At 42.3% G+C, this 50,050-nt stretch carries 40 protein-coding genes, 1 pseudogene and 1 other annotated feature; of the genes and pseudogenes, 36 read left to right on the top strand and 5 right to left on the bottom strand.

Going from position 1 to position 50,050, the window contains the following annotated elements:
* Nucleotides 1-879: Cna B-type domain-containing protein (locus DW959_RS03235; protein ID WP_118615370.1), on the top strand; the 879-nt coding region annotated here is incomplete at its 5' end.
* Here the strand turns inward: DW959_RS03235 and DW959_RS14095 are convergent.
* Nucleotides 845-1,150 (bottom strand): hypothetical protein, encoded by a 306-nt coding sequence (locus DW959_RS14095; protein WP_182430051.1) that lies wholly within the window; start codon nucleotides 1,148-1,150, stop codon nucleotides 845-847. The two genes, DW959_RS03235 and DW959_RS14095, sit on opposite strands and share 35 nt — an antisense overlap.
* A 394-nt stretch (nucleotides 1,151-1,544) precedes the next feature.
* Between DW959_RS14095 and DW959_RS03225 the strand changes: the two genes are divergently transcribed.
* The gene (locus DW959_RS03225) at nucleotides 1,545-3,170 is read left to right on the top strand and encodes a response regulator (RefSeq protein ID WP_117822305.1); all 1,626 of its coding nucleotides are present in this window, start codon (nucleotides 1,545-1,547) and stop codon (nucleotides 3,168-3,170) included.
* Between the two features lie 184 nt (nucleotides 3,171-3,354).
* Entirely contained in the window at nucleotides 3,355-4,257 is a 903-nt protein-coding gene (gene epsC / locus DW959_RS03220) for a serine O-acetyltransferase EpsC (protein WP_021943530.1), read from the top strand.
* Between the two features lie 248 nt (nucleotides 4,258-4,505).
* Here the strand turns inward: epsC and DW959_RS03215 are convergent, their stop codons facing one another.
* The 4 genes from DW959_RS03215 to spoVT form a co-directional block, all read right to left on the bottom strand.
* Nucleotides 4,506-4,745: an RNA-binding S4 domain-containing protein gene (locus tag DW959_RS03215; protein ID WP_008402549.1), complete on the bottom strand. Its 240-nt coding sequence runs from the start codon at nucleotides 4,743-4,745 to the stop codon at nucleotides 4,506-4,508.
* Between the two features lie 69 nt (nucleotides 4,746-4,814).
* The gene (locus DW959_RS03210) at nucleotides 4,815-5,273 is read right to left on the bottom strand and encodes a ferritin-like domain-containing protein (RefSeq protein WP_117808143.1); all 459 of its coding nucleotides are present in this window, start codon (nucleotides 5,271-5,273) and stop codon (nucleotides 4,815-4,817) included.
* Between the two features lie 239 nt (nucleotides 5,274-5,512).
* Nucleotides 5,513-5,785, bottom strand: a complete 273-nt coding sequence (locus DW959_RS03205) for an HU family DNA-binding protein (RefSeq protein ID WP_117808144.1) — start codon at nucleotides 5,783-5,785, stop codon at nucleotides 5,513-5,515.
* A gap of 187 nt (nucleotides 5,786-5,972) precedes the next feature.
* Nucleotides 5,973-6,518, bottom strand: a complete 546-nt coding sequence (gene spoVT / locus DW959_RS03200; protein ID WP_117822303.1) for a stage V sporulation protein T — start codon at nucleotides 6,516-6,518, stop codon at nucleotides 5,973-5,975.
* 330 nt (nucleotides 6,519-6,848) lie between these two features.
* Between spoVT and DW959_RS03195 the strand changes: the two genes are divergently transcribed.
* The 33 genes and pseudogenes from DW959_RS03195 to tuf all read left to right on the top strand — a co-directional run bounded on the left by DW959_RS03195 (nucleotide 6,849) and on the right by tuf (nucleotide 49,740).
* A complete protein-coding gene (locus tag DW959_RS03195; RefSeq protein ID WP_117785865.1) occupies nucleotides 6,849-7,133 on the top strand; it encodes a YabP/YqfC family sporulation protein in 285 nt (94 codons plus the stop codon).
* Nucleotides 7,133-7,513, top strand: coding sequence for a spore cortex biosynthesis protein YabQ (gene yabQ / locus DW959_RS03190; protein WP_117822302.1), 381 nt, complete (start codon nucleotides 7,133-7,135; stop codon nucleotides 7,511-7,513). The genes DW959_RS03195 and yabQ overlap by 1 nt, the downstream gene beginning before the upstream one ends.
* An 85-nt stretch (nucleotides 7,514-7,598) precedes the next feature.
* Complete coding sequence (locus DW959_RS03185; RefSeq protein ID WP_117808147.1) at nucleotides 7,599-7,898, top strand: septum formation initiator family protein; 300 nt, start codon at nucleotides 7,599-7,601, stop codon at nucleotides 7,896-7,898.
* A 130-nt stretch (nucleotides 7,899-8,028) separates the two neighbouring features.
* Nucleotides 8,029-10,152 carry a SpoIIE family protein phosphatase gene (locus DW959_RS03180; RefSeq protein WP_117808148.1) on the top strand — a complete coding sequence of 708 codons (2,124 nt, stop codon included), beginning with the start codon at nucleotides 8,029-8,031 and terminating at the stop codon, nucleotides 10,150-10,152.
* Between the two features lie 210 nt (nucleotides 10,153-10,362).
* Nucleotides 10,363-11,805 carry a tRNA lysidine(34) synthetase TilS gene (gene tilS / locus DW959_RS03175; protein WP_118615368.1) on the top strand — a complete coding sequence of 481 codons (1,443 nt, stop codon included), beginning with the start codon at nucleotides 10,363-10,365 and terminating at the stop codon, nucleotides 11,803-11,805.
* Nucleotides 11,789-12,310 carry a hypoxanthine phosphoribosyltransferase gene (hpt, locus tag DW959_RS03170; RefSeq protein WP_117808150.1) on the top strand — a complete coding sequence of 174 codons (522 nt, stop codon included), beginning with the start codon at nucleotides 11,789-11,791 and terminating at the stop codon, nucleotides 12,308-12,310. Before tilS ends, hpt begins: the two co-directional genes overlap by 17 nt.
* Before the next feature lie 49 nt (nucleotides 12,311-12,359).
* Entirely contained in the window at nucleotides 12,360-14,282 is a 1,923-nt protein-coding gene (gene ftsH, locus DW959_RS03165) for an ATP-dependent zinc metalloprotease FtsH (RefSeq protein WP_118615366.1), read from the top strand.
* Nucleotides 14,283-14,980: 698 nt separating this feature from the next.
* A complete protein-coding gene (locus tag DW959_RS03160) occupies nucleotides 14,981-17,086 on the top strand; it encodes a glycoside hydrolase family 13 protein (protein ID WP_021944614.1) in 2,106 nt (701 codons plus the stop codon).
* A gap of 17 nt (nucleotides 17,087-17,103) precedes the next feature.
* A complete protein-coding gene (locus DW959_RS03155; RefSeq protein ID WP_117808153.1) occupies nucleotides 17,104-18,141 on the top strand; it encodes a HAMP domain-containing sensor histidine kinase in 1,038 nt (345 codons plus the stop codon).
* 213 nt (nucleotides 18,142-18,354) lie between these two features.
* Nucleotides 18,355-20,784, top strand: a complete 2,430-nt coding sequence (locus tag DW959_RS03150) for an ABC transporter permease (protein WP_118615364.1) — start codon at nucleotides 18,355-18,357, stop codon at nucleotides 20,782-20,784.
* 62 nt (nucleotides 20,785-20,846) lie between these two features.
* Nucleotides 20,847-23,303 carry an ABC transporter permease gene (locus DW959_RS03145; RefSeq protein ID WP_118615362.1) on the top strand — a complete coding sequence of 819 codons (2,457 nt, stop codon included), beginning with the start codon at nucleotides 20,847-20,849 and terminating at the stop codon, nucleotides 23,301-23,303.
* Nucleotides 23,304-23,449: 146 nt separating this feature from the next.
* On the top strand, nucleotides 23,450-24,127 hold the full coding sequence (locus DW959_RS03140) for an ABC transporter ATP-binding protein (protein WP_008402588.1): 678 nt from the start codon (nucleotides 23,450-23,452) through the stop codon (nucleotides 24,125-24,127).
* Between the two features lie 2 nt (nucleotides 24,128-24,129).
* Nucleotides 24,130-25,050 (top strand): hypothetical protein, encoded by a 921-nt coding sequence (locus DW959_RS03135; protein WP_243023319.1) that lies wholly within the window; start codon nucleotides 24,130-24,132, stop codon nucleotides 25,048-25,050.
* Nucleotides 25,051-25,536: an ABC transporter permease gene (locus DW959_RS14425; protein WP_243023318.1), complete on the top strand. Its 486-nt coding sequence runs from the start codon at nucleotides 25,051-25,053 to the stop codon at nucleotides 25,534-25,536. It begins immediately after the preceding gene.
* On the top strand, nucleotides 25,533-26,333 hold the full coding sequence (locus DW959_RS14420; RefSeq protein ID WP_243023317.1) for an ABC transporter permease: 801 nt from the start codon (nucleotides 25,533-25,535) through the stop codon (nucleotides 26,331-26,333). The genes DW959_RS14425 and DW959_RS14420 overlap by 4 nt, the downstream gene beginning before the upstream one ends.
* A 118-nt stretch (nucleotides 26,334-26,451) precedes the next feature.
* The gene (gene acpP, locus DW959_RS03125; RefSeq protein WP_008402591.1) at nucleotides 26,452-26,685 is read left to right on the top strand and encodes an acyl carrier protein; all 234 of its coding nucleotides are present in this window, start codon (nucleotides 26,452-26,454) and stop codon (nucleotides 26,683-26,685) included.
* Between the two features lie 181 nt (nucleotides 26,686-26,866).
* Nucleotides 26,867-27,790, top strand: a complete 924-nt coding sequence (fabD, locus tag DW959_RS03120; RefSeq protein WP_118483176.1) for an ACP S-malonyltransferase — start codon at nucleotides 26,867-26,869, stop codon at nucleotides 27,788-27,790.
* On the top strand, nucleotides 27,783-28,523 hold the full coding sequence (fabG, locus tag DW959_RS03115) for a 3-oxoacyl-[acyl-carrier-protein] reductase (protein ID WP_118483178.1): 741 nt from the start codon (nucleotides 27,783-27,785) through the stop codon (nucleotides 28,521-28,523). Before fabD ends, fabG begins: the two co-directional genes overlap by 8 nt.
* 246 nt (nucleotides 28,524-28,769) lie before the next feature.
* Nucleotides 28,770-29,060 carry a type II toxin-antitoxin system RelB/DinJ family antitoxin gene (locus DW959_RS03110; protein WP_117822291.1) on the top strand — a complete coding sequence of 97 codons (291 nt, stop codon included), beginning with the start codon at nucleotides 28,770-28,772 and terminating at the stop codon, nucleotides 29,058-29,060.
* Complete coding sequence (locus DW959_RS14805) at nucleotides 29,050-29,178, top strand: hypothetical protein (RefSeq protein ID WP_264293251.1); 129 nt, start codon at nucleotides 29,050-29,052, stop codon at nucleotides 29,176-29,178. The genes DW959_RS03110 and DW959_RS14805 overlap by 11 nt, the downstream gene beginning before the upstream one ends.
* 122 nt (nucleotides 29,179-29,300) lie before the next feature.
* Nucleotides 29,301-30,317: an Rpn family recombination-promoting nuclease/putative transposase gene (locus DW959_RS03105; protein WP_243023316.1), complete on the top strand. Its 1,017-nt coding sequence runs from the start codon at nucleotides 29,301-29,303 to the stop codon at nucleotides 30,315-30,317.
* 167 nt (nucleotides 30,318-30,484) lie between these two features.
* Nucleotides 30,485-32,248: a leucine-rich repeat domain-containing protein gene (locus DW959_RS03100; RefSeq protein ID WP_182430050.1), complete on the top strand. Its 1,764-nt coding sequence runs from the start codon at nucleotides 30,485-30,487 to the stop codon at nucleotides 32,246-32,248.
* Between the two features lie 183 nt (nucleotides 32,249-32,431).
* Entirely contained in the window at nucleotides 32,432-33,442 is a 1,011-nt protein-coding gene (locus tag DW959_RS03095; protein WP_117822289.1) for a MotA/TolQ/ExbB proton channel family protein, read from the top strand.
* Between the two features lie 3 nt (nucleotides 33,443-33,445).
* The gene (locus DW959_RS03090; RefSeq protein ID WP_118615358.1) at nucleotides 33,446-34,201 is read left to right on the top strand and encodes an OmpA family protein; all 756 of its coding nucleotides are present in this window, start codon (nucleotides 33,446-33,448) and stop codon (nucleotides 34,199-34,201) included.
* Nucleotides 34,202-34,408: 207 nt separating this feature from the next.
* Complete coding sequence (gene fabF / locus DW959_RS03085) at nucleotides 34,409-35,644, top strand: beta-ketoacyl-ACP synthase II (protein WP_117822287.1); 1,236 nt, start codon at nucleotides 34,409-34,411, stop codon at nucleotides 35,642-35,644.
* Nucleotides 35,645-35,796: 152 nt separating this feature from the next.
* Nucleotides 35,797-35,934, top strand: a sequence feature (ribosomal protein L10 leader region).
* 55 nt (nucleotides 35,935-35,989) lie between these two features.
* Nucleotides 35,990-36,478 (top strand): 50S ribosomal protein L10, encoded by a 489-nt coding sequence (rplJ, locus tag DW959_RS03080; protein WP_008402032.1) that lies wholly within the window; start codon nucleotides 35,990-35,992, stop codon nucleotides 36,476-36,478.
* Between the two features lie 84 nt (nucleotides 36,479-36,562).
* Nucleotides 36,563-36,928, top strand: coding sequence for a 50S ribosomal protein L7/L12 (gene rplL / locus DW959_RS03075; protein ID WP_021944598.1), 366 nt, complete (start codon nucleotides 36,563-36,565; stop codon nucleotides 36,926-36,928).
* Between the two features lie 449 nt (nucleotides 36,929-37,377).
* Nucleotides 37,378-41,216, top strand: a pseudogene (locus DW959_RS03070) (DNA-directed RNA polymerase subunit beta).
* 17 nt (nucleotides 41,217-41,233) lie between these two features.
* On the top strand, nucleotides 41,234-44,992 hold the full coding sequence (gene rpoC / locus DW959_RS03065; RefSeq protein ID WP_117822284.1) for a DNA-directed RNA polymerase subunit beta': 3,759 nt from the start codon (nucleotides 41,234-41,236) through the stop codon (nucleotides 44,990-44,992).
* Nucleotides 44,993-45,103: 111 nt separating this feature from the next.
* Nucleotides 45,104-45,526 (top strand): 30S ribosomal protein S12, encoded by a 423-nt coding sequence (gene rpsL / locus DW959_RS03060; protein ID WP_044945751.1) that lies wholly within the window; start codon nucleotides 45,104-45,106, stop codon nucleotides 45,524-45,526.
* A 189-nt stretch (nucleotides 45,527-45,715) separates the two neighbouring features.
* Nucleotides 45,716-46,186, top strand: coding sequence for a 30S ribosomal protein S7 (rpsG, locus tag DW959_RS03055; RefSeq protein ID WP_044945754.1), 471 nt, complete (start codon nucleotides 45,716-45,718; stop codon nucleotides 46,184-46,186).
* Nucleotides 46,187-46,225: 39 nt separating this feature from the next.
* A complete protein-coding gene (gene fusA, locus DW959_RS03050; RefSeq protein WP_084770701.1) occupies nucleotides 46,226-48,343 on the top strand; it encodes an elongation factor G in 2,118 nt (705 codons plus the stop codon).
* A 209-nt stretch (nucleotides 48,344-48,552) separates the two neighbouring features.
* Nucleotides 48,553-49,740 carry an elongation factor Tu gene (tuf, locus tag DW959_RS03045; RefSeq protein WP_008402040.1) on the top strand — a complete coding sequence of 396 codons (1,188 nt, stop codon included), beginning with the start codon at nucleotides 48,553-48,555 and terminating at the stop codon, nucleotides 49,738-49,740.
* Nucleotides 49,741-50,050: the final 310 nt, after the last annotated feature.

The following is a 50,050-nucleotide window of genomic DNA, read 5'->3' as shown; positions in this document are numbered from 1 at the left end:
GGATATGACTTTGGAGCAGCAGGTAAGAACTTTACAATTTATGTAACAAACGCAAGTGGTGAATATGTTCTTGCAGATGGAAGCATAAGCGCAACCAAGACAGGAATCAGCGTACCGGCAAACGGAAGCGTAACAATCAATGACATCCCGGTAGGCACATACAACGTAAGCGAAGCTCCAACCGGAACAGCAATTACGAATTATGATCTGACAGTCAGTGGCGAAGGTGATGTAAATGTAACAAAGGATACAGTTGTCAATGCAACCGTAACAAATACATATACATATCTGACTACATCCGTAACTGTTAAGAAAGCATGGAACGATAATAACAACAAGGCCAATAAGAGACCTGGATTTGTAACGGTACAGCTTTATGCCGGAACAACTATATCAGGAATTCCGGTACAGCTTGATGAAAGCAATGGTTGGACAAAGACTTGGGATAATCTTCCGAAATATGATGCAAACGGATTAATCCAGTATACGGTCAAGGAAGTAAATGTACCTAAGGAATATACCGACAGCATAACAACAGATCCTGCAACAGGTGAGATTACAATTACAAATACAAGAACCAGCACAAAGGGTAAACTTGTATTAACAAAGACCGTTGTTGGTGATGTCGATAAGGCAGAAGCTGAAAATGTGATCAAGTTCAAGATTACAGACGAAGCAGGTAATTCCGAGACATATGCACTGACTGATTTCCAGTATGATGTATCGACAAAGAAATATACATTAGAACTGGATAAGCCGGCTGGAACTTATACCATTGAAGAAATACAGTATGATATTGATGGATATGAAACAAGCAGCATCAAATACGTAGTAGGAACAGGCCTCAGAAGGATGGTAAGTCAGCAGAAGCAACAGTAGTTGTAGATGAAACAGTAAATGTTGCATTTGTCGATACATATGATAAGACAACTACAACAGAGAATACGACAGAAGTTACAACTACAACGGAAGATACAACAGAGATTACAACCACGACGGAAGATACAACAGAGATTACAACCACGACGGAAGATACAACAGAGATTACAACCACGACGGAAGATACAACAGAGGTCACAACTGAAACAGAAGATACAACTGAGACAGAAGACACTACGGAGATCACGACAACGGAAGACAAACCTTCCACTCCACCGGATACACCAAAAACCGGCGATGATGCTCCACTTATGCCACTTGTAATCCTGTTTATGCTCAGTGCAGCAGGAGTTGTAACAGTGATTGTTGTAAAAAAGAAAAATGATCGTGCAGATCGTAAATAAAAAGAATCTATAAAAACAACAAGTAAAGGTCAGGCACTCTGGTATGCAGAAATGCATATCAGGGTGCTTTTTCCTGTTATTTATGTCGAAATATAGCGAATGAATTCTAACTGAAAAAAGAAATAGTTGCACAATGTCGAAATATCGGTTATAGTAATTGCAATGCTAGAGAGATCTTGATGGAAGAAAATCAGATAAGGTCTTTCGAAAAACGGAAAAAAGAAAAAGGGGGGACGGTCTCGAAGGTGAGACTATAAACGTATGAGTAAGATAACATATGTCAGAACGCAACGGGATAAAAAAGTTGCATTTCTATTATTTCTATTTAGTGCTATTCTGATAGCGCTTATTATCTGGGGTGGGAATGTATTTTCCAAATTTGAACAATATGTTGATATATCCAGTAAGAATACGATCGCAGCAATGATGGAACAGGTAGAACATTCCTATCAAATGCAGATTAATTCAATGTATGAAGAAACAGAACGTCTTGAGAACTATCTGTTTGATGGCAAAACGAGGTCTGTTGTACTGGCAGATTATGAAGATTATTTTATAGCTATGGAGAATGATTCTGTACGGGATATCGTATTCGTTGATCATACCGGAAAATATATCTGTGATGATGGCAAAACAGGGACATTGGATTTGGGTGATACAAAGGGCACTCTGTTTGATGTTGGCGGTCAGTCTGTCCAATATTGTACCTGGAGAAACGGAGAAGAAATATTTGTTGTAGCAAAAAAATATGAAGCGTTCTATGTAAATGAAAATGAATATGAAGTCATAGCGTTTATTTATAATACAAATAGGGTAAATGATCTGTTTATTGATTCCGCATACGGGGGACAGGCAAAACTCTATGTGACAAATGCAGACAGCATGGTAACATATGCGGATCTGGATAATAACGAGGGTATTGTGCGCAATTATAATATCCTTGATCACTATCTGGATGAGTCGGTGATCGGAGAGGAACAATATGCACAGATCACAGAGGATTTCAGCGAAGGCAGACAGAATTGTGTTACCCTATATAAAGGAAAAAATGCAGAATATTTCTATTACCAGCCATTAGAAGGAACGGAGTTCTTTCTCGTATTTCAGGCGCCGTGTGCAGTGGTACAGAGTGTATTGACGGATTATCAGAAGAAGGTGTCACGTTCATGGATGGTTACGGTTGTGATCATTGCATGTATCATGTTAGTGCTGGCAGTAGGTACGGTCGGAGCGATCCATATGAGGACCTGGTATGAATATGAGCGACAGACGGCTGATATGCACCGGGAAAATAATGTACAGTTGCGGCGTATGAATGCAGTGATGGAGGAAACCGTCCGGGAGTACCGGTTAGCACAGGAAGGGGCTTTGGAAGAAGAAACCGAAGAGGAAGCGGCTGAAAGAGCGGCGGAGGAAGAACGGGAAAAAGAAAGACAGATCCGTGAAGCACTTCCAAGGGTCGCATTCGTAGGCGAACGTTTTCTGCTGGTCGATGATAATGATATGGAAGGACTGCTTTTGCAGGAGGCATTGACCAAAAGAGGAGCGGAATGTACCATAGCAAAGAGCGGAGAGCAGGCATTGAAGATGTTTAAACGTTCAAAGCATGAAAAGTTCCAGTATATATTGATGGACGCTGATATGCCGGATATGGATGGCTATCAGGCAGCCAGAAGAATCCGGCTGATGGATCATCCGCAGGCAAAAACGATACCGATTCTGGCAATGACTTATCACGCAACACCAGAGGCTATGCGGATGGCAGCTATAACAGGTATGTCCGGTCAGGTTGAGAAGCCGGTTAAAATGCAGACGCTTGCTCTGATCATAACTAAACTGAAGAGTAAGAACAGGGTTCATCCAGGATATGATTATGACAGAAAATAGCAAGAAACCGAAAAAACAGTATTTGTATTTTCTGTTGAAGTGTAATGAAAAAACTATTATTTACATTTTCTATTGAGATGTTATACTAATGCTATATGCAGTTAGAGATGGATGATGTTTTATAGGACATATGATATTACGCTGCATATATTGATATTAGGAAACGAAATGGAGTAAGACTGGAATGGAATTTGAAAATGATGTAAAAGCAGTCGTTGCAGAAATGGCTGAGGCGTTAAATAAGAATTATTCGGATCAGAAATTATTTGATCTGTCACTCGGAGAACGACTTCCACAGAAGGATGAGATCATTGATTTTGTGGATGAATTACGGAAAGTAACATTTCCGGGTTTCTTCGGGAGAGAGAATATGGCATATGCCAATAAGGAGTATTTTGCAGGACATAAGCTGTCATTGATATATGATAAATTATTCCGTCAGATCAAGGTGGCATTGAGTTATAAAAATGATGCTAAGAGCTATCAGGAGATCACAGAGGAAGCGCAGGAGAAAGCTCTGGGCTTTATCCGTTGCATACCGGAGGTTCAGGCACTTCTTTGCAAAGACGTAGAAGCGGAATATAACGGAGATCCGGCTGCAAACAGCCGTGAAGAGATCATATTCTCCTATCCGGGGTTATTTGCGATATTTGTATACCGATATGCACATGTGCTCTATCAGATGAAGGTACCGTTTATTCCAAGGATCATGACAGAATATGCACATGGTGAAACAGGAATCGATATCAATCCGGGTGCCAATATTGGTGAATATTTCTTTATTGACCATGGAACCGGAATCGTTATCGGTGAAACAACCGATATTGGAAATAATGTAAAAATCTATCAGGGGGTTACCCTTGGTGCGCTGTCGACCAGAAAGGGCCAGCAGTTGTCCGGTGTCAAACGTCACCCAACCATAGAAGACAATGTAGTTATCTATGCGAATACAACCATTCTTGGTGGCGAGACCATTATTGGTGCAAATTCCGTAGTGGCGGGAAATACCTTCGTGACGAAGTCCATCCCTGCAAACACCAAGGTTGCCTCCACCATGCCGGAACTTGAAATCAAGACCTCAAACTAAATAGTTATAACAGACAAAACAGGTGGACGCTCTCTAACAGCCTGACTATAATTGACTCGCATAATTTCTATTCGCTGCACATGCCTGATTCGTAAATACTCCTGTGCCAACTCGTCTTTCGGACTCAAACAGGCACCCGTATTTACTGGCAATGTGCATCTAATTACGAAATTTTCGCTAATGTCAATATATAGTCAGGCTGTTAGAGAGCGTCCACCTATTTTTGCCTTTCATACAGATATAAAGTCTTACAAATACCGGAACATTTCTTTGGCATCCTCTTTTTTAGTGGAGTCGGCAATCATCGTTACCTCGACTTTGACGGTCTTGTTGCCGAAGCCGATCTCGATAACGTCGCCGACCTTCACATCAGTGGATGCCTTGGCAACCTTGTCGTTTATCATAACACGTCCGGCGTCGCAGGCTTCATTTGCGATGGTTCTTCTTTTGATCAGTCGTGAAACCTTTAAATATTTGTCTAATCTCATTTGTATATCTCCTTTTGTATTTTAAATGATAGTGTTCCATATAGTCGTAAGAGTATTTTGTTGGAAGGCTTATGCCATTCCATTTACTGTTTTGTATTTGAAGAGCATTTCGGCGTGATTCTGCTCTTCGACCTGGATGTCAGCTAGAAGCTTACGGATCGCACTGTCACCAAATATGAATACATCACTGTTATATTCAGAGGATGCGAGCTTTTCGCTGGTGATACAGTCTGTTGCAAGAAAGGCATCATCCTTCTTATCCTGAGACTGTCCGAGCTGACTGTAGGTAGCTTTTGGGTCGTAGTCTCTGCCATCACTGTCATTGCAGTTGCAGCTTGGTACGGTTCCAGTCAGAACCTGCTCCAGACTGTCATAGTGCTTCTGTTCATTTCCCTTCAGCGTGGTAAATAATTCCTGTAACACAGGATCCTTTGCCTGGGCTGCATATTTGTCGTATTTGTCAATGCAGGCCTGTTCCAGTGTCTGAAGATCCTTGATCGCCTGTTTTTCCTTTTCTTTTAAGACCATAGTTATTGCCTCCTGCTTATTTAATGAATTGATACATATAACAGGTATGCAGGGACAACCGGCAGTACGCTGTTTTTTGCATCTATCAGAAGTATTGCCAGAAGACAGTCGGGTTATTCCGGCAAATAATCATATCATACAAGACTGCAGTCCGATTATTCTGGAAAACAGAAAAGCAAAAGGGATGCTGATTTATACGATGCAGCATCCCTTAAGTACTTGATTCGTTCTATAAAAAACTAGTTAAGTGAATCCTTTAAAGCCTTACCAGCTTTGAATTTTGGAGACTTAGAAGCAGCGATTGTCATTGTTTCGCCTGTTCTTGGGTTTCTACCTTCTCTTGCTTCTCTTTCAGCAACTTCGAATGTACCGAAACCAACTAACTGAACCTTCTCACCCTTCTTTAATTCTTCAGCTACAACGTCTGTAAAAGCCTTTAAAGCCTTCTCAGCATCTTTCTTTGATAATTCTGTCTTTTCTGCTATAGCAGCAACTAATTCAGTCTTGTTCATCGAAAAAATCCTCCTAAAATACTCATAATATATTATCCTGGTGAGCTAAACCGGATAACTCCTGGCGTAAGTCACGCCCCAACATGTATATTTATACCTAAAATGCCAGTATTTGTCAAGGTTAGAACGCCATTTTGCCTTGAAAAACCTTGATTTTTCGCCATTTCTCAAGGCAAATGACATAGAATTAGTTCTCCATCTGTTTTCCGAGAAAATTAGCAGCAATGATCGCGGTTTTCTGTTCAGTTTCCCCGAAACGCATTTTGTCATCTTTGCTCAATACAATGACCGCTCCGATCGCGTCACCTTCACAGATGATCGTCTGGATCACCTGTCCGGCATAGTCAGTGTCATCGGAAGTGATGTTGACATATTTTGTATCACCGCGGCGGGCAATTATAGCTTCCCGGTCATTGATGACATCCTCCAGATCCTTGTGGATGGATTTGCCGACCAACTCTTTCTTTGGCATGCCGGCTACTGCAATGATCTGATCGCGGTCAGTGACGCATACCGGACAGCCGAGGATCTGTGAAATGGAATCTACATATTGCTGTGCAAAGGTTCCGAGCTCGCCGAGCGGGGAATATTTTTTTATGATAACTTCGCCGTCTTTTCCGGTAAAGATCTCAAGGGGATCACCTTCCCGGATCCGAAGCACACGCCGGATCTCTTTCGGAACAACGATCCTGCCCAGATCGTCGATACGTCTGACAATTCCTGTGGGTCTCATACTTATTTTTCCTCCAATACCCATATTTTGTAAGAATGTTTTTTGTAATAAAAAATACATCCTTTTTTGCTAGGTTTTAGCTTTAGAATTAGTATGTGGCAAATGTGGGGAATTATACTCTTACAAATACGAATGAATATAAATTTATGGCTAAGAGATAGTAAAGAACAAAAAATAAAAATCAGTCAAAACTGATCAATATCGGCAAGCTGGAAGAATTGTTTGTTGAGATATGGGATTGAGAACAGGTTCTACTGCAGGTATAAGCTTCATATACTGTTCTAACAGACTTAAGAAAGCTTCTGAAGGCTTTTTGGAAAAGGGGAATACATGGAGAAGGTACAGAGCACAGGAAATTCCGATGGACATAAACTGATCATGGATGCCAGAAAGGAAGCAAAGATAACCGGAGTGGAAAAGGTAATCTCGTTTGAACCGGATCTGGTATATCTTCTCACAAAGGCCGGAAAGATGAAGCTGACCGGAAAAGATATGCATATGACGAATCTGGATATTGACAAGGGCGTTCTTGACATGAATGGAAAGGTTGACTGTATTTGTTATATGACAGATAAAGAGGACAGAACATTTTCGCTTAAGAGGTTGTTTAAATAATGACGGAAATGATGGAACAACAGTCAACCGCGTTTGCCGTATGTGTGCTATGCGGCGTAATCATTGGTTTTCTGATAAGTTGTTTTTATGCTTTGAAAAAAGCGATAAAGATGCATGACGTCTGGATCGGTATTTTTGATCTGACGTTTTGGCTTGCATTATGTGCAATGGTTATTCTGGTGATGTTTTATTATAATAGCGGAGAGATTCGGCTGTATATTTTTTTAGGATTTTTTTCGGGAGCCGGGGTGTATTTTGCTACTATAAATTGGGTTGTTTCTAGACTGCTGGACTACATATTGTATGGGATAAAAATGGGGTTGAGAAAAGTGATTTTAAAGGCAAAAATGCTTGTTGACATAATTTGTTCGAGAAGGTAAAATTATGTCAATACACTTCGAAAGAACTGTTTTTATAGCAGAACAGGTCTGTTCGAAAAGAAGCAGGAAACAGGGGAAATGGACCATGGGTAGAAGCAATACCGGAAGAAAACAATCGAAGATCAGTACCGCTATTATTCTGATCACTCTTCTTTTACTGGTTGTTGTCGTGTTGGTGAAGTCGATTCAGTTAAGGGAGAAGAAAGCAGAGTTGCAGGTACAGGCAGCAGAGATTACTGCCCAGATTGAAGATGCACAGAACGAGCATAAGAAACTAGAAGAAAAAGAAGACTATATGAAGACGAAGAAATACGTTGAGGATGTTGCAAGAAATCAGCTTGGGCTGGTATATCCTGACGAAATAGTGATTCGCCCTGAAGAATAAACACAGAATTAAGAAAGAAATATAAAAAAGAGTCAAAGAAAAGTGATAGCTGTTTTCAGCTTTCGCTTTTTTTTTACGTTCAGTCTCCGTATAATGTCTGACACTTAAGGCAAAAAGGGAGGACATATATATGAAAGAAAAAAAGGTGAATCGGGTTTTGTTGTATCTGCTGGGCTTTCTGTGTGGCCATTCTGCGGTTGTTGGAATGCATCCGTTTATGGTTCCGATGCTGGCAGCGGTTTACAGCATCAGACAAAGTACGTTTGGGTTGTTTGCAGCTATGCTCTTTGGCGGAGCAGTTATGTATGGGATCGGCGGTTGGAATGCAGGAAACGTTTTTCAGATGGGACCGTATGTAATGGGGGAACAGCAGCTTCCGGTTACATATTTTCTGTTAAAATATAGTTTGATACTGATCGGTGTTCTGGTCGGTCTGAACCTGACGGAGGGAGTTCGGAGAAACCTGTCCGAACACACAGACAGAAGTGGAAAAAAGACAAAACGAAAAGGTGTGAAACAATCATATGGAACCAATATCCGGTGGATTCTGGCTGGCATATGTGCCATACTTGTCTTTGGAATCAGTACGGTCTGTGGTCTGATGGTCGAACCGGTGCAGAATGCCCTGCCGGCTGCCGGCTGCGAGGCGGTGATCTCGACAGGATTGATTCCTGCATTCCGCAAAGGTCTGGAGGTTATCCTGCTGCATAAGAGGGAACGGGATCATTATAATGAAGAATTGCTTGGAATACTGATAGTAGTTACAGTATGTATATGGGGAATGCCATATAAAATAGGAGGAGTTGTTACCTGGCTGCTGATGACCGGTCTGTATCTGTCCTGGTATACGTTGCATCGGTTTGGAGCCGGATATGGAATGGCGGTAACGGGTGTATGTGGTCTGATCACAGCGATCAAAAGCGGACAAGCAGAATTTGTCGGAAGTTTTTTTATCTGTGCGATCCTGGTGCTTGCGGGCAGAGCACTGTCGGATAAGAAGAAAACAGGCACTATTGTGTCAGTGCTGCTTGCATGTATATTGATCGGACTTACTTACGATCCATATTTTCTGACACCTGAGGGGATAAAAAGTGCTGGCAGTGCAGTGCTGTTATTTGCAGCGACACCAAAATGGATGCTTACCGTCAGGGATGGCTGGATCCAGTCGCAGTATAATTTTCAGACAGCAACGGAGATCAACCGGATAACGGCAGAGAAAATACGGGAATTATCCGGGGCATTTAAACGGATCGAATATACGCTTGCCGGATGTGGCCCGGCGGCTGCCAAGGTAGATCTGGGTGAGATCGGAGATATGATCGGAAGATTTTCCGATAATCTGGAAACGGCAGAACCGGTTCCGTTTAACCGGGAGGAACAGTTGCGGACGCGCTTTCTGGAACAGGGGGTGATCATGACGCACCTTTCTTCGATGAAGAATGAAATGGATCATGTACAATATTATATAACAGCCAGAACAAAGAATCAGAAAATCATGTTGTCAAAGGATGCAGCAGACATTCTTTCAGAGGTTTTTGATAAGCCAATCCGGGCATCCGAGGATACTTCAGCGATCATATCTGAAAATGACCGTGTGATCACATTTGAGGAATGTGCGAGGTATCGCTGCAGTTATTTTGTCAGAAGGATCAAGAAATATGGTTCCAATGTATCGGGAGACAATTTTTCGGTGAAGGAGCATGAGGATGGCAGACTTGTAATGATGATCTCGGATGGGATGGGAAGCGGAAGCCTTGCATCCTGCGAGAGTACGTTGATGATTGACACGATGGAAGAACTGCTGGATGCTGGCTTTGATCCTTCTTATGGAATTGCATTTTCCAATAATTGCATTTCCGAAAAAAACAGCGGACGGTGTTTTACAACCTTTGATATGGGAATCGTAGACCTGTACAACGGGGAGCTGACACAGTATAAGCAGGGGGCAGCACCGACATATATTATACATTCAGAGGGAATCGAGGTTCTTTGTGGGGCGTCACTTCCAATCGGAGTTCTGCCGGAGGCAGAATGTGATGTGATCCATCAGGAGCTGGAACCGGAGGATCGACTGGTGATGGTGAGTGATGGAGCATTTGGGGATGAAGAGGATATGCGTGAGATCCTGGAGAATCTGGATACGGAGGACTGCAAGGAAACGCTGGAGTATATCATTTCACAGGTGCTTCTGCGTTGTGAAGGCAGACTGGAGGATGATGTGACGGTGATCGTGGCAAAATTGGAAATAGCATAAACTTTCCGGTTTGTTACTTGAAATTTATAGCAGGCTTGTATTAAGATAACGAAGAAATGTATATGACAGATGTAAAATAACGAAGCTGCATATATCGGTGGATGCAGGATTTTAAAGAAACGTATATACAATATGCATACAAAGATACAGGTAATGAATATAGATGATCGAATATCCGAATCATAGAAGACGGACAGGTGTGTAAAACAGATGACAGAAAATACATTAGAAGAACAGATTTATCAATTTATAAAAGAACAGAATTTACTTGAAACAGGAGATGCCTGCATCGTTGGTGTGTCCGGCGGAGCGGATTCCATCTGTCTGCTGACGGTTCTGGCAGGACTTCGGAAGAAAATGGATCTCAAGCTGTATGCTGTCCATGTTAACCATATGATCCGCGGAACAGAGGCAGATGCAGATGAATCTTATGTGGCAGAGTATTGTAAGAAGCTTGGAATACCATGTGACTGTTACCATATCGATGTGCCGCAGCTTGCAAAGGAACAGAAGCTGACGGAGGAAGAAGCGGGAAGAAATGCCCGGTATGAGGCATTTGCCCGGGCAGCGGACAAGTATGGCATCACTGATTATAAGGTGGCAGTTGCTCATAACAAAAATGATGTAGCAGAGACAGTACTGCTCAATATGGTAAGGGGAACCGGGATCGCCGGAATGGCAGGAATACCGGTAAAGCGGGACCGGATCGTGCGTCCGTTACTTTCATGTACCAGACAGGAGATTGAGGCTTATCTGGAACAGCAGGAGATACAGTATTGTACGGATTCCACAAATCTGGAAAATGATTATGCCAGAAATAAGATCCGTAATCAGGTGATTCCGGCACTTAATGAGATAAACACACAGGCAGCGGCACATATCAGTCAGGCAGCAGCCTATGCGGCTATGTATGATACCTATGTGACGAAGCAGGTAGGATATTTTCTGGATGAACATATGGAGATACGGAAACAGACCGGAAAAACAGATGCATATGTATTGGAAATCAGGAAGCTACGGGAACAGGATGAACTGATCGAGGATCTTGTGATCTTAGAATTGATTGGCAGAGTCAGCGGCGGAAGAAAGGATGTCGGTCAGAACCATGTAAGAGAAGTGAAGAAGCTGTATCAGGCAGCTGCGGGAAGCCGGATCATGCTTCCGCATGGTGGAATGGTATATCAGAATTATGGATACCTGTGTTTTGAGAAGACAGCAGAGGATGCACGCGATGCCGACTGGCAGGAGATAGTTATAAAAGGTGCAGGTGAATATATCCTGCCCGGAATGGGAAGGATGAAGATTGAAATATTTGAGAAATCTGTTCATTTAGATTTAACAAAAAAAGAGTATACGAAGTTTGCAGATTATGATAGAATACAGAATGGCATTACTATCAGGAAATATATGGAAAATGACTATATGGTGATCGCATCAGACGGCTCAACGAAGAAGATAAACCGGTTATTTTCATCCTGCAAGATACCGGTGGCAGAGCGTTTGCAGATACCGCTTGTAGCTTCCGGACATGACATCATCTGGGCAGTAGGCGTCCGGTTGAGTGAGAAGTACAAGGTACGGCCTGATACAAAAAGAGTAATATGTTTAGAATATATACCAGAAGGAGAAAATGAAGATGAAAGAGCAGATTAAAGTCATGATATCTGAAACTGAAGTAGATAACAGAATCTCAGAGATGGCAGCAGCTATTGATAAAGCATATGCAGGAAAGACCGTTCATCTGATCGGAATATTAAAAGGAAGTGTATTCTTCATGTGTGAGCTGGCGAAGAAGATTACGGTTCCTGTAACCATGGATTTTATGTCAGTCAGCAGTTATGGAGATGATACGAAATCATCAGGAATTGTGAAGCTGAATAAGGATCTGGACGAATCAATAGAAGGAAAAGATGTGATCGTAGTTGAAGATATTCTCGATTCAGGAAGAACGCTGTCGTATCTGATCAAATTATTAAATAACAGAAAGCCGGCGAGCATGCAGGTAATAACTCTGCTTGATAAGCCGGAGAGACGTGTGATTCCGGTTGAATTATATATGACAGGATTTACGATCCCGGATCGTTTTGTAGTAGGATATGGACTTGATTGTGCACAGAAGTATAGGAACCTTCCATATATCGGAGTGATTGAACAGTAGATATCAGACTGTTTATATAAAAAGACAGACCAAGATGAAGGAGTAGACAATGAATAAGAAGAGAGCAAGAAGTGCTGTTGTGATCTATGCGATCATCCTTATTGTCGGATTCCTGCTGATCAACAAATGGCTGGGTGGCAGCAGTAATGTTGCGACCAATTACAGCTATACGGAATTTTCGGCAGATCTGAACGCGGGAAACATCGCAACGGTAGATATTACACAGAATACAAATGTGCCGACAGCAACCGTAGATGTGGAGTTTGTTTCCGGAAAACAGCTTACATTCTATGCGGCAGATGTTAATGAGATTATTAAGATCTATAATGACTATGAAGCAGCAGTTGATAAGAAGAATGCGACAGCTTCTGCAGAGGATCAGGTAAAACTGGCAAAGTATAATCTGTATGATGTGCAGAAGGAAAGCATGCTTGGCATGTGGATCCCATATCTGATCATTATGATCATTATGGTCATTATCATGACATTCATGATCGGACGAATCCAGGGTGGTGGATCCGGCGGACAGATGATGAATTTCGGAAAGAGCCGTGCCAAGAAGAATGAAGATATCGGAAAGACGGTTACATTTAAAGATGTAGCAGGGCTGGATGAGGAGAAAGAAGATCTGGAAGAGATCGTCAGCTTCCTTAAGAATCCGGGAAGATTCGTAAAGGTTGGAGCCAGAATCCCTAAGGGTGTTCTGTTAGTAGGACCTCCGGGAACCGGTAAGACATTGATGGCAAAGGCGGTTGCAGGTGAAGCCGGGGTACCGTTCTTCAGCATTTCGGGATCTGATTTCGTGGAAATGTTTGTCGGTGTCGGTGCTTCTCGTGTAAGAGATCTGTTTGACGAAGCAAAGAAGAATGCGCCATGTATTATTTTCATCGATGAGATCGATGCTGTTGCAAGACAGCGTGGTACCGGACTTGGCGGTGGACATGATGAGAGAGAGCAGACCTTGAACCAGTTACTTGTTGAGATGGATGGTTTTGGTGTAAATGAAGGAATTATCGTTCTTGCAGCAACCAACCGTGTGGATATTCTTGACCATGCGATCTTAAGACCTGGCCGTTTTGACCGTAAGGTATTCGTAAACCGTCCGGATGTCAAGGGCAGAGAAGAGATTCTGAAGGTTCATACAAAGAATAAGCCACTTGCAGAAGATGTAAATCTGAATGATATTGCAAGAACAACGGCAGGTTTTGCAGGTGCTGATTTGGAGAACCTGATGAACGAAGCTGCGATTTGTGCAGCGAAGGATAACCGTGCTTATATTGTAAAAGAAGATGTAGATAAATCATTTATCAAAGTAGGGATCGGTGGAGAGAAGAAGAGTCGTCTGGTACCGGAGAGTGAGCGCAGAATCACCGCTTATCATGAATCCGGTCATGCGATCCTGTTCCATTTGCTTCCTCATGTGGGACCGGTTTATACCGTATCTATCATCCCGACCGGAACCGGTGCAGGTGGATATACGATGCCGCTTCCTGAAAATGACAACGTATTCATGACAAAGGCAAAGATGTTAGAGGATATCAAGGTAAGCCTTGGTGGACGTATCGCGGAAGAACTGATCCTTGAGGATATCACAACAGGTGCTTCGCAGGATATCAAACAGGCAAGCCAGTATGCCAGAGCAATGGTTACCAAGTATGGTATGTCTGAGAAGCTTGGACTGATTAATTATGAAAGCGATGATCAGGAAGAAGTGTTCCTTGGACGTGATCTTGGTCACGCGAAGAATTACAGTGAGAAGGTTGCCGGAGCGATCGATAAGGAAGTTAAGCGCATCATCGATGAATGTTACGCAGATGCCAGAGCAATCCTTGAAGCACATGAAGACATCCTTCATAAATGTGCAGCGCTTCTCCTTGAGAAAGAGAGAATCGACCGGGCTGAGTTTGAAGCATTGTTTGATGATGTTCCAAATGCAAACTCTACTGCAAACGCAGAGCCTTCAACAATATAGACAATAGTAACACGAACAAATTGATTGAAAACCAATAAAAAATTGTACATGTTGCACAAAAACGGCGTTTTTTGAATAATTTCAAAAAATGCCGCTCTCTGTTTTGCACAATAAAATTTTTAAAATAAAAAAATGTTTGGGCAGACTTTTAGAAGCATTTGTATATAATAATACTTGTAACCCCCCAATACATTATATAGTTTTGGCTACACCCCATAAGTAACAAAATACCTTCTCCAAAAGAGGCAGTCGTGCGTTGACTGTCTCTTTTATTTTTTGGCGGGCACCACCGATTCATCCTGACGGTCTGGGGCTGCCTGTCTATCTGCATTATAAATAACTTTCTGCGGTTTCTGTTCACTGCACATGTCTGATTCGTAAATGCTCCTGTGCAACTCGCCCTTCGGGCTCAGACAAGCACCCGCATTTACTGACAATGTGCAGTAAACGACGAAATCCTCAAAAACGTTATATTATAATACAGATAGACAGGCAGCCCCAGACCTATATGTCTTATCTTTTGCCTAGACAATTTTCATGGCAATAGTCCGTATAAAAAGCCCCACAGCATCCTCCGCCGCTCCCCGGGGGCCTGCTGTGGGGCTTAGTTTTTGCCATTGGTTGTCAGCATAAAAAGGTTGTCTATTTATTAAAAAAGTATTAGAATGAAAAGGCATAAACGAAAGGGAGAGTTTTGAATGTCCGACAAATACACGAACGCAGAAAGAATTCATGATTATATATATGATCTGAAGCCGGTTATCAATGTAGGGGGATTGTTTTCCGATGGTTCTGAATACTACAGAATACCGCAGGAGCCTGGAATCAATGACCAGGTGAAGGTTAGATTTCGAACATGTGCAGATAATGCCGATGAAGTTTATTTGATCTACAATGGCGAGGAACTCGTCATGTCTGTTGAAGAATCCGATGATTTATTTGATTACTATACGGCGGTGATCCCCGCCGGAGAGAAATATATATCCTATTATTTTGAGGTCCATTCGGGCTGTGTGACCTGTTATTATAACAGGATCGGTGTACAGAAGAATGTGAATCCGGACTATAACTTTGAAATCTGTCCGGGCTTTGATGTACCGGATTGGGCAAAGGGAGCTGTCTTTTATCAGATCTATGTGGATCGTTTCTGTAATGGAGATCCATCGAACGATGTACTGGACAACGAATACTGCTACATCGACAGTCCTACCAGACAGGTGAAGGACTGGTATGAATATCCGGCAAATATGGATGTCGGACGTTTCTATGGCGGAGATCTTCAGGGTGTTAAGGATAAGTTAGATTACCTGCAGGATCTGGGCGTAGATGTTATCTATTTTAATCCGTTATTTGTATCACCATCCAACCACAAATACGATATTCAGGATTATGATTATATTGATCCGCATTTCGGAAAGATCGTTGTGGACGAGGGCGAATGTCTGCCGGATGGCGTAAAAGAGAATAAAAGAGCAACAAAATATATCAGCCGTGTAACCGACAAACGGAATCTGGAAGCCAGCAATCAGTTTTTTGCAGAACTGGTGGAGGAGATTCACAGTCGTGGTATGCGTGTTATCTTAGATGGTGTATTTAACCATTGCGGTTCCTTCAACAAATGGATGGATCGTGAGTGTATCTATGAGAATCAGGAAGGCTACGAGAAGGGAGCATATGTATCCTGGAGCAGTCCGTATAAGTCATTCTTTAAGTTTTATAACGAAGAGGTGTGGCCGTATAATACCACCTACGATGGTTGGTGGGGGCATGATACACTTCCAAAGCTGAACTATGAAGATTCCCCAAAACTGGTGGAATATATTTTGAATATAGCAAAGAAATGGGTGTCCCCTCCATATAACGTGGATGGCTGGCGACTGGATGTTGCAGCAGATCTCGGACATTCGGAGGAATATAATCATAAGTTCTGGAGAATGTTCCGTAACGCAGTCAAAGAGGCAAATCCAAATGCAATTGTACTGGCAGAGCATTATGGAGATCCAAAGCCTTGGTTAAAGGGCGATCAGTGGGATACCGTTATGAACTATGATGCATTTATGGAGCCGATTACCTGGTTTCTGACTGGTGTTGAGAAACACAGTGATGAGTTCCGTGGTGATCTGTTGGGTAATCCGGATACATTTATGGGAGCCATGAATTATCATATGGCGAGATTCCAGCGTCCATCCCTTGAGATTGCAATGAATGAATTATCAAACCACGATCATTCCAGATTCTTAACCCGTACAAACCGGAGAGTCGGACGTACGCATACGATGGGGCCGCAGGCGGCAAATGAGGGTATCGATAAGAGTATATTCCGTCAGGGCGTTGTATTCCAGATGACCTGGCCAGGAGCTCCGACGATCTACTATGGAGATGAAGCAGGACTTTGTGGCTGGACTGACCCGGATAACCGTAGAACGTATCCGTGGGGCAGAGAAGATATGGAACTGATCCGGTTCCATAAAGACATGATCTGTATCCATAAGAACTATGAGGCTCTGATCCGTGGCTCGGTTATGTTCTTGCATGGAGCACATAAGATTATCGCATATGGACGGTTCACAGATACGGAGCAACTGGTTGTGATCCTGAATACAAATTATGAAGACATCGATGTGAAGCTGCATGTCAGACGGATTGGGGTCAAGAACCATGAGATCATGCGCAGAGTGATGCTTACAAATGAAGAAGGCTACAGTCTGGAAACCTGTGACTACAAAGTAGAGCATAATATGCTTTATATGAAGGTGCCGAAGATGTCAGCTATGGTTCTTGTAAATGTGGGAAGAGATGTTTAAAAGAGGAAACTAAAGTCTTGAAAAGCGATTTTGAGAGAAAACGGTTCATACAACGATTTGTGATCCTGGCTGTAATATTGCTGGCAGTGGTTGGAATCGGTATACGGTTCCTGTTCGGTGGCGATGAAAAGAGAATTGCAGTTATTTTGCTGATGTTAGCGGTTGGGCTTGTAATTCTGTTTTTCATCAGTTATCGGGAGATCGGCCATACTTATCGGGAGATTGAGCATGTGTCGGATGAGATGCTTCGTGTGCTTCAGGGAGAAGATGAGCTACCGGAGGAAGAATACATGCAGGGCACGATCGGAATCTTATATACGAACTTTTATAAGATGGTGACATTTTTAAAAGAAAGCAAAGAGCGGGAAATGTCAGAGAAAGTATTCTTACGTGATATCATGTCAGATATCTCTCATCAGCTTAAGACACCGCTGGCATCCTTAAATGTATTCATCGATCTGCTGTTAGATGATTCCTTTACAGATGAAGAAAAACGGATGCGGGTGCTTAACGAATCAAAAAATCAGCTTACCAGAATGGAATGGATGGTATTATCTCTTTTAAAGCTTGCCCGGATCGAGGCGGGAGCAATCCAGTTTGACCGAAAAGAATGTGATCTGAAGCTGTTATTATTACAGGCAAGAGACAGCGTAACCTATCTGACGGAGAGCAGGGAACAGGAGGTTCATGTAATCTGTGAGGATGGCAGGAAGCTGGTCTGTGACGGTGACTGGCTCGTAGAGGCGATCATCAATCTTTTGAAGAATGCATCAGACTACTCACCGGAGAAGACAGAGATCACGGTTGAGGTAGAACACAATCCGGTCTTTACCAGGATCTATGTCAAGGATCATGGAATGGGAATCGCAGAGAAGGATCTCGGAAATATATTTAAACGATTCTACCGTGTACACCATGATGTGAATCCGAACAGTGTCGGAATCGGCTTATCCCTTACAAAATCTATTGTAGAAGGAATGGGCGGCAAGATCACGGTGCGGAGTGAAGAAGGAGCATATACCTGGTTTATCATTACATTTGTACATGTAGATTAAGCTGATTCTAAAAAGAATTCTAAAGAAATTAATGTGAAGCAATAACAGAAAATACTATGGTGATGGGAATTGATGTAGGAAATTATCTCTTTCTTACAATATTGTAAGAAAAGAATACACAGATATTCACGGGAATGTAAGATAGAAGTGAGAAGATAGATACAACGAAGAGGTATCTATCTTTTTTTCATATATATCACGGGGAGGTAATGAATGACAGATTATAAAAAACTCGCACTTTATTATCTAAAAGCAGGTAAAAGGCGATGTATCGTTACGATCGTTGGGGTGATGATCACAGTGGCAGTGCTATATACAGCATTGAATTTTGGATATTCGTATGTGCTTCAGACACGGCAGGAAGTGAGGAAAGAAGCAGACTATGAGATCGTTTTTTTGTCAGAAGATACAGACAGATTAGCGCAGATCGCAGCAGATGACCGGGTACTTCAGGCATATAGCGGGGCGTATTCCGGTGAAGAATATGTCAGTGATGAAGAAAGATTTGTAGAAGTAAATTATAAAAATGCTTTATATGCGAATATCAGACATCCTTATCGGATGGAGTCGGTCATGGAGGCCATGAAAGCGGATTACGGAGTGGATGCAAGGCTGAATAATGAATTGGCTGTGTTATATCTTCAGGATTCAGATGGTCTGCTTGGTGTTGTATTGATCCTTGTTCTGTTGGTTGCTTATATCTTTGCAATCTTTGCTGTCGGAATGATCAGAAATACGGTGCAGATGTTCACGTTAGAGCAGGTAAAGGATTATGGAATCCTGCGGTGCATCGGAGCAACCAAAGGACAGTTGAACCGGATCATATACAGGATGGGAGCGGGCATGGAACTGACAGGCATTGCAGCCGGTGTACTGCTCGGAACATTCGTCAGTGTGATCCTTGGCTTTTTAAAGAATGTAGATGTTGGATTCCATATCGGACCGGTTATTCCGATCCTGATCGCATATCTCGGGGATCTGTATTTTGTAATGCAGGAGTGTTCAAAGATTGTAACGAAGATGTCGCCGGTCAGTGCAGTCCGTGGAGAGTACCGGATCAAAAAGGAGAAGATCAAGGTCCGTGGCAATGGTCTGATGGGATGGCTGTTCGGTATGGAAGGAGCCTATGCAAGGAAAAGCGTATTGCGGAACAGCGGGCGGTTTGCAAAGACGGTAACTGCTATGATGCTCAGCATAACGGCGATCATTATATGCTTAAGTACCTGGGGTATGGTTCATGATACGAAAAAGAATGTTGATGATATGTATGGCAGGTATCTCGAAGAAGAAAGATGTCCTGTTAGTATATTTGGTGATGTGGAATCGATACAGAGTGATTATTTGTTCTCTGCCGAAGCAATCAAAGAAAAAGCTTTGCATTACTATGTAACAGAAGCCAAACTGATATATAGTGCCACAGGGAATCTGGTAGATCCGGAAACCTATTATGGCAAACTGAATCAGGATTATATAGAAGAGACAAGTAATGGAACCAATATTGAGATTACAATGCAGAAATGGAGGGAAAGGGATACAGAGGAATATCGTGATGGAACTGATGTAGAGTATAAAAAAGCAATTTTCAATCTGAATAGTTCATCTATAAGCATTGACGGCTGTGATCAGAACGATCTGGATTATCTGTCAGAGTTTATAAAGAGTGGAACAGCAGATCTGGATGACGATGGTATCCTGGTTATCGGTGGAGGAAGTGTAATGGATTATTCCTGGACGGGTGATGAAAAGCTGACATTGTATGATCTGGGAAAACATTTTGATACATATGATCTTCAGGTAGGAGATACGATCCAACTGGTCGATTACAGGGAATATAAAAAGCGATATCAGGACGCTTATGAAAAAATGATGGCGGAAAGTGTTTTGGTCAGTTCTGAGAAAGATGCAGATGGTGAATATGTTTCGGAAGAACGGGCAACAAAAGAGGGAAGATCGACCGGACTGGAACAGTATGTGATTGCTGAACGCATCCGGCAGGAACTCATTGCGGAAGGATATTATCGGACTTATACGGTTCAGGGTGTTCTGGATTTTGGAGATCAGATAATTCCGGAATGGGCTGATATCTATATGAAAAGAGATTCTTATTTCGATCTGACCGGATTTGATGAACAGGATATGACGGGAGTAAAGTATGCGATCGATCTTGACAGTGTGCCGATATCCTATTTTGACATGCTATCGTCCGATCTTACGGATGTTTTGTATGGATATGCCTATGCCAGAAATGTAATGCGGTATGCGTTGGCGTTTGCTGCCTTTGTATTTATATTAAGTTCAGTGAATATCATTAATACCACAGCAGGAAATCTGCATATGAGGCGAAAAGAACTGGCGCAGCTCCGGGTACTTGGAATGTCCAGAAAGAGGTTGATCCATACGGTCATGTTAGAGGGAGTGATGGCAACTGCCTTATCGAATATTCTTGGATTTTTATTCGGTACGATATTTACAATATATATCTATGAATATCTCAGCATGCTTTTATATATAAAACCGACCATTGCCTGGTGGGCATTTGGAGTCGGGTTTGCCGCATCTGCATTGGTAATCTGTGGAAGCATCTATGTATCACTTAGGGATCTTCCGGTTGATATTGTGGATGACCTGAAGCTTGAGGAATAAAAAACGATAATGATGAAGAAAGGCCAAAGTTATCGGTGTGAAATAAAAAGGAGAGGTGGGAAATGACAGACTATAAGAAACTTGCAGCATATTATCTGAAAGCCAGCAAAAAGCGGTGTGTGATCACGATCATCGGTGTAATGATCACAGTGATCGTATTGTATGCGGGATTGAACATTTTCTATTCTTATATGCTGCAGCAGCAAAAGGATGTAAGAAAGGAAGCGGACTATGAGATCGTGTTCCTGACGGATGATCAGGAAACTTTATCACAGATTGCGTCGGATGATCGGGTCACACAGGCATATACAGGAAAATATGCGGTGAGTGAGTGGGAGACAGTGAACGGAACGGATGGCAAATATGTAGAAAAGGTATACGACAATGCATTGTATGTAAATACCGGACATCCTTACAGGATGGCTAAGATCATGAACGAGATGATAGAAGATTATGGGGTGGATGCAGAACTTAACTGGAATCTTTCCACTTGGTATCTGCAGGACATGGAGGAAGGATTTGCCGTTATATTGATCGTGGTTCTGCTGATTGCATATATATTTGCAATCTTTGCAGTCGGAGTTATCAGAAATACGATCCAGATGTTCACATTAGAGCAGGTGAAAGACTATGGAATCTTACGATGTATCGGAGCGACGAAAGGACAGCTAAGCGGCATTATCTATCGGATGGGAGCCATGCTTGAGATAGCCGGACTGCTTGCCGGCATTGTGATGGGCGGAATTGTCAGCATGATCCTTGGATTTATATTTAAGATAAGCGCAGGCTTCCATATCATTCCGATGATACCGATCCTGATCACTTATCTGGGAGATATGTATTTTGTAATGCGTGAGAATGCCAAGCTGGTAACGAAGATGACGCCGGTCAGTGCGGTTCGTGGTGAATACAGGATCAAGAAAGAAAAGCTTCGTCGTCATGGCGGCGGACTGATGGGAAAGATATTTGGAATCGAAGGATCATATGCCAGAAAGAGTGTTCTTCGAAACAAAGGAAGATTTATAAAGACAGTAACCGCTATGGTGTTTAGCATTTCGGCGATCGTATTGATCTGCAGCTGTTGGGGACAGCTTCGGAAATACTGGAAGTCTACAGATGAAAAGTTTGGAGATTATCAGATCAATCTGACATCATATTCATCCGCTACAACGAGTCTGGAGGAAGCGCAGAGCACCTTGCCATCTGTAGAGGTATTCCGGGAATTGTCACGGAATAACAGTGTAGAAGAATCAAAGAAGGTATATGGCTGCAAGGCCGATCTGGTAGATACGGATTCTTATACAGGAAAGATCACAGATGAATTTCGAACCAAGGTTACGATGGGACATTATTACGGTGTCTATATGGATAAGTTAAATGGAACAGGAGAGGCATCTGATGATAAGGATCCGGAAGTTGCCAGAAGTGTAGCGGAAACTATGGTAAACAGTACCGATGTGATCGGATGCGATGATTCAGATCTGAATCATCTTACAAAATATCTGACAGCGGGAACAACGGAGCTGTCAGAGAATGGTATTCTGGTTGTGGCAGGAGGAAGCTTTAACAGTTGGGATCTGGACGGAGATGCCTATGGGGATGAGGCTGATACTTTATATGACAAGATCTATCATTTTGAGACTTATCATTTTGAACTGGGTGATACCGTTCAGTTAGTCGATTTTGCTCTGTATCAGAAGGAATGTCTGAAAGCAAAGGAGAGGATCGAGCAGGAATTTGAAAAACTGCAGAAGGAAGCAGGAACGACACAAGACAGTGGCGAAATAGAAAATGCAGAAGGAAGAACGGCTATGAGCCAGGAGTATGTGGAATATGAGCAGATCAGAGATCAGCTGATCGCAGAGGGACACTACAAGACTTACAAGGTCGAAGGTATTCTGGATCTTGGCACACAGGTATTTGGTGAGACTGCAGACCGTCAGATCTATATGCGCCAGAATGATTATTTCGATCTGACCGGATATGGAGAAAATGACATTGCTGGAATGAAATATAAGGTAAATCTGGATAGTGTATCAGCCAGCTCTGTAACAGATATGCTTTCCTATATCGGTGATTCCTTATATGGAGAGTCTATGCAGCTCTGTGTATACCTGAAAAGCTTTGTCCGGTATGCGGTTGCAGCAGTACTGTTTATCTTCGTATTAAGCTCAGTAAACATCGTGAATACGACAGCCGGAAATCTGCATCTGAGACGAAAAGAATTCGCACAGCTCCGTGTCATCGGAATGTCCAGAAAGCGCCTGTTGAAAACCGTTATGTTAGAGGGGGTTATGACGACAGTGGTAGCCAATGTACTCGGCTTTATTATAGGTATCGGGTTATCGTATGGAGTATTCATGTATCTTAATATGGTGATCGAGGCAGGAAAGTCGATTGCCTGGTGGGCATTTGGAGTCGGACTTGTGGCATCCGGTCTGATCATCTGCGGAAGCATCTGGCTGGGGATCAGAGATCTTCCGGTAGCCATGGTAGAAGATCTGAAGCTTGAAGAGTAGGCGTGAAAGGTAAGTTTGATACAGCAGATGAAAGGTGAAACGGAGTTGCTGTATTACAAGGTTAAAAAACAGAAATGCAATAAATATATAGATAAAAATTATAGATAGAAAGATCTGCGGGAAAGGCAGAGGAAAGAGGGTACACTATGGAAATCGTAAAAATGGAACATGTAACAAAGATATATGGAGAAGGAAATACCAGAGTGTGGGCACTTGATGATGTGAACCTGACAGTCAATAAGGGCGAGATCGTGGCGGTTGTCGGTGCATCCGGTTCCGGTAAATCCACCCTGCTTCATGTTATGGGTGGTGTGGATACTCCAAATGAGGGAAATGTCATCGTAGACGGAAAGGATATTACAAGACTGACCGATGAGGAGATGTCAGTCTTCCGTAGAAGAAAGATCGGATTTGTATTTCAGGCATATCATCTGATCCCGGTACTGACAGTAGAGGAAAATATCAAGATGCCGATCCTGCTCGATCACAGAAAGCCGGATCGCGATTACATCGATCATATTATCGAGATGTTAGGTCTGAAGGACAGACGGAAGCATCTTCCAAATCAGTTATCTGGTGGACAGCAGCAGCGTGCAGCGATCGCAAGAGCACTGGCAAATCGCCCAGCATTGATTCTTGCCGATGAGCCTACCGGAGCACTTGACTCCAAAAACGGAAATGAAGTTATCACTCTGCTTCAGGATTCTGTTAAGAAGCTGGATCAGACACTGGTACTTATCACACATAATATCGATCTGGCGAGAGAGGCAGACCGTATCGTGAGGATCACGGATGGAAAGATATCAGAAGGAGAGGAGATGTAGAGATGAAACGAATACTAACAATCTGTATGGCATGTGTACTTGGATTCCTTACTGTATTTGGATATAAGGACACGATGGTTTTTGTATCAGCAGCGGAGCCAAAGGTTATGGTAACCGATTATAAGATCAAAGAGAATGAAGTAGTGGCAGGCGGAACCTTTACACTTGAGGTTACGATCAAGAATACCGCAGATAAAAAGATCAGTAATCTGAAAATGGCAGTCGCTTCCGAGGGAGGCGAACTGATTCCGGCATCCGGAGCCGGAACCGGATATCTGGCAAGTCTGGAAGGCGGAGAGACTTATACATTTGAGTTCCCGATGCAGGCAGCAGCCAATCTGGAAGAAAAGGCTTATAAGCTGACAGTGACAGATGAGTATGAAGACCGCTATGGCAATCCATATACCGTGACAGATACGATCTATCTGCCGGTTACGATCAAACAGCGTGGTGAGATCACAGGCGTATATGCAGAGTCAGATGTGACACTCGGAGATTCTATCGAGATCATGGGAAGTGTCAGCAATCTGGGAGCATCTACCCTCTATAATGTAAAGGCAAAGATCGATACAAGATTTACATCTGAAGGTGATGTCTATATCGGCAATATCGAACCGGGTAAGAATGGCTCGATCGATATACTTGCAAACACAACGAAGACGACAGGCACCGGCGGTGAGATGGGTAAGCTTATCGTTACATATGAAGATAAGTCAGGAAATGTAACAACACTGGAAGAAAATTTCTCAATCAGCGTAAATGCACCTGTCTATACAGATATTGAAAAGGTAAAGGATGTACAGAAGAAAGATTACAGTAAGATGATCATAGAGATCGTTGTTGCTGTGGTTGTTGCAGCACTTATTGTTATCTGGATTATCCGCAGAAGAAAGAGGAAGAAAGAGATATTGGAGGAGTTCTAAATGGGTTGGATCAGTCATTTATGTTTGATGAATATGAAAAGACGAAAAACCAGAACCTTTCTAACCATACTTGGAGTTGTGATCGGTGTGATCTCTGTTGTGACCCTGCTTGCAGTTGGTATCGGCGTACGACAGGAAATGATCAATACCATGGTGGATAGTGAAAGTATTTGCCGGATTCAGGTGACCGGAGCAACCGGCGGCAAGCACAAAGACCGGATGATCATGGATCAGACCGTGAAAACTTTTCAGGAGCTTGAATATGTCAGTTCCGTATATCCGACCTATGAGATGTATGTGACCATCACAAATGGAAAATATTCTTATGATGGTGCGATTACCGGTATTCCACAGTCGGAACTTGCGAAGCTTAAGTATACAAAGACGTCAAAGCAGACAACATCGAGCGTGAAGCCGGTGCTTATTATGGGAAATAAGGTCACATCCTTATTCTATATCCGGAAACGGAGCAGACCTATGATGTGACAGAGAAGAAAAAAGCAGAGACATGGATCGGAAAAAAAGTGGATCTGTCCTTCTGGGATTCACAGGAGATGACACCGGTGAAGATAGAAGTCGGAGCGGTTATTGACAGTGGAGAAGATACATATAACAGAGACTCACAGAGCATTTACTGCGATCTGGATGTGTTAAAGAGCTTTTTAGGCAGAGTATCCAGTGGGGGAACGCTGCCGGGACAGCCGCTTGATGCAAATGGAAATCCGTACAAGGATTTCGTATATTCCGGAGCGGTTGTGACTGTTGATAATATCGATCATGTCGATTCTATCGTGAAGAAGCTTCAGGATATGGGGTATACGACGGAAAATGAGAAAGAGTATCTGGATACGATACAGAAATATCTGAAGATGGTACAGCTTTTACTGGGTGGTATCGGAGCAATCGCACTGATCGTAGCGGTGATCGGAATCAGCAATACCATGACAACATCGGTATTTGACCGGATCAATGAGATCGGTGTATTAAAGGTTCTTGGTTGCGACCCGGATGAACTGCAGCTCCTGTTCCTTACAGAGGCAGGAATCATCGGAGCGGCGGGCGGTATCATAGGAGTGCTTTTATCGTATGGTTTTAAGGGTATCGTAGATAAGATCGCTATTAAAATGTTCGATCTGGCAAAGGGAACGCAGATTGCAATGATCCCATGGGAGCTTGCAGTCGGAGCCGTTGTCGGAGCGATTCTGCTTGCGATATGTGCCGGATATTTTCCTGCGAGATTTGCATCGAAACTGCAGCCGTTAGATGCTGTCAGAAACAGATAGAAAAAAAGGAAAAAAACGGAACAGTATTTTGTTGACTTTACTGTATCCATGCGTTATATTATAATCGTCCGCGGGGCAGTGAGATAAACATTTACTATATTTAGGAGGAATTATTAATATGTTCGATAAGGTAAAAGCTATTTTCGAAGAGCAGTTAGGAGTATCACAGGATGAGATGCAGCTTGATACTAACTTCAAAGATGATTTAGGAGTAGATTCATTAGATTTATATGAGATAGTAATGAAGATGGAAGATGAATTCGACGTTGAGATCCCTGCTGAGGAGCTTGAAGACGTTGCTACATTCGAAGACGTACTTAACTATCTTAAGAGCAAAGGTGTAGAAGAATAATTCACATCAGAAGCAGACAAGAGGCAGCGAAGATGTCTATATACCAGATTTGCCCAGCGCAGGTTGGTGGATGACAGACTGGCTGCTTCTTTTAGTATAGAGGAACAGACGATGGCGACAGTCAAAGAGTGAATGATGTTCGGCCGTTGTCAGTAAATATAAAGAATAGACAGGTGAGAAAATGGGTAAAACAGCAGTTATTTTCCCTGGCCAGGGCGCACAGTATGTAGGCATGGCTAAGGATTTCTATGACAGTTTTGAAGACAGCAAGGCAGTAATCGATACAGCAGACAGTGTGCTTGACATTGATCTGAAGAAGATCTGCTTTGAGGAAAATGAAGATATCAACAAGACAGAATATACACAGCCTGCTATGGTAGCAGCAGAACTTGCTATCTATGAGCATGTAAAGAATGCAGGTTTGAAGGCAGATGTATTCGCAGGTCTGTCACTTGGTGAGTACAGCGCACTTACAGCTTGTGGAGCTATGAAGCTTCCGGATGCGATCCGTACCGTAAGACAGCGTGGTATTCTGATGCAGAATGAAGTTCCGCTTGGTCAGGGTGCAATGGCAGCTGTAATCGCTACAGATGCAGATGTGATCGCGAAGGTTTGTGAAGAGACACCGGGTAATGTCCAGATCGCAAATTATAACTGCCCCGGACAGATCGTTATTTCCGGTGAGACAGAAGCTCTCGACAAGGCATGTGAAGCCCTTCAGGCAGCAGGAGCCAAGAGAGTGATCAAGTTAAATGTCAGCGGCCCATTCCATTCCAAGATGCTGGAACCGGCCGGTGAAAAGTTATATGCATACTTAAGAGATGTAGAGATTGCAGACGATTTCCTTCCGTATGTATGTAATGCTGATGCATGTTATGTAACAGATGCTTCAGAGGTTAAGACTTTACTGATGCGTCAGGTATATTCATCTGTCAGATGGCAGCAGAGTATCGAAGCTATGATCGCAGACGGCGTAGATACATTTGTAGAGGTTGGACCTGGAAAGACTCTGTCCGGCTTCATGAGAAAGATCAACAAGGAAATGAAATGCATCAACATCGCAACGGTTGATGATCTGAAGAAATTGGAGGAACTGAATGCTTAAGGATAAGGTAGCAGTCGTAACAGGTGCCGGACGTGGTATCGGCAGAGCCATTGCAAAGACATTTGCAGGATATGGCGCAAAGGTAGTTGTCAATTATAATGGCTCAGAGGAACGTGCAAACAGTCTCGTAGCAGAGATCAAGGAAGCTGGCGGAGAAGCAGTTGCTTATAAGGCAAATGTAGCTGATTTTGCAGAAGCAGAGGGACTTATCAAGTTCGCACTAGAGCAGTATGGCAGAGTTGATATCCTCGTAAACAATGCCGGTATTACAAAAGATAATATCATGCTCGGTATGAAGGAAGAAGATTTCGATCAGGTTATCAATATCAACCTGAAGGGTGCATTTAACTGTATCAAGCATGTATACAGACCGATGATGAAGCAGAAGTACGGCAGGATCATCAACATGTCATCCGTAGTCGGCATTGAGGGAAATGCAGGACAGATCAACTATGCTGCATCCAAAGCCGGAATCATCGGCATGACGAAGTCTGTAGCAAAGGAGCTTGGCAGCCGTGGTGTAACAGCAAATGCGATTGCGCCGGGATTCATCAAGACAGATATGACAGACGCAATGTCAGATAAGATGAAGGATGCGATGCTCGACCACATCACAGTTAAGAGACTGGGTGAGGTATCAGATATCGCTGAGACAGCAGCATTCCTTGCATCCGACAAGGCATCTTACATTACAGGACAGGTTATCCGTGTAGACGGTGGCATGAGCCTGTAAGACAGAATAGAATATAGTTTAAAGAATATAAATGCCAGATACAAAGTATATATTTGTATCTGGTATTGTTTCGTTATAACATTTTTATTTTCCAAAAAATTGTATTTATTTTGAATTTTGTAATGAAATTATCATTAATATTGTTTTTTTATATTTGATATTGTAATATAAACATATAAAAGTAATACAATATATTGATATATCAATACAAATGCAATACAACAGCAAGAGTGAAGGAGGCGCTATATGGCAAGTACAATTCAGGTTAGAGTAGACGATGAATTAAAAAGAAAATCAGATAGTTTGTTCAAGGATTTGGGAACAGATACTACGACAGCGATAAGAATCTTTTTGACACAGGCAGTAGCCGCAAATGGATTTCCATTTGAGATTAAAAGAAGTAACAACATATATCAAAGTATGTCCGAAGAAGATGTACTGAAAAGACTGGAAGATGCGAGGGAACACGCAGAGCAGGGAACATGTATAGACGCAGATGCATTTGTGGCAGATATGAGGACAAAATATGGCATATAAGATTTTTATTACGATTGATGCAGCGGAGGAGTTGGAGAAGATTATTCAATATTTGATTGAAAAAAAGAGAAATCCACAGGCTGCGACAAGTTTATTAAATGATTTTGCGAAATATTGATAAATAATTATAAACTTGTTTTCCTTTCTGATATCCGTTACAATCAAACTTGGAGAGACGGAGGCAATATACAAAGCTAAAATATGCATGTTATTCTGTTTTATCGGGAAAGGAGATGAAATATGGATAACGAAATTGTATATTCCTCCAAGGCTACTGATCAGAAAGCACAGTATGATGCCAGTGCCAAGCGCTTGCTTGGACAGAAGATCATATTGGCACATATACTGATCAGGGTAGTAGAAGAATTTAAAGGTATGGATGCAGATACGGTTGCGTCATTGATTGAAGGTGAACCGTATATCAGCCAGGTTCCGGTAGAACCGGGATTAACGAACAAAGAAACGGTGGATGCCAGAACCGGTGAACGGATTGTCGGACTGAATACAGAAAGTTCCGAAATTGATGAGGGAAAGATATATTTTGATATTATCTTCTATGTTCGGATGCGGGATGGACTGGCGAAAATGATCATCAATCTGGAAGCCCAGAAGAATGAACCGACGAAGTATCATATCTTAAATCGGGCAATCTTCTATACGGCAAGACTGGTGTCATCCCAGAAAGAGCGGGAATTTACAGGTTCTGATTATAATGAGATCAAACAGGTGTATTCCATCTGGATCTGTATGAATATGAAAGAGAACAGTCTGAGTCATATTCATATGGTAAAAGATGATTTACTTGGCGAACAGGATTGGAAAGGCAATCTGGATATCCCTAACATCGTGATGATCGGTCTGGCAAAGGAGATTCCACCAAAGGAAGAACAATATGAACTGCATCGATTACTTGGAACATTATTGTCGCAGACAATGACGGCAGAACAAAAATTGAAGCTTATGAAACAGGAGTATGACATACCGGTAGACAGAAATGGTATTAGAGATGAGGTGAAAGTCATGTGTAATCTGAGTGAAGGCGTAGAAGAAATGGGATATGCAAAGGGCGAAGCCGCTGGTAGAGCTGCTGGCATGGTCGCTGGCAGGTCAGAGGGCGAAAAAATAGGCGAAGCACGAGGCAAGACTATTGGAAAATCTGAGGTTATCCTGAAAATGCATAAGAAAGGCTATTCCTTAGAGCAGATCATGGATGTAACCGATATGAGTGAGACGGAAATCAAGACAATTGTAGGATAAGAGCATAGGCAGAACAGGTAATATGTATATTTTAGCAGAAGTCCGGATATGGCAGAAATGCTCTATCTGGATTTTTTTGAAGACTATGTTAAAACTTTTTTAGGAGTCATCCTGTCTATTATAGTAGATGCATGACATTCATGATTATAAGCAAAGGAGAGACGATTATGGGAAAAATGAAAAGCAGATTAAAGCGGTTTGTTGTCTGGTGCATGGCGGTAGTCATGTTGTGCATGAGCGGGCCATTTACAGCAAATGCGGCAGCATTGGAACGTGAGACACCGGAACTTGCGGCAGCAAAGACTGTAAAGATCAAAAATGCAAAAGTTGGAACAAAAGTCACGGTAGGGAATTATACCTACAGAATAACCGCACTGACCCCGAAGAAGAAAACGGTAGAGGTAACGGGATTTACAAAAAAAGCAAAAAAGAAGCGCACTGAGGTGATGGTGCCTGCCAGTATAAAGATTACATCGAAGACAGGAAAGTATAAGGGAACTTATAGTTTTAAGGTTACATCTGTTGGGAAGAAAGCTTTCTATAATAACAAAAGAATATGGAAGATAACATTAGGAAATAATATCCGCACAGTTAAAAAACAGGCATTTTACGGATGCTCCAATCTGGGTAGTCTTATTTTCTATGATGCGGACAAGCTGAAGGTGCTTGAAGCGGGAGCGTTTCAGAATTGCAAAAATCTGTGGTATACGAACCTGGACAAGCAGAATCTGATGATAAAAAAGATCGGGAAAAATGCACTAAAAAACTCAGGCATAAAAGATAATCCGTATTTTATCAAAACGAGGAAAAAACCGAAAACAATCGATAACAATCAGATGATCATAACAGAGTCATACGAGGACGGCGGTGAAAAGATCGGCGGGCTGGATAATATGGGTGAGGGTGTTGTGAGCAAATGGAAAGGGCTTGTTGTCTATTCGAAGAAACCGGTAAATCCAAGAAAATTTATTGCGAAATATGGAGATTCATATGGATACCGAGAGGCTGATCTGCCGGTGCTTGATGGTTCCGGTGGGGCAACAACATATCTGCCAAATTACAAAAACATAAAGATTTTGTTCGGAGCAAACACCCATAAACTGGAATCGTCCATTTGGGAAGTCTTTGGAGAGATAAATATGGAATATTATAACGTTGCTCCTTATATAAATGCAGGATATAAATATATGACCTATATTTACATAGACAGCTTGGTAGAAAAACCATATGATCTTTCTATTTATTATGGAAAAGAAAAAGTAAAAACGGTCAAGATGGAAGGCATCACAAAGGCAGAAAGAAAAACAGCCCTGAAGGAATCGGTTACAACCTGGGGAACTCTGGCGGATGTTTTAAAAGTAAACAGGCTGTTCGAGAAACTGAGAGCAGGCTATGAAAAGAAGTATAACAGATCTGCAAAAAATCTTGATATGGGAGAAATGATACAGTTGCTGGATGCGTATATAGGTTCGTTTCCATATAAAGAATATAATTGCGGGGCGGTCTGGTATATGGTCGAGGCAGCAAAATACTACGGAGCATATGGAATGGTTGTATACAATGATTCGGAAAAAGAATATTATCGAAATCTGCAGCCGACTATATATGGTTCGCTCAAGAATTATAATGCGGTTCATGATGAACATACAAAGATGTATTTTCACACGATCGGAATGGTGATCTATGAAGGCGGCTATATGTTTGGAGAGCTAAATGGTAATATGGCGAATAATAAAAGTACATATTTGGAATGCCTGCCGGAGGATTATCATAAGATTACAGAATTCAGAATGGATCAGACACCTTTGACAAGCGTTGATGAACATTGTATCCAGATCGCATCGTATAAAAATGTTGCTGATTTCTGGCAAAAGAATTATAAGATAGATGTTCATACATTCGATCCGTATAATCCGGATACGTGGTATTAATTCGGAATTGTTAATATACGGCATCAGATACAGATAATAGAATTTATTTGTATCTGGTGCCGTTTTTTTACGCATTGTGATGGTAAAAAATGCGGATTAATGCTACAATAAAACGAATGGGGAAACGCTTTGGCAGATACGAATGAAAAGGCTGAATGAGATTATACGAGAGGAAACGAAAAAATGAACAAACGAAACCGGTTGAAAACCATTCGGCCGCAGAATGAACGTGCGGCAAGAGCATTCCGTAAGAAGCAGAACATGAAGGTAGAGCTGAATAAAAAGTGGCTGCCTGTTGTCTATGTGGTGATGCTCGGCATCTGTATTTTACTGAATGTGACAAATGATAGTCTGGATCCGGCAAATGTGCTGATCAGTGTCTGTATGTTTGGAATCGTGGGAGCGATATTTGTCTATGCATATAAGCATCTGAAGCATATCGACCAGATGGGGGAAGATTTTCGTATAGCCATCAGCTATATCAAGGGCGACTATGCAAAAGAAAAGAAGCTTCTTTGGGATCTGTATCGTACCGAGACCCGGTATGGTATCTTTAATGAGGAACATCTGAGAAATTCCTATGTAGATTATGTGGAAGAAATGAAACGTCTGGAGCAGGATGAAGAAGGAAAATATGCCTGTGACATCGAAGATTTTATAAATTATCAGTTGATCGATGATGCAGTAGAAAAGGGTCGTCTGAATCTGGTGCCGGGTGCCATGACCGGACTTGGTATTCTTGGTACCTTTATCGGTCTGTCAATCGGACTTCAGGCATTTAACACTGGATCAGCAGAAGAGATCACGAACAGTATCGGACCTCTGATGGATGGTATCAAGGTTGCATTCCATACCTCTATCTATGGAATGATCTTTTCCCTGACATTTAATCTGATCTTTAAGACGGTTCTGGAACAGGCATATCATAAGCTGGATGAATTTGTAGCAGAGTTCAAACGGTATGTACGTCCGGATGCGACTTACGATAACGGCAATCTGGAACTGGATTTTCAGAAGAAACAGTTGGAAGCAACGATAGCAACACAGAAGGCGATCGAAGAAACACTTGCATATCTGAAGTCCATGCATGAAGATATCGAAGATATCCGTATCCTGACGAAAGATCAGAATGACATCTTCCGTGGCAGATTGAACCGCCCGAGAGCGATCGAACAGAGCAGCAGGGAGGGATAAGGCATGAGCAAGAAACGAAGAAGACCGGAGGAAGAAGAAACCTCCTACTGGCTGTCTTATTCCGATATGATGGCAGCACTCCTTCTGATCTTTATCCTAATCATTTCATTTACACTGATGCAGTCAAAGAGCCAGTACGAGAGCAAACAGGCAGAGCTTGATAAGCAGAAGGAGATCATTAAAGAGCAGGAACAGCTCTTAAAAGACCAGCAGGAGGAGCTTGACCGTATCGCAGGAATCCGAAGTGATCTGGTGGCGGCACTCCGTGATGAGTTCGCAGACAGTTCGTTAAATGTCAAGGTAGACGAGAAAACGGGTGCGATCACCTTTGATGCCAGCGTTTTGTTTGATGTAGCAGACAGTGATCTGAAGGAAGAAGGAAAGACATTCTTGAAAGAATTTCTTCCCAAATATTGTAATGTACTGTTAGATGAAAAATATCGTGATTATGTATCGGAGATTATTATAGAAGGTCATACGGATACGAATGGATCTTATATTTATAATCTTGAACTTTCCCAGCAGAGAGCCTTTTCTGTTGCAAAGTATTGCCTGACCGAGAGCAACGGGATCATAAGATCCACGGATGTTGAACTGCTTCGAAGTGTGCTGACGGCAAATGGAAAGTCCTACAGCAATCCGATTTATAAGGAGGATGGATCTGTCGATCTGGAAGCATCCAGACGAGTAGAGATTCTGTTCCGGCTTCAGGATGAAGAAATGATCGCTGAGATGATGGATATTCTGAAAGAGAAATAGATATTTTGAAAGAGAAACAGACCAACACTTGCGGTTTTAAAAACGAGATGGTACAATGAGCATTGCGATGGGATGTGTTTGTACATACCAGCATAATGCGAAACCAACATTGAACCGGCAGGTGAAATGGTACAATGAGCATTACGGCGGTACATATTTATATGATATGTACTAAATGGATAGATTGTCTTTTGAAAGGAAAACGAGATGAAAAGAGTAGTTGTAACAGGAATGGGCGCTGTAACCCCGATTGGAAATAACGTAGAAGAATTCTGGGATGGCATTAAGAAGAATAAAGTAGGTATTGGCGAGATTACAAAATTTGATGTATCCGAATATAAATGCAAAATGGGTGCTGAAGTAAAAGATTTTGATCCGAAACAATATATGGATCCAAAGGCAGCCAGAAGAATGGAGCCGTTCTGCCAGTATGCAGTTGCAGCTACAGGCGAAGCAATCAGGAATGCGGGTATTGATCTTGAGAAAGAAGACCTGACAAGATTCGGAACCTGTATCGGTAACGGACTTGGCGGTGTAGCTACGATCGAAAAGGAACATGCCAAGGTTATGAATGGTAAGGCAAACCGTGTCAGTGTAATGATGGTTCCTATGATGATCTCGAATATGGCAGCCGGAAATGTAGCGATCGCATATGGCTTAAAGGGCAAATGTACAGATGTTGTAACAGCATGTGCGACAGGAACAAACAGCATTGGCGAGGCATATCGTTATATTCAGGTCGGAGATGCAGATGTGATGGTAGCCGGAGGCGCTGAATCACCGATCTGTGAGACAAATGTTTCAGGATTTATCTCCATGACAGCTCTTTCAAGTGCAACAGAAGCAGATCGTGCGTCGATTCCGTTTGACAAAGACAGATGTGGATTCGTTATCGGTGAAGGAGCTGGAGTCGTAGTTCTGGAATCTCTGGAGCATGCGCAGGCAAGAGGAGCAAAGATCCTTGCCGAGGTTGTCGGATATGGTTCCACCTGTGATGCATTTCACATTACATCCCCTGCCGAGGATGGAGAGGGTGCAGCAAGAGCCATGACACTCGCGATCAACGAGGCTGGCATTACACCGGCAGACGTTGATTATATCAATGCACACGGAACAAGTACCCACCACAATGATCTTTATGAAACAAGAGCCATTAAGAAAGCATTTGGTGAGGATGCATATAATGTAAATATCAATTCTACAAAATCCATGATCGGTCATTTATTTGGCGCGGCCGGAGCAGTTGAATTTATTACATGCGTAAAATCTATCGAAGATGGATACATTCACCCAACAGTAGGTCTTCGTGAGACAGAAGGCGAGATCGACCTGAATTATACAAAGGGTGAGGGCGTTCATAAGGACATTACATATGCACTGAGCAATTCTCTTGGATTTGGCGGACACAATGCAAGTATCCTTGTAAAGAAATGGGAAGAATAAGATCCAGACAAAAACAGATATAAAAGAATTACACATCATAAATAATGTGAGCAAAAGTATTTGCACGAAAAAGTGTAAATTTACATGGAAAAGTGAAAATTTACATCAAAAAGTGAAAAAACGTATTGACATATTCCTTGTGTTATGGTAAAGTATCTCCCGATGAACTGCCGAAGACAGTAGGTGCCGGATGGCATAAGTTGAAAAACACCTACCGAGGAATATATCGTTAATATTATTTTAACTATATGCTCTCTGTCTTATCGACAGAGAGCTTTTCTTATTTTAGCAGAAGATGCTTTCTGTTAACTATGTGCAGTCATTAGTAAAACAAGGAGGCGCATTATGGCAAAGGTAGAGATTAAGAAGCCAGTAGTTGAAGAAATCAAAGCTAACTTAGATGGTGCTCAGACAGCAGTTGTAGTTGACTACCGTGGACTTACAGTTGAGCAGGACACACAGCTTCGTAAGCAGTTAAGAGAAGCTGGGGTTGTTTATAAGGTATACAAGAACACCATGATCAACTTCGCTATTGAAGGCACAGAGTTCGAGGGACTGAAACCATGTCTCGAAGGACCTACCGGATTAGCTATCTGTAAGACAGATGCTACAGCAGCAGCCAGAATCCTGGCTAACTTCGCAAAGACTGCTCCGGCACTTGAGCTTAAGGGTGGCGTTGTAGAAGGTACATTCTACGATGCAGCAGGTATCGCAGTTATTGCAAACATTCCTTCAAGAGAAGTACTTATTTCCAAATTCCTTGGAAGTATCCAGTCACCTATTGCAAACTTCGCTCGTGTTATCAAGCAGATTGCAGAACAGAAGGAAGCTTAATTATTTGTGCATACAGGCACATCGGCTTCTATTTAATAGAAGCAGCAATTATTAAACTATATTATATTAATGGAGGAAATAATAATGACAACTCAGGAAATTATTGAAGTAATCAAAGGTTTATCAGTATTAGAATTAAATGACTTAGTTAAAGCATGTGAGGAAGAATTCGGCGTATCAGCAGCAGCAGGTGTTGTTGTAGCAGCAGCAGGCGGAGACGCTCCAGCAGCAGAAGAGAAGGATTCATTCGATATCGAACTTACAGAAGTTGGTCCTAACAAGGTTAAGGTTATCAAGGTTGTTCGTGAGATCACAGGTCTTGGCTTAAAGGAAGCTAAGGACGCTGTTGATGGCGCTCCAAAGGTTATCAAAGAGGGAGCTTCAAAGGACGAGGCTGAGGAAGCTAAGACTAAGTTAGAGGCTGAAGGCGCTAAGGTTACATTAAAGTAATTTTATTCCTTGTATTTATGAATATCTTTCGACCTGGCGGGAGAATTACCTGCCAGGTCGTTTTTGTCAAAGTTCCGGCGAACTGATCATTTTTATCAATAAGAGCAGTTGAGACCGAATAAGTGATTATAAGATTCTGAACACAGATACGACATGATATAGTCAGCGTTATGTATCTGTTCTGTAATAATACCGCTGCAGGCTGTTTCAAAAGAATGCAGAGGGGCATATAAATATGGATAAAAGTTCATATACAATTCTTTAATAAAAAATTCCAAATATTTCTTGACATATACCTTGAAAATGTGATACAGTGTAGGATGTCTATACTATGGGTTGGTTTGCGTTCGAACCAGACATATAATGACACGGCTAATATATTTCGGTTAAATGTAAGCATTTCAACAGAATATACGCTTAAAAATAAATTCCAAGGGGTGAATGTGTCGATGGAAAAAAACAGAATTAGTCCTGTTCAATCTGGTAAAGGTATCCGAATGAGTTATTCCAGACAGAAAGATGTACTGGAGATGCCTAACTTTATCGAAGTTCAGAAAAACTCATACCAGTGGTTCCTTACCGATGGTCTGAAGGAGGCATTTAAAGATATCTCTCCTATTACTGACTATACAGGACAGCTTAGTCTTGAGTTTGTAGATTTCCAGTTATGTAGAGATGATGTGAAGTACTCAATCGAAGAGTGCAAGGAAAGAGATGCAACATATGCTGCACCGCTTAAAGTAAAAGTAAGACTCCATGCAAATGACGCAAAGGAAATGTCAGAACATGAGATTTTCATGGGTGATCTTCCTCTTATGACCGAGACAGGTACATTTGTGATCAACGGTGCAGAGCGAGTTATCGTAAGCCAGTTGGTGCGTTCACCTGGTATCTACTATGATATTGCACATGATAAGATTGGTAAGAAGCTGTACTCCTGTACAGTTATCCCAAACCGTGGTGCATGGTTAGAGTACGAAACAGATTCGAATGATGTTTTCTATGTTCGTGTAGATAGAACCAGAAAGGTGCCTATCACAGTACTTATCCGTTCACTGGGAATCGGAACAAATGCAGAGATTATCGATCTGTTTGGCGAAGAACCAAAGATTTTAGCAAGTATTGAAAAGGATCCTTCTGAGACATATCAGGATGGTCTTCTTGAGCTGTACAAAAAAATAAGACCGGGTGAGCCTCTTGCAGTAGAGAGTGCAGAGAACCTGATCAATGCAATGTTCTTTGATCCAAGACGTTATGATCTTGCAAAGGTTGGACGTTATAAGTTCAATAAGAAGCTGGCATTCCAGAACAGAATTACAGGTCAGATACTTGCAGAGGATGCGATCGATCCGGCAACCGGTGAAGTGATCGCAGAAGCAGGCACGACACTTACAAGAGCACAGGCAAAGGATATCCAGGATGCTGCTGTACCATATGTTATGATCCAGACAGAAGAACGTAATGTAAAGGTGCTTTCAAATATGGTAGTAGATCTGTCCAAGTATGTTGGATTTGATCCTGCTGAAGTAGGTATCCATGAGGGTGTATACTATCCTGTTCTTGAAACCCTTTTAAATGAATATTCAGACGAAGAAGAATTAAAGGCAGCTATCGCAAGAGATGCATCTGACCTTGTTCCAAAGCATATAACAAAAGAAGACATTATCGCTTCAATTAACTACAACATTCACCTTGAATATGGTATTGGAACAAAGGATGATATCGATCACCTGGGTAACAGACGTATCCGTGCAGTCGGAGAACTTCTTCAGAATCAGTATAGAATCGGTCTTTCCAGACTGGAAAGAGTTGTAAGAGAGAGAATGACGACTCAGGACGTAGAGACGATCACTCCACAGTCTCTGATCAACATCAAGCCTGTAACAGCAGCAGTTAAGGAATTCTTCGGAAGTTCCCAGTTGTCACAGTTCATGGATCAGAACAATCCATTGTCTGAGCTGACTCATAAGAGAAGATTATCAGCCCTTGGTCCCGGTGGTCTGTCACGAGACAGAGCAGGATTCGAGGTTCGAGATGTACACTATACTCATTATGGTAGAATGTGTCCTATCGAGACTCCTGAAGGTCCTAACATCGGTCTGATCAACTCTCTGGCTACTTATGCAAGAATCAATGAGTATGGTTTTGTAGAAGCACCATACAGAAAACTGGATAAATCAGATCCTGCAAACCCTGTAGTTACAGATGAGGTTATTTATCTGACGGCAGATGAAGAAGATAATTACAGAGTTGCACAGGCAAATGAACCTCTGGATGCAGATGGTCATTTCGTAAATAACAACGTATCAGGAAGATACAGAGAGGATACAACAGAGTTCCCGAAATCAAGAGTTGATCTGATGGACGTTTCTCCTAAGATGGTATTCTCAGTTGCTACATCCATGATTCCTTTCCTTGAGAACGATGATGCAAACCGTGCTCTGATGGGATCAAACATGCAGCGTCAGGCAGTTCCGCTTATGCTTACCGAATCAGCCGTTGTAGGTACCGGTATGGAAGCAAAGGCAGCTGTTGATTCAGGTGTATGTATCGTTGCAAAGAGAGATGGTGTAGTTGAATATTCCACAAGTAAGGAAATCTGTATTAAGGCAGATGAAGATGGAACAAAGGATATCTACCACGTTATCAAGTTCGCACGAAGCAATCAGGGTAACTGTATGAACCAGAGACCTATCGTATTCAAGGGCGAGCATGTTAAGGCTGGAGAGGTTATCGCAGACGGACCATCTACTTCAGGTGGAGAGATCGCACTTGGAAAGAACCCTCTGATCGGTTTCATGACCTGGGAAGGTTACAACTACGAGGATGCTGTTCTTTTAAGTGAAAGACTTGTAAAGATGATGTATATACATCTATTCATATTGAGGAGTACGAATGCGAAGCGAGAGATACCAAGCTCGGACCGGAAGAGATCACAAGAGATCTTGCTGGACTGTCCAATGATGCATTAAAGGATCTGGATGAGAATGGTATTATCCGTATCGGTGCTGAGGTTCGTGCCGGAGATATCCTTGTCGGTAAGGTTACTCCTAAGGGAGAGACAGAACTGACAGCAGAGGAAAGACTCCTTCGTGCCATCTTTGGTGAGAAGGCAAGAGAAGTAAGAGATACTTCCCTGAAGGTTCCTCATGGAGCATTTGGTGTCATCATGGATACCAAGATCTTCACAAGAGAAAACGGTGATGAACTTTCACCGGGTGTTAATAAATCAGTCAGAGTATACATTGCTCAGAAGAGAAAGATCCAGGTAGGAGATAAGATGGCTGGTCGTCATGGTAACAAGGGTGTAATTTCCCGTGTACTTCCGGTAGAAGATATGCCATTCCTTCCAAATGGTCGTCCGCTCGATATCGTGTTGAACCCACTGGGCGTTCCTTCACGTATGAATATCGGACAGGTTCTTGAAATCCATCTTGGTCTTGCTTCACAGGTTCTCGGATTCAAGGTTTCAACTCCTGTGTTTGATGGTGCAGACGAGTTTGATATCATGGATACTCTTGAGATGGCGAATGATTATGCAAATACCGAGTGGGAAGATTTCTATGAGAAATATAAAGACTCTGTTTCGGAAGAAGTAATGAATTACCTCTATGAGAACAGAGACCACAGAGAAGAATGGAAGGGCGTTCCGATCGACAGAACCGGTAAGGTACAGCTTCGTGACGGTAGAACCGGTGAAGAATTTGACAGCCCTGTAACAATCGGTTACATGCATTATCTTAAGCTCCACCATCTGGTTGATGATAAGATCCATGCACGTTCAACCGGTCCGTACTCATTAGTTACACAGCAGCCTCTGGGTGGTAAAGCTCAGTTCGGTGGACAGCGTTTCGGTGAGATGGAAGTTTGGGCACTGGAAGCATACGGTGCATCATATACATTACAGGAAATCCTGACTGTTAAGTCGGATGATGTAATCGGACGTGTTAAGACATATGAAGCGATCATTAAGGGTGAGAATATTCCTACACCTGGTATCCCTGAGTCATTCAAGGTACTGCTGAAGGAATTCCAGTCACTTGGTCTCGATGTCAGAGTTGTAAAAGACGATATGACAGAGGTTGATCTCGGTGAGACGATCGAAGCGTATGACGAGAATGTTAAGAGCATGATCGATGATGATAAACGGGAAGCTGATGAACGTGAATTTGAAGAAGCGGGCTTCAGCGGAACAGATGAAAATGATGAGCTGACATCATTATCAGACGGAGAATATCTGGATGATTACAATGACGACTATGATGGCAACTCGGATGATGAATTTTAGAAAGGAGATTTTGTAAGATGCCAGAATTTAACATGGAAACTCCAGAACAGGAACAGGCTTTAAGCTTTGACGCAATTAGAATCGGACTTGCATCTCCTGAAAAAATCAGAGAATGGTCACATGGTGAGGTTAAGAAACCTGAGACTATCAACTACAGAACATTAAAACCGGAAAAAGACGGTTTGTTCTGCGAGAGAATATTTGGACCTAGCAAGGACTGGGAATGTCATTGCGGTAAATATAAGAAGATCAGATATAAAGGTATTATCTGTGATCGATGCGGTGTAGAGGTTACAAAGGCCAGCGTTCGTAGAGAGCGTATGGGTCATATCGAGCTTGCAGCACCGGTATCCCATATCTGGTATTTCAAAGGTATTCCTAGCCGTATGGGACTGATCCTTGATATTTCTCCAAGAGTACTTGAAAAGGTATTATACTTTGCATCTTATATCGTTCTTGATCCAAAGGACACACCGCTTACTTATAAGCAAGTTCTGACAGAGCAGGAATACAGAAAGGCTGAAGAGGACTTCGGATACGGCTCCTTCCGTGCAGGAATGGGTGCTGAGTCCATTCAGGAGCTCTTAAGAGCAATCGATCTGGATAAAGAAAGCGAAGAATTAAAGGCTGAGCTTAAGAATTCAAGCGGACAGAAGAGAGCCAGAATCATCAAGAGACTGGAAGTTGTTGAAGCATTCCGTAATTCTGAGAATAAGCCGGAGTGGATGATCATGGATGTTATTCCGGTTATCCCACCGGATATCAGACCTATGGTTCAGTTGGATGGCGGCAGATTTGCTACATCTGACCTGAATGACTTATATAGAAGAATTATCAACAGAAATAACCGTTTAAGAAGACTTCTTGATCTGAACGCTCCTGACATCATTGTCAGAAACGAGAAGAGAATGCTTCAGGAAGCTGTTGATGCGTTAATTGATAATGGTAGAAGAGGCCGTCCTGTAACAGGCCCGGGTAACAGAGCATTAAAGTCTCTGTCCGATATGTTAAAGGGTAAGCAGGGACGTTTCCGTCAGAACCTTCTTGGTAAGCGTGTTGACTATTCAGGACGTTCCGTTATCGTAGTAGGACCGGAACTTAAGATTTATCAGTGTGGTCTTCCAAAGGAAATGGCTATCGAATTATTCAAGCCATTTGTTATGAAAGAACTGACAGCCAGCGGCAGAGCGAATAACATTAAAGCTGCTAAGAAGATGGTAGAAAAGCTTGAGCCGGAAGTTTGGGATGTACTGGAAGATGTAATCAAAGAGCATCCGGTTATGTTAAACCGTGCTCCTACACTTCACAGACTGGGTATCCAGGCATTTGAGCCTATCCTTGTAGAAGGTAAGGCAATCAAGCTTCATCCACTGGTATGTACAGCGTTCAACGCCGATTTCGATGGTGACCAGATGGCTGTTCACCTTCCGCTTACAGTTGAGGCACAGGCAGAATGTAGATTCCTGCTCCTGTCCCCTAATAACCTTCTGAAGCCTTCAGATGGTGCTCCGGTTGCCGTTCCTTCACAGGATATGGTTCTTGGTATCTACTATCTGACAATGGAGAAGGATGGCGATATCGGAGAAGGCAAGTTCTTCAAGTCAAAGAACGAAGCACTGCTTGCATATGAGAACAAGGAGATCACTCTCCATTCTAAGATAAAAGTAAGAAGAACTGTTACGACAGAAGACGGAACAGAGGTTACAGGTATCATCGATACTACACTCGGTCGTTTGCTGTTCAACGAGATCATTCCTCAGGATCTTGGATATGTTGACAGAACAAATCCTGACAATATCCTGAAACTTGAGATTGATTTCCATGTTGGTAAGAAACAGTTAAAGCCGATCCTTGACAAATGTATCAATACACATGGCGCAACCAAGACTGCAGAAGTTCTGGATGACGTAAAGGCAATCGGTTACAAGTATTCAACCAGAGGTGCTATTTCAGTATCTATTTCAGATATGAAGGTGCCGGACGAGAAGAAGCAGATCCTTGCAGATGCTCAGACTCAGGTTGACAAGATCACAAAGATGTTCAGACGTGGTCTTATGACAGAGGAGGAGAGATACCTCGCTGTTGTTAAGGTTTGGGAAGAAGCCGATAAGGTTCTGACAAAAGCCCTTCTGGACGGACTTGATAAATATAACAACATCTTCATGATGGCAGATTCCGGTGCCCGTGGATCTAACCAGCAGATCAAACAGCTGGCTGGTATGCGTGGTCTGATGGCAGATACAACCGGTCGTACGATCGAACTTCCGATTAAGTCAAACTTCCGTGAAGGTCTTGACGTTCTGGAGTATTTCATTTCAGCGCATGGTGCTCGTAAGGGTCTGTCCGATACAGCGCTTCGTACAGCCGATTCAGGATACCTGACCAGACGTCTGGTTGACGTATCACAGGATCTGATCATTCGCGAGACAGATTGTTGTGCAGGAAAAGCAATTCCTGGTATGGAAGTAGAAGCATTCATGGAAGGCAAAGAAGTAATCGAATCCTTCCAGGAGAGAATTACAGGTCGTTACCTTGCAGAATCTGTATACGATAAAGATGGTAACCTTTTAGTTAAGGCAAACCACATGGTATCACCAAAGAGAGCTGCTCTGATCGTAAATCAGGGTGTAGATTCAAACGGTGTTCCGTTCCTTGATCCGGATACAGGTGTTACAAGACAGGATGCAAAGATTAAGATCAGAACGATCCTGACATGTAAGTCACACCTTGGTGTATGTGCAAAATGTTATGGTGCCAACATGGCAACCGGACAGCCGGTACAGGTTGGTGAAGCTGCCGGAATCATCGCAGCTCAGTCAATCGGTGAGCCTGGTACACAGCTTACCATGAGAACGTTCCATACTGGTGGTGTTGCCGGTGATGATATTACACAGGGTCTTCCTAGAGTAGAAGAGTTGTTCGAAGCAAGAAAGCCAAAGGGACTTGCGATCATCGCAGAGTTTGGCGGTAAGGTTCAGCTTCGTGATAATAAGAAGAAGAGAGAAGTTGTTATCACAAATGACGAGACAGGCGAATCAAAGGCATACTTGATTCCTTATGGTTCCCGTATCAAGGTTCTGGACGATCAGGTTCTGGAAGCCGGTGATGAATTAACAGAAGGTTCTGTTAATCCGCATGATATCTTAAAGATCAAAGGTATCCGTGCAGTTCAGGATTACATGCTTCGTGAAGTACAGCGAGTATACAGACTTCAGGGTGTTGATATCAATGATAAGCATATCGAGATCATTGTTCGTCAGATGTTAAAGAAGATCAGGATCGAGGATAACGGAGATTCATCCTACCTTCCGGGAACACTGGTTGACGTTCTTGATTTTGAAGATACAAATGAGCAGCTCATCGCAGAAGGCAAACAGCCGGCAGAAGGCTCACAGGTAATGCTTGGTATTACAAAGGCATCACTTGCTACAGATTCCTTCATGTCAGCAGCGTCCTTCCAGGAGACAACAAAGGTTCTTACAGATGCAGCTATTAAGAGTAAGGTAGATCCGCTTAATGGTCTGAAAGAGAACGTTATTATCGGTAAGCTGATCCCAGCAGGTACAGGTATGAAGCGTTATCGTTCTGTAAAGCTTGATACAGAGATGGATGAGATCAACTTCTTTGATGATGATGACGAGATCGACTTCGGAGATGATCTGGAAAGCACAGAGTTAGAAGATGCAGTTGATACCGATGCAGATGCAGAGGATGAGGCGGAAGAAAATGCTTCAGACTTGGAATCTGTAGAGGCAGAGACATCTGATAACGAATAAATAAATTTGAAAAGTGCTTGACACGAATAATTTCAATATATATAATGGTAAGGCATGCGTGAGAACGTATGCCTTATATTATTTTTTATTTTGAAAGTAGGAGGTGAAAACATGCCAACATTTAACCAGTTAGTTAGAAAGGGAAGACAGACAGTAGAGAAGAAGTCAACTGCACCAGCTCTTCAGAGAAGTTTCAACTCATTAAAGAAGAAGCCAACTGAGACAAGCTCTCCACAGAAGAGAGGAGTTTGTACAGCAGTTAAGACAGCTACTCCTAAGAAGCCTAACTCAGCTCTGAGAAAGATCGCCAGAGTTCGTTTATCAAACGGTATCGAAGTTACAAGTTATATTCCAGGTGAAGGTCACAACCTTCAGGAGCATAGCGTAGTTCTTATCCGTGGTGGTAGAGTAAAGGACTTACCTGGTACAAGATACCATATCATCAGAGGTACTCTTGATACAGCAGGTGTTGCAAAGAGACGTCAGGCTCGTTCTAAGTACGGTGCTAAGCGTCCAAAAGATGCTAAGAAGTAATTAAAACCGTATTATTGGAAACATTCCAAAAAAATGTGCTGGTTAGGCCATGTTTTTGCTATGAGATAAGGTGTTGATGCATAAAAATGCAGAAAACATCAGATAGATAGAAGAGATGGAAATAACAGCACGAACACATTTTATAATGTGAGTACCGAAGAATTAATAAATATTAAGGAGGGAAGAACCGTGCCACGTAAAGGACATATCGCAAAGAGAGACGTATTAGCGGATCCAATTTACAATAACAAGGTGGTTACCAAGCTTATCAACAACGTAATGTTAGATGGTAAGAAGGGTGTTGCTCAGAAGATTGTTTACGGTGCATTCGACCGTATCGCAACTGAAACTGGTAAGGACGCTATCGAGGTATTTGAAGAGGCTATGAACAACATCATGCCATTACTCGAGGTTAAGGCAAGACGTATCGGTGGTGCAACATATCAGGTACCTATCGATGTAAGACCAGATAGAAGACAGGCTCTTGGACTTCGTTGGTTAACAACATTTTCACGTGCCAGAAGTGAAAAGACCATGGAAGAAAGACTTGCAAGAGAGATCATGGATGCAGCTAATAACACAGGTGCATCTGTAAAGAGAAAAGAAGATATGCACAAGATGGCAGAAGCAAACAAGGCATTTGCTCACTACAGATTCTAATCTGTGCCGTCTACAGAATAATAAAAGGAGGACAATCCGTTGGCTGGAAGAGAATATCCATTGGACAGAACAAGAAACATTGGTATTATGGCTCATATCGATGCTGGTAAGACAACTCTTACAGAGAGAATCTTATACTATACCGGTGTTAACTATAAAATCGGTGATACTCATGATGGTACAGCTACTATGGACTGGATGGAGCAGGAGCAGGAAAGAGGTATTACAATCACTTCCGCTGCTACAACCTGTCACTGGACATTAGAGGATCATCACAAACCAAAGGCTGGTGCTTTAGAGCACAGAATCAACATCATTGATACTCCAGGTCACGTAGACTTTACTGTAGAAGTAGAGCGTTCACTTCGTGTACTTGATGGCGCCGTTGGTGTATTCGATGCAAAGGCTGGTGTAGAGCCTCAGTCAGAAAACGTATGGCGTCAGGCTGACACATACAACGTTCCACGTATGGCATTCATCAACAAGATGGATAAAATGGGTGCTGACTTTTTCTACTCAGTTCAGACAATTATTGATCGTCTGGGCAAGAATGCAATTCCAGTTCAGATTCCTATCGGTAAAGAATCCGATTTCATCGGTCTGATCGACTTATTTGAGATGGATGCATACTATTATAAAGATGATAAGGGTGAAGACATCGAGATCACAACGATCCCTGATGACTTAAAAGAGCTTGCTGACAAATGGCATGAGAACCTTGTAGAGAAGATCTGCGAGTTAGATGATGACTTAATGATGATGTACCTTGAGGGTGAAGAGCCTTCAATCGACGAAATGAAGAAAGTTCTTCGTAGAGCAACTATTGCTTGTGAAGCAGTTCCGGTATTCCTTGGTTCCGCATACAAGAATAAGGGTGTTCAGAAGATGCTTGATGGTGTTATTGAATATATGCCAGCTCCTACAGATATCCCTGATATCACAGGTGTAGATCCTGAAGGAAATGATGTAGTTCGTCATTCATCAGATGAAGAACCATTTGCTGCATTGGCATTCAAGATCATGACAGACCCATTCGTTGGTAAGTTAGCATTCTTCAGAGTATATTCAGGTACATTGAACTCAGGTTCATATGTATTAAATGCAACAAAAGACAAGAAAGAGCGTGTAGGACGTATCGTACAGATGCATGCAAATGCTCGTAAGGAAATTGATAAGGTTTACGCTGGTGATATCGCAGCTGCTGTTGGTTTCAAAGTAACAACAACTGGTGATACAATCTGTGATGAGCAGCATCCGGTTATCCTTGAGTCAATGGAATTCCCAGAGCCAGTTATCGAGCTTGCTATCGAGCCTAAGACAAAGAATGATCAGGGTAAGATGGGCGAGGCTCTTGCAAAGCTTGCTGAAGAAGATCCTACATTCAGAGCACATACAGATAAAGAAACAGGACAGACAATCATCGCCGGTATGGGTGAGCTTCACCTTGAGGTTATTGTTGACCGTCTGCTTCGTGAGTTCAAGGTTGAGGCTAACGTAGGTGCACCTCAGGTTGCTTACAAAGAGACATTTACCAAGGCTGTTGACGTTGATAGCAAATATGCTAAGCAGTCAGGTGGTCGTGGTCAGTATGGTCACTGTAAAGTTAAGTTCGAGCCAATGGATCCAAACGGCGAAGAGACATTCAAGTTCGAATCCACAGTTGTTGGTGGTGCTATTCCTAAGGAATATATCCCAGCAGTCGGTGAAGGTATCGAAGAAGCTGCTAAGGCTGGTATTCTTGGTGGATACCCAGTACTTGGTGTTCATGCAAATGTATACGATGGTTCATACCATGAAGTCGATTCATCAGAAATGGCATTCCACATCGCTGGTTCTATGGCTTTCAAGGATGCTATGGCTAAGGCAAACCCAGTTCTTCTGGAGCCTATCATGAAGGTTGAAGTTACAATGCCTGAGGAATACTTAGGTGATGTAATCGGAAGCTTAAATGCTAAGAGAGGCCAGATCGAAGGTATGGATGATATCGGCGGTGGTAAGATCGTCAGAGCATTCGTTCCACTTGCAGAGATGTTCGGTTACTCAACAGAGCTTCGTTCATCTACACAGGGACGTGGTAACTATTCAATGTTCTTTGAGAGATACGCTCAGTGTCCAAAGAGTGTTCAGGAGAAGGTTATCGCTGAAAAGTCAAAATAATAGTTTGACAACTCAGAAAGGCATTTTGCCGTGCCTTTCGACTTAAAAGAGTAAAATAAATCATATCAGCAGGTAAAAAGGTTGAAAATCCTTGTGCCTGCTGGTATAAAGAGATAAAAAAAGGTTGAAAATCTTTTATATATTCTATATAATGAGTTTTAGCCAAGCATAGCCCTTAGGGGTACGAAATTTAAGGAGGATATTAAAAAATGGCAAAGGAAAAGTTTAATAGAAGTAAGCCACATTGTAACATTGGTACAATCGGTCACGTTGACCATGGTAAAACAACATTAACAGCAGCTATCACAAAAGTTCTTTCAGAGAGAGTAGCTGGTAACGCAGCTGTTGATTTCGCTAACATTGATAAGGCTCCAGAAGAGAGAGAAAGAGGTATCACTATCTCTACAGCTCACGTTGAGTACGAGACAGAGAAGAGACATTATGCTCACGTTGACTGTCCAGGACATGCTGACTACGTTAAGAACATGATCACTGGTGCAGCTCAGATGGATGGTGCTATCCTTGTTGTTGCTGCTACTGATGGTGTTATGGCTCAGACAAAGGAGCATATCTTACTTTCACGTCAGGTTGGTGTACCTTACATCGTTGTATTCTTAAATAAGTGCGATATGGTTGATGATGACGAGCTTATCGAACTTGTAGAGATGGAAGTTACAGAACAGCTTGAAGAGTACGGATTCAATGATTGTCCAATCGTTAAGGGTTCAGCTCTTAAGGCTCTTGAAGATCCAATGGGACCTTGGGGAGATAAGATCATGGAACTTATGGATACAATAGATTCATACATTCCAGATCCTCAGAGAGATACAGATAAGCCATTCATCATGCCTGTAGAGGACGTATTCACAATCACAGGTCGTGGTACAGTTGCTACCGGTAGAGTAGAAGCTGGTGTTATCCACTTAAATGATGAAGTTGAAATCGTTGGTATTAAGCCAGAAATCCAGAAGACAACTGTAACAGGTATTGAGATGTTCAGAAAGCTCCTTGATGAAGGACAGGCTGGTGATAACATCGGTGCTCTTCTTCGTGGTATCAAGAGAGAAGATATCGTAAGAGGTCAGGTTCTTTGTAAGCCAGGTTCAATCACATGTCATACAAAGTTCACAGCTCAGGTTTACGTTCTTACTAAGGACGAGGGTGGTCGTCATACACCATTCTTCAACAACTACCGTCCACAGTTCTACTTCAGAACAACTGACGTAACAGGTGTTTGTAACCTTCCAGCAGGTACAGAGATGTGCATGCCTGGTGATAACGTAGAAATGACAATCGAACTGATTCACCCAATCGCTATGAGCCAGGGTCTTACTTTCGCTATCCGTGAAGGTGGACGTACTGTAGGATCAGGCCGTGTTGCTACAATCATTGAGTAATCTTTGATAGTGTATCAAAAAAGCTAGATTTTTGGGGCTTTCCTAAGAATAGGGAAGCCCTTTTTGTAACATGAGATAAGTAAAAAGAATAGTAAAAGATAGGGTTAGCGGTGCAAAAACGGTGCCAAGACAGAATAAAACAGTGGAAATACTGATAGATTTGAATATAATAATTGAGATGAAAAGATACATGAAAGTTTAAAAATGTGTTATAATATAAATAGATATGACGATATAAATAATGAGGTGACATAGGTGTCAAAAATCAATATAGAAGTGTTAAAAGTGATTGACTCATCAATGTCTAAGT

The sequence above is a fragment of the Clostridium sp. AM46-21 genome, from assembly GCF_003480025.1.
Lineage (GTDB): Bacteria > Bacillota > Clostridia > Lachnospirales > Lachnospiraceae > Coprococcus > Coprococcus ammoniilyticus.
Note: the sequence above shows the minus strand (reverse complement) of the source record. Positions and strands in the feature narration are given on the sequence as shown.

What these genes read in the sequence shown, in the direction of transcription:
- tuf (WP_008402040.1), top strand. Translation starts at nt 48,553, where the DNA reads ATGGCAAAGGAAAAGTTTAATAGAAGTAAGCCACATTGTAACATTGGT.
- DW959_RS14805 (WP_264293251.1), top strand. Translation starts at nt 29,050, where the DNA reads ATGGCATATAAGATTTTTATTACGATTGATGCAGCGGAGGAGTTGGAG.
- yabQ (WP_117822302.1), top strand. Translation starts at nt 7,133, where the DNA reads ATGACGGAAATGATGGAACAACAGTCAACCGCGTTTGCCGTATGTGTG.
- DW959_RS03140 (WP_008402588.1), top strand. Translation starts at nt 23,450, where the DNA reads ATGGAAATCGTAAAAATGGAACATGTAACAAAGATATATGGAGAAGGA.
- DW959_RS03160 (WP_021944614.1), top strand. Translation starts at nt 14,981, where the DNA reads ATGTCCGACAAATACACGAACGCAGAAAGAATTCATGATTATATATAT.
- fabG (WP_118483178.1), top strand. Translation starts at nt 27,783, where the DNA reads ATGCTTAAGGATAAGGTAGCAGTCGTAACAGGTGCCGGACGTGGTATC.
- spoVT (WP_117822303.1), bottom strand. Translation starts at nt 6,518, where the DNA reads ATGAGACCCACAGGAATTGTCAGACGTATCGACGATCTGGGCAGGATC.
- DW959_RS03225 (WP_117822305.1), top strand. Translation starts at nt 1,545, where the DNA reads ATGAGTAAGATAACATATGTCAGAACGCAACGGGATAAAAAAGTTGCA.
- DW959_RS03145 (WP_118615362.1), top strand. Translation starts at nt 20,847, where the DNA reads ATGACAGACTATAAGAAACTTGCAGCATATTATCTGAAAGCCAGCAAA.
- rplJ (WP_008402032.1), top strand. Translation starts at nt 35,990, where the DNA reads ATGGCAAAGGTAGAGATTAAGAAGCCAGTAGTTGAAGAAATCAAAGCT.
- DW959_RS03090 (WP_118615358.1), top strand. Translation starts at nt 33,446, where the DNA reads ATGAGCAAGAAACGAAGAAGACCGGAGGAAGAAGAAACCTCCTACTGG.
- DW959_RS03150 (WP_118615364.1), top strand. Translation starts at nt 18,355, where the DNA reads ATGACAGATTATAAAAAACTCGCACTTTATTATCTAAAAGCAGGTAAA.
- DW959_RS03135 (WP_243023319.1), top strand. Translation starts at nt 24,130, where the DNA reads ATGAAACGAATACTAACAATCTGTATGGCATGTGTACTTGGATTCCTT.
- epsC (WP_021943530.1), top strand. Translation starts at nt 3,355, where the DNA reads ATGGAATTTGAAAATGATGTAAAAGCAGTCGTTGCAGAAATGGCTGAG.
- DW959_RS03195 (WP_117785865.1), top strand. Translation starts at nt 6,849, where the DNA reads ATGGAGAAGGTACAGAGCACAGGAAATTCCGATGGACATAAACTGATC.
- rplL (WP_021944598.1), top strand. Translation starts at nt 36,563, where the DNA reads ATGACAACTCAGGAAATTATTGAAGTAATCAAAGGTTTATCAGTATTA.
- tilS (WP_118615368.1), top strand. Translation starts at nt 10,363, where the DNA reads ATGACAGAAAATACATTAGAAGAACAGATTTATCAATTTATAAAAGAA.
- DW959_RS03180 (WP_117808148.1), top strand. Translation starts at nt 8,029, where the DNA reads ATGAAAGAAAAAAAGGTGAATCGGGTTTTGTTGTATCTGCTGGGCTTT.
- fabD (WP_118483176.1), top strand. Translation starts at nt 26,867, where the DNA reads ATGGGTAAAACAGCAGTTATTTTCCCTGGCCAGGGCGCACAGTATGTA.
- DW959_RS03110 (WP_117822291.1), top strand. Translation starts at nt 28,770, where the DNA reads ATGGCAAGTACAATTCAGGTTAGAGTAGACGATGAATTAAAAAGAAAA.
- DW959_RS03105 (WP_243023316.1), top strand. Translation starts at nt 29,301, where the DNA reads ATGGATAACGAAATTGTATATTCCTCCAAGGCTACTGATCAGAAAGCA.
- DW959_RS03210 (WP_117808143.1), bottom strand. Translation starts at nt 5,273, where the DNA reads ATGGTCTTAAAAGAAAAGGAAAAACAGGCGATCAAGGATCTTCAGACA.
- acpP (WP_008402591.1), top strand. Translation starts at nt 26,452, where the DNA reads ATGTTCGATAAGGTAAAAGCTATTTTCGAAGAGCAGTTAGGAGTATCA.
- DW959_RS03205 (WP_117808144.1), bottom strand. Translation starts at nt 5,785, where the DNA reads ATGAACAAGACTGAATTAGTTGCTGCTATAGCAGAAAAGACAGAATTA.
- DW959_RS03095 (WP_117822289.1), top strand. Translation starts at nt 32,432, where the DNA reads ATGAACAAACGAAACCGGTTGAAAACCATTCGGCCGCAGAATGAACGT.
- DW959_RS03185 (WP_117808147.1), top strand. Translation starts at nt 7,599, where the DNA reads ATGGGTAGAAGCAATACCGGAAGAAAACAATCGAAGATCAGTACCGCT.
- ftsH (WP_118615366.1), top strand. Translation starts at nt 12,360, where the DNA reads ATGAATAAGAAGAGAGCAAGAAGTGCTGTTGTGATCTATGCGATCATC.
- DW959_RS14425 (WP_243023318.1), top strand. Translation starts at nt 25,051, where the DNA reads ATGGGTTGGATCAGTCATTTATGTTTGATGAATATGAAAAGACGAAAA.
- DW959_RS03100 (WP_182430050.1), top strand. Translation starts at nt 30,485, where the DNA reads ATGGGAAAAATGAAAAGCAGATTAAAGCGGTTTGTTGTCTGGTGCATG.
- rpsL (WP_044945751.1), top strand. Translation starts at nt 45,104, where the DNA reads ATGCCAACATTTAACCAGTTAGTTAGAAAGGGAAGACAGACAGTAGAG.
- DW959_RS03215 (WP_008402549.1), bottom strand. Translation starts at nt 4,745, where the DNA reads ATGAGATTAGACAAATATTTAAAGGTTTCACGACTGATCAAAAGAAGA.
- hpt (WP_117808150.1), top strand. Translation starts at nt 11,789, where the DNA reads ATGAAAGAGCAGATTAAAGTCATGATATCTGAAACTGAAGTAGATAAC.
- rpoC (WP_117822284.1), top strand. Translation starts at nt 41,234, where the DNA reads ATGCCAGAATTTAACATGGAAACTCCAGAACAGGAACAGGCTTTAAGC.
- fabF (WP_117822287.1), top strand. Translation starts at nt 34,409, where the DNA reads ATGAAAAGAGTAGTTGTAACAGGAATGGGCGCTGTAACCCCGATTGGA.